The sequence below is a fragment of the Paracoccus binzhouensis genome, from assembly GCF_016446475.1.
Classification (GTDB): Bacteria; Pseudomonadota; Alphaproteobacteria; order Rhodobacterales; family Rhodobacteraceae; genus Paracoccus; species Paracoccus binzhouensis.
The window spans coordinates 1-41,129 of the sequence record NZ_JAEHFP010000024.1 but is presented as its reverse complement, the minus strand read 5'-3'; the positions used below and the strand labels follow the sequence as shown (position 1 = coordinate 41,129).

Sequence of the window (41,129 nt, the reverse complement as noted above, 5' to 3'; positions counted from 1 at the left end):
GGGCTGGCGGCGGTGCTGGACACCGCCCCCCTTGCCGCGCAGGCCCGCGGCGGCCTTGGCATGGCGCTGGCCCGGCCGCTGGTGACGGCGCGCGGCATGGCGATGCGGACCCGGCTGGGGCGGCTGTATCATCCCGGCGTCCGGCTGGAGCGGATCGCAGAGGCGGCGGTGCATTGGCGCGACGCCTGGGGCCGGGCGCGGGTCACGGCCTGCGACGCGGTGGCGCTGGGCTGGCATCTGCGCGCGGAAACGCAGCTGGCCGACCTGGCCGGCGCCCGCTTCGCTTGGTCCGAGCCCTGGGCGCAATGGCTGCCGGTCGCGGATGACATGGGCCGCGCAGGGCCGGGCCTCTATCTGGCGGGCGACGGGCTGCGCATCCTGGGCGCGGATGGCGCCGAGGTCGCGGGTACCCTGGCGGCCAATGCCTGCCTGAACGACCTGGGCATCGCCACCCCCGATTCCGCAGCGTTGCTGCGCCGGGCCCAGCGGCTGAGGCGCTTTGCCCTGGCGCTGGCGCGGGCCTTTCCCTGGCCCTCGGGCCAGCTGGACGCGCTGGCCGATGCCGCCGTGCTGTGCCGCTGCGAAGGCGTCACGGTGGGGCAGATGCGCGCCGCCGTCGATCTGGGCGGGGCCGAGGCCAACCGGGTGAAATCCCTGGGCCGCATCGGCATGGGCCGCTGCCAGGGCCGCTATTGCCAGCTGGCCGCCGCCGAACTGATCGCCCGCCATGCCGGGATCGCTCCGCAGGCCGTGGGGCGGCTGCGCGGCCAGCCGCCGGTGCGGCCGGTCCCCGTCGCCGCGCTGCTCGAGGACTGACGGCATGGCATGACGGCACAATATTCTGCGCGCCGCCGCCGCACGGTGGTTTCTGCCGGCCTTCGCGGTCCTTCGGCAGCTTCCGCTTCGCCCTTTGCCTCACCCTTGCCGCATCAGCCGAGGATGCCATGACCTTCGCCTTCGACCCCCTGTCCCTTCGCCTGCCCGCCGGCCATTTCATCGACGGCGCCCATGTCGCCGACACGCCGCGGGCCGAGTTGCGCGCGCCCTCTACCGGCCAGGTGATCGGGCAGGTTCCGGTGGCGGATGCGGCGATGGTGGACCGGGCGGTGACCGGCGCGCGGCGGGCGCTGGCGGCCTCGGGCTGGGCGGAGCTGCCGCCGCGCCACCGGCTGGTCGCCCTGCACCGCTGGGCCGAGCTGATCGAGGCCGAGGCCGGAACCCTGGCGCGGCTCGAGGCGGTCTGCTCCTCGCGCCCGGTGGCGCAGGCGGCGACGGGCGACGTGCCGGTCACCGCCGAGCAGATCCGGTTCTTCGCCGAATTCGCCGACAAGGAATGCGGCGCCCTGGCGCCCACCGGGGCGGGCAGCCTGGGCTTCGTCGCCGCCGAGCCCTATGGCGTGGTCGGCGCCATCGCGCCCTGGAACTTCCCGATCTCGATGGCGGGCTGGAAGCTGGCTCCGGCCCTGGCGGCGGGCAATGCGGTGGTGCTGAAACCCTCGGAGATGACGCCCTTTTCGGCGCTCTGCCTGGCCGAGCTGGCGGTGCGGGCGGGGATTCCCGCCGGCCTGGTCAATGTGGTGCAGGGCGACGGGCCGTTGACCGGGGCGGCCCTGGTCGGCCATCCGGGCATCGACAAGGTCAGCTTCACCGGCTCGACCCGCGCCGGCGCCGCGATCATGGAGAACATCGCGCGCAGCGGCATCAAGCCGATGACGCTGGAGCTGGGCGGCAAGAGCCCGATGCTGGTCTTCGACGATGCCGACCCGGACCTGACCGCCGATTGCCTGGAACGCGGCATCCTGCCCAATGCCGGGCAGTTCTGCGTCGCCGGATCGCGCATCATCGTGCAGCGCGGCATTGCCGACGCCCTGGCCGAGCGGCTGGCCGCCCGCTTCGCGCGGCCGCGGCCGGCGCCGACCTGGGCGGAAAGCCCCGGCTTCTCGCCCATCATCTCGGAACCGCAGCTGCGGCGCATCGACGGCATCGTGCAGGCGGCGCGGGCGCAGGGCGGCGAGATCCTGTGCGGCGGCGCGCGGTTCGATTGCGAGGGCAGCTTCTATCGCCCGACCCTGATCGGCGGCGTTTCGGCCGACAATCCCGCCGTGACCGAGGAAATCTTCGGCCCCGTCGCCACCTTCCAGACCTTTGACACCGAAGATGAAGGGATGGCCCTGGCCCGCCACCCGAATTATGGCCTCTGCGCCGGGCTGTTCACCCGCGACCTGTCCCGGGCGCTGCGCCTGACCCGGCGGCTTGAGGCCGGGACCGTCTGGGTCAACCGCTATGGCCGGTCGCGCGACCATATCCTGCCGACCGGCGGCTGGAAGGCCTCGGGTCTGGGCAAGGATCTGGGGCGCGAAGCCTTCGCCGCGAACCGCCGCACGAAATCGGTGCTGATCGACATCTGAAGGAGAAGACCATGACCGCCCACAAGATCGCGCTGATCCCCGGCGACGGCATCGGCGTGGATGTGACCGACGCCACGATGCAGGTGCTGGACGCCGCCGCCGCTCGTTTCGGCTTCACGCTGGAACCGACCCGCTTCGACTGGTCCTGCGAGACCTATCTGGAAACGGGCCGCATGATGCCCGAGGACGGAATCGAGCAGCTGCGCCCCTTCGACGCGATCTACCTGGGCGCGGTCGGCTGGCCCGCCACGGTGCCGGATTCGGTGTCGCTGCACGGGCTGCTGCTGCCGATCCGCAAGGCCTTCGACCAATATGCCAACATCCGCCCGCACCGGCTGCTGCCCGGCGTGGAAGGTCCGCTGAGGGCGGAAGGCTTCGACATCCTCTGCATCCGCGAGAATACCGAGGGCGAATATTCCGGCGCCGGCGGCCGCGTCCATCAGGGCAAGGGCAACGAGGTCGCCGTGGAAACCGCGATCTTCACCCGCAAGGGGGTTGAGCGCATCCTCCGCTTCGGCTTCGAGCAGGCGCGGGCGCGACGCGGGCATCTCACTTCGGTCACGAAGTCGAACGCGCAGAAATACTCGATGGTCTTCTGGGACGAGGTGACGCGGGAAATCGCCGCTGAGTTCCCGGACGTGACCGTCAGCCATATGCACATCGACGCCATGGCCGCGAAGATGGTGATGGCGCCGCAGGATCTGGACGTGATCGTGGCGTCGAACCTGTTCGGCGACATCCTGACCGATCTGGGCGCGGCGATCCAGGGCGGCCTGGGCTTCGCGGCCTCGGCCAATATCTGCCCCGACCGCAGCGGCCCGTCGATGTTCGAGCCGGTGCATGGATCCGCCCCCGACATCGCGGGCAGGAACCTCGCCAACCCCATCGCCGCCATCTGGTCGGGGGCGATGATGCTGGAGCACCTGGGCGAGAAGCCCGCCGCCGATGCGGTGCTGGCCGCCATCGAATCCGCCACCGCCCGGGGCATCGGCATCCGCCCCGGCCTGCACGGCACCGATGCCATTACAGCAGCCGTCCTGGCCGCGCTGGAGGAACAAGCATGAACCAGATGACCGATTTCGGCCCGCAGCTGAACGATCCCGGCCTGTTCCGCCAGGCCGCGCTGATCGACGGCCAGTGGATCGCCCGTCCCGACATGGAAGTGACGAATCCCGCCACCGGCCGCGCCATGGGCACGATGCCCGACTGCTCGGCGGATGAAACCACGCAGGCCATCGCCGCCGCCGAACGGGCGATGGTGGAATGGCGCAAGCGCACCCATGCCGAACGCGCCGACCTGCTGATGGCCTGGTATCAGCTGATGCTGGACCACGCGGACGACCTGGCGCAGATCCTGACCGCAGAACAGGGCAAGCCCCTGGCCGAGGCGCGGGGCGAGGTCGCCTATGGCGCGTCCTTCCTGCGCTGGTTCGCCGAGGAAGCGCGGCGCATCAACGGCAAGATCATCCCCTCGCCGGTGCCGGGCAAGAAGGTCTTTGCCATGAAGGAGCCGGTGGGCGTCTGCGCGATCATCACGCCCTGGAACTTTCCCATCGCGATGATCACCCGCAAGGTCGCCCCTGGCCTGGCGGCGGGCTGCACGATGGTCGTGAAGCCGTCGGACCTCACCCCCTATTCGGCGCTGGCGCTTGGGGTGCTGGCCGAACGCGCGGGCATTCCCCCGGGCGTCATCAACATCCTGACCGGCCGGCCCGAGGTGATCGGCGCCACCCTGACCGCCAGCCCGGTGGTGCGCAAGCTGTCCTTCACCGGCTCGACCCACGTCGGCGCGCTGCTGGCCGAGCAATGCGCGCCGACGCTGAAGCGCCTGTCGCTGGAGCTGGGCGGCAACGCGCCCTTCATCGTCTTCGACGACGCCGACCTGGACGCGGCGGTCGAGGGCGCGATGCTGTCCAAGTTCCGCAATGGCGGGCAGACCTGTGTCTGCGCGAACCGCATCCTGGTGCAATCGGGCATCCACGACGCCTTCGTCGCGGCGCTGGCGAAGCGCGTCGATGCGCTGCAGGTTGGCCCCGGCACGGCCGAGGGCACGACCATCGGCCCGATGATCAACGCCGCCGCCATCGCCAAGATCCGCGCCCATGTCGAGGACGCGCTGTCCAGGGGCGCGACCCGCGCCACCGCGGCGCGCACGCTGCCCGAGGGCTATGCCGACCCGGTGGTGCTGGTCGGCGCCACGACCGCGATGCAGCTGGCCGCCGAGGAAACCTTCGGCCCGGTCGCCCCGATCTTCCGCTTCGAGACCGAGGAGGAGGCGCTGGCCATCGCCAACGACACGCCCTTTGGCCTGGCCGCCTATTTCTTCACCCGCGACCTTGCGCGCGCCTTCCGCGTCGGCGAGGCGCTGGAATTCGGTCTGGTCGGGCTGAACACCGGCGCGGTCAGCCATGCCGAGACGCCCTTCGGCGGCGTCAAGGCCTCGGGCCTGGGCCGTGAGGGTGCGCAGGACGGGATCGAGGAATACCTGGAAACCAAGGCCTTCCATTTCGGCGGGCTGTAGGGCCCGGCAGCCTTGCCGCGGCCCGGCGTCACGGGCTGCCGGGGCGAGGCATCGCCAGCACCGGGGACGGCCGGTAGCGCCCCTGCAGATGCGCCGGCGCGGCGGCGGAGAGCCGCTGCAGCCGGGCCAGCACCGGCCCGCGCCCCTGCGCGGCCAGGATCTCGAACGGGCCGCGCGGGAAGTTCAGCCCCAGTTTCAGCGCCGTGTCGATGTCTTCGGGCGTGGTGCCGCCCTCGGCCAGGAGCCAGCCGGCCTCGTTGACCAGCGCCGCCTCGATGCGCAGGACGATGGCCTGGGCATCCGCCGGGGCGGGGCCGGGCTTGTCGGGGAAAAGGAAGCCCCGGCCGGTCTTGCGCCCAAGATCGTCTTGGGCGACCTGGCGCTTCAGCGCGTCGAAGACGTGATAGCGCGGGTGGTTCTGCATGGCGGCGGCCAGGCTTTCGGTGGCCGCCAGGTTGATGTCCGCCCCCACCAGGTCGATCAGTCCGAAGGGACCCAGGGGATAACCCGCCGCCAGCATCGCCGCGTCGATTTCACCGGCGCTTCGGCCTTCCTCCAGCAGTGCCAGCGCCTCGCCATAGAAGGGCCGGGCGCAGCGATTGACGATGAAGCCGGGCCGGTCGGGGCAGGGGATCACGGTCTTGCCCGCCGCCTCGGTCAGGCGCCGGGCCCGCTCCAGCGCTGCCGCGCTGGTGCCGGAATGCGCCACCAGCTCGACCAGCTTCATCACCGGTGCCGGGTTGAAGAAATGCAGGCCCAGCAGGCGCTGGGGCTGCGAAAGCCCCTCGGCCATGGCGGCGACCGACAGGGACGAGGTGTTGCTGGCCAGAACCGCATCGGGCGCCAGCACAGATTCCAGCGCCGCGAACAGGGCGCGCTTGACCTCCATGCGCTCGACCACCGCCTCGATGGCCAGATCGGCGCGGCCCATGGCCTCGGCGCCGTCGGCCAGGGTGATGCGCGCCAGAATCGCCTCCAGTTCGGATTGCGCCAGCTTGCCCGCCTGCACCCGCCGGGCCAGGCCTGCGCGCAGCCGCTCCAGCGCCGTTTCGCGCGCGTCCGGCGCGGCATCGGTCGCCAGCACGGCGAAGCCCGCGGCGGCATAGGTCTGGGCGATGCCCAGCCCCATCGTCCCCAGCCCGATCACGGCGATGGTGGTCATGTCGGAATCTCCGCCCCTGTCCTTGGCCCATCATGCCATGGCCGGCAATCGTTTCAAGCTTGAAATTTTAAACTTGAAACGAATCCGATTCGCTGGCAGCTTTTCCCGCAACGGGCCGGAAAGGCGCAGGGAGGCGAGCGATGAAGATCTTGTGCATGGGCGGCGGGCCGGCGGGACTGTATTTCGCCATCTCGATGAAGCTGCGCGACCCCTCGCACCAGATCACCGTGCTGGAGCGCAACAAGGCCAACGACACCTTCGGCTGGGGCGTGGTGCTGTCGGACGACGCGCTGGGGCGGATGCAGCAGAACGACCCTGCCAGCACCGAGGCGATCCGCAGCCATTTCGCCTATTGGGACGATATCGCCGTGGTGCATGACGGGGTGCGCACCGTCTCGGGCGGGCACGGCTTTGCCGGCATCGGCCGCAAGCAGATGCTGGTCCTGCTGCAAGCCCGGGCGCGCGCGCTGGGCATCGACCTGCGCTTCGAGACGGTGTTCAGATCGGCCGAGGAATACCGCCGGGACTATGACCTGGTGGTGGGGTGCGACGGCATCAACAGCCTGGTGCGCAGCGAATATGCCGAGGTGTTCCAGCCCGATATCGACACCCGTCGCTGCAAGTTCATCTGGCTGGGCACGCATCAGAAATTCGACGACGCCTTCACCTTCATCTTCGAGCGGACCGAGCATGGCTGGGTCTGGGCGCATGTCTACCAGTTCGACGGTGACACCGCGACCTTCATCGTCGAGACCCTGCCCGAAACCTGGGAGAAGCTGGGCTTTGCCGACATGTCCAAGGAGGAATCGGTCGAGACCTGCCGCAGGATCTTCGAGCGCCATCTGGGCGGCCACGCGCTGATGTCCAACGCCGCGCATCTGCGCGGCTCGGCGGTCTGGATCCAGTTCCCGCGGGTGATCTGCGAGCGCTGGTATCACGAAAACGTCGTGCTGATGGGCGATGCGGCGGCGACCGGGCATTTCTCGATCGGCTCAGGCACGCGGCTGGCCTTCGACAGCGCCATCGCCCTGGCCGAATACCTGCATTCCGAACCGACCATGCAACGCGCCTTCGAGCGCTATCAGGAGGAGCGCCGCGTCGAGGTGCTGCGCCTGCAATCGGCCGCCCGCAACAGCCTGGAATGGTTCGAGCAGGTCGAGCGCTACCTGGACATGGAGCCGCTGCAATTCGCCTATTCGCTGCTGACCCGTTCGCAGCGTATCAGCCACGAGAACCTGCGCCTGCGCGACCCCGAATGGCTGGGCCGGGCCGAGGACTGGTTCCAGGAACGCGCCGGCGGGCGCAAGGGGCGGCGCCCGATGTTCGCGCCCTTCCGTCTGCGCGGCATGGAGTTGGAAAATCGTGTCGTCGTCTCGCCCATGGCACAATACAAGGCCGTGGACGGCTGCCCGACCGACTGGCATTTCGTCCATTACGCCGAACGCGCCAAGGGCGGCGCCGGGCTGGTCTATACCGAGATGACCTGCGTTTCGCCCGAGGGACGGATCAGCCCCGGCTGCCCGGGTCTTTATGCGCCCGAGCACGAGGCCGCCTGGAAGCGGATCGTCGATTTCACCCATGCCGAGACACGGGCCAGGATCTGCATGCAGATCGGCCATTCCGGCCGCAAGGGCTCGACCCAGCTGGGTTGGCAGGATGCCGACCGGCCGCTGGCCGAGGGCAACTGGCCGCTGATCTCGGCCAGCGCCATCCCCTGGCAGGACGGCAACGCGGTGCCGAAGGCCATGGACCGCGCCGACATGGACATGGTGCGCGACCAGTTCGTCGCCGCGACCCAGATGGCGGCGCGGGCGGGCTTCGACATGGTCGAGCTGCATGCCGCGCATGGCTATCTGATCTCCAGCTTCATCTCGCCCCTGTCGAACCGGCGCGAGGACGAATATGGCGGCCGCCTGGAAAACCGCATGCGCTATCCGCTCGAGGTGTTCCGGGCGATGCGTGCCGCCTGGCCGGCGCAAAAGCCGATGTCGGTGCGCATCTCGGCCAATGACTGGGTGGGCGACGAGGGCGTGACGCCCGAGGAGGCGGTGGAAATTGCTCGGATGTTCGCCGATGCCGGCGCCGATATCATCGACGTCTCGGCCGGGCAGACCAGCACCGGGGCGCGGCCGATCTATGGCCGGATGTTCCAGACGCCGTTCAGCGACCGCATCCGCAACGAGGCCGGGCTGGCGACGATGGCGGTGGGCAATATCACCGAGGCCGATCAGGTGAACGGCATCCTGCTGGCCGGCCGGGCCGATCTGGTCTGCCTGGCGCGGCCGCATCTGGCCGATCCCTACTGGACCTTGCACGCCGCCGTCGAGGCCGGGGACGAGGCCGCGGCCTGGCCCTTGCCCTATCTGGCCGGCCGCGACCAGGCGCTGCGGCTGCGCAACCGCGCGCAGGAGGCGATCCGGGCATGACCGTCACGGGCAAGCGGGTGCTGATCACCGGCGGCGGCACGGGCGTCGGCGCCGATCTGGCGCGCGCCTTTGCCGGGGCCGGGGCCGAGGTGGTGATCTGCGGCCGCCGCAAGGCGCCGCTGGAGGCGATGGCCGAACGGACCGGCGCCCGCGCCCTGACCGCCGACGTGACCGACGAGGCCAGCGTCCAGGCGATGTTCGCCGCGGCCGGCCCCTGCGACATCGTCATCGCCAATGCCGGGGCGGCGGACAGCGCGCCCCTGGGCCGCACCACTCTGGAACAGTGGAACGCCATGCTGGCGGTGAACCTGACCGGCCCCTTCCTGACCTTTCGCGAGGGGCTGGCGCAAATGCCCGGCTGGGGCCGGCTGATCGCCGTGGCCTCGACCGCCGGCCTGCGGGGCTATGCCTATGTCGCGCCCTATGCGGCGGCCAAGCATGGCGTGGTCGGGCTGGTGCGCAGCCTGGCGCTGGAGGTGGCGCGCCGGCCGGTGACGGTGAACGCGCTTTGCCCCGGTTTCCTGGATACCGAGATGACGGCGCGATCCCTTGCCACCATCATGGGCAAGACCGGCAAGAGCCGGGATCAGGCGCTGGCCGCGCTGACCGCGACCAATCCGCAGGGCAGGCTGATCCAGCCCGCCGAGGTCAGCGCCGCGGCACTGTGGCTGTGCGGGCCGGGCTCCGAGGGGGTCAACGGCCAGGCCATCGCCATTTCGGGGGGCGAGGCATGAGCGATCCGCTGTCCAAGCGCCGGCTGAAGCTGTGGATCCGCCTGCTGGGCGTCACCCGCACGGCCGAGGGCCAGCTGCGCGAATTCCTGCGGGTGCGGCACGACACCACGCTGCCGCGTTTCGACGTGATGGCCGCCCTTTATCGCCGGCGCGAGGGGCTGAGCATGACCGAGCTGTCGCGGATGCTGCTGGTCTCGAACGGCAATGCCACGGCGGTGGTGGACCGGCTGGAAAAGGACGGGCTGGCCCGGCGCACGCCGTCCGAGACCGACCGGCGCACGGTGCTGGTGGCCCTGACCCCCGAGGGGCTGGCGGCCTTCGAGGGTTTCGCCGCCGATCACGAGGCCGAGGTGAACCGCATCTTCGCCGACCTGACCGAGGAGGACATCGAGTTGCTGACCGAGATCCTGAAACGCATGGGGGGCGCGAAATGACCGAGCTGGCTGGGCTGAAGCCGCAGCATTTCCTGTGGGAGGTGCGGGACCGCATCGCCACCATCCGCCTGAACCGCCCCGAGCGCAAGAACCCGCTGACCTTCGACAGCTATGCCGAGCTGCGCCACACCTTCCGCGCGCTGGTTTATGCCAGCGACGTGGATGTGGTGGTTCTGGCCCCAAACGGCGGCAATTTCTGCTCGGGCGGGGATGTGCATGACATCATCGGCCCGCTGGTCGGCATGGACATGAAGGGGCTTCTGGCCTTTACCCGCATGACCGGCGACCTGGTCAAGGCGATGATCGGCTGCGGCAAGCCGGTGATCGCGGCGGTGGACGGGATCTGTGTCGGCGCCGGCGCGATCCTGGCCATGGCCTCGGACCTGCGGCTGGCGACGCCGCAGGCGAAATGCGCCTTCCTGTTCACCCGCGTCGGGCTGGCCGGCTGCGACATGGGCGCCTGCGCCATGCTGCCGCGCCTCATCGGCCAGGGCCGGGCGGCCGAGCTGCTTTACACCGGCCGGGTGATGGGCGCCGAGGAGGGCCAGGCCTGGGGCTTCTGGAACGCGCTGCATGACGCCGATGCGCTGGAGGCCGAGGCGCTGGCGCTGGCGCGGCGGCTGGCCGCGGGGCCGGTCTTTGCCCATGGCATCACCAAGACCCAGCTGAACCAGGAATGGAACATGGGGCTGGAGCAGGCGATCGAGGCCGAGGCGCAGGCGCAGGCGATCTGCATGCAGACCCGCGATTTCGAGCGCGCCTATCGCGCCTTCGTCGCCAGGGAGAAACCCGTCTTTCAGGGGGATTGAGACATGGCGGATCGCAGCTTTCTGGACTGGCCGTTTTTCGAGACCCGCCACCGCGAGCTTTCGGCGGCGCTGGAGGACTGGTGCGCGGCGCATCTGCCGGTGGATCACCGCGACGTGGACGCGGCTTGCCGGGGGCTGGTCGCGGCGCTGGGGCAGGCGGGCTTTCTGCGCCATAGCGGTGCGGCCAAGGGCGAGGTGCTGGACGTGCGCAGCCTGTGCCTGATCCGCGAGACGCTGGCGCGGCACGACCCGCTGGCCGATTTCGCCTTTGCCATGCAGGGGCTCGGCATGGGGGCGGTGTCGCTGTTCGGCACTCCCGGCCAGCGCGAATGGCTGGACCGGACGCGCACGGGCCGGGCGATCTCGGGCTTCGCGCTGACCGAGCCGGGGGCCGGCTCGGACGTGGCCAGCACCGCGACGCTGGCCGAACGCATCCCGGGCGGCTGGCGGCTGACGGGCGAAAAGACCTATATCTCGAACGGCGGCATCGCCGATCTCTATGTGATCTTCGCCCGCACGGGAGAGGCGCCGGGCGCGCGGGGCTTGTCGGCCTTTCTGATGCCTGCCGACAGCGCCGGGCTGACGATTGCCGAGCGGATCGAGGTCATCGCGCCCCATCCGCTCGCGCGGCTGAAGCTGGACGGGGTGGTGCTGCCCGACGCGGCGCTGATCGGGCGGCCAGGCGAGGGGTTCAAGATCGCCATGTCGGTGCTGGACGTGTTCCGCCCCACGGTCGGGGCGGCGGCGCTTGGCATGGCCCGGCGCGCGCTGGACGAAGCCCTGGCGCGGGTGCGCAGGCCGCGGGTGGGGGGCGGCACCCTGGCCGATCACCAGATCGTGCAGGGCCATCTGGCCGACATGGCGCTGAAGGTGGATGTGGCCGCCCTGCTGGTCTATCGCGCCGCCTGGACCAAGGACATGGGCGCGCCCCGCATCACCCGCGAGGCGGCGAAGGCCAAGCTTTATGCCACCGAGGCGGCGCAGGAGGTGATCGACGCCGCGCTGCAACTGCATGGCGGCGACGGCGTGCGGCACGGCACCGCGGTCGAGGCGCTTTACCGCGACATCCGCGCCCTGCGCATCTACGAGGGCGCCAGCGACGTGCAGCGCGTCGTGATCGCCCGGAGCGTGCTGGGCTGAGCAACAGGAGGACGGCATGGACAAGGCATTGGACGGCGGCATCACCCGCCAGGGCGATGGGATCGGGGGCATCGAATGGAACATCCTCGGCCAGCGCTATTTCCCCAAGGCGGATTGCGGCAGCACCTTCGCCTTCGAGACCAACAGCGAGCCCGGCCAGTTCGTGCCGGTGCATATCCACCCGACGCAGGACGAGTTCATCCTGGTGCAGGAAGGCGAGCTGCATGTGAAGCTGGACGGTGTCTGGTCGGTGGCCAGGGCGGGCGATCTGGTGCGGATGCCGCGCGGCGTGCCGCATGGCTATTTCAACAAGTCGGACAAGCCGGCGCGGGCGCTGTTCTGGGTCTCGCCGGCCGGCAACCTGCGCGCGCTGTTCGAGGCGCTGCACGACCTGACCGACATTCCGACCGTCGTCGAACTCTCGGCCCGCCACCAGGTCGACTTCCTGCCGCCGGAGGCCAATGACTGATGCGTTATCTCCGCCGGATCCAGGTCGAGTTCAACCATTGCGACCCGGCGGGGATCGTCTTCTATCCCCGTTACTTCGAGATGCTGAACTCGGTGATCGAGAATTTCTTCGCCGAGGTGCTGGCCTATCCCTTCACCCGCATCCATGTCGAGGAACGCTGCTCGGTCCCGACGGTGCAGATCGAGGCCGGCTTCCGCGCGCCCTCGCGGCTGGGCGAGGTGCTGGAATTCGCGCTGGAGCTGCAGCATGTCGGCCGCTCCAGCGCGCGGCTGGTGCAGCGGGCCAGTGCCGGCGGGCAGGAGCGGCTGCACTGCGTCTCGACCCTGGTCTGGGTCACGCCCGAGGGGCGGGCGGCGCCCTGGCCCGGGGCGATCCGCCGCAAGATGACCGCATTCATGGAGGCAAGCGATGGTGCATGAGGTTCTGCATCCCAGGAACTGGAAGGCGACGCCGGGCTATTCCAACGGCATCGCTGCGACCGGGCGGATGGTGTTCACCGGCGGCATGATCGGCTGGAACGCCCAGCAGGAATTCGAATCCGACGATTTCGTCGAACAGGTGCGCAGCGCGCTGTCGGCCATCGTCGCCGTGCTGGCCGAAGCCGGCGCGCGGCCCGAACATCTGGTGCGCCTGACCTGGTATGTCACCGACAAGCGCGAATATCTGGGCGCGCTCAAGGGTGTCGGCCAGGCCTACAAGGAGATCATCGGCCGGCACTATCCGGCCATGGCGCTGGTGCAGGTCGTGGCCCTGGTCGAGGACCGTGCCAAGGTCGAGATCGAGGCAACCGCCGTGATCCCCGCCTGACGGGGGCGCGGCAGAAGCGGGCCAAGGCACGACAAGAGGCCGGCCCGCCCAACAGGGAGATTGAAGATGACGGGCAATCCGCCGCTTGGACCCTCGGCGCATGTCGATAGCTTCTCGCGCGACAACCTGCCGCCGGCCGAGCTTTGGCCGCAGCTGAAGCTGGAGGGGTTCGCCTATCCCGAATACCTGAACGCCGCGGTCGAGCTGACCGACCGCATGGTCGAGAAGGGCTTCGGCGACCATATCGCGCTGATCGGCAACGGCCGCATCCGCAGCTACAAGGAACTGACCGACTGGACCAACCGCATCGCCCATGCGCTGGTCGAGACTTACGGCGTGCGGCCGGGCAACCGGGTGCTGATCCGCTCGGCCAACAACCCGGCCATGGTGGCCTGCTGGCTGGCGGCGACCAAGGCCGGGGCGGTGGTGGTCAACACCATGCCGATGCTGCGCGCGGGCGAGCTGGCCAAGATCATCGACAAGGCGCAGGTCAGCCACGCGCTTTGCGACACAAGGCTGATGGACGAGCTGGCGCTGGCCGCCAAGGACAGCCGCCATCTGAAGACCGTGATCGGCTTCGATGGCACGGCGAACCACGATGCCGAACTGGACCGCGCCGCCCTGTCCCAGCCGGTGCGGTTTCAGGCGGTGCAAACCGGCCGCGACGACGTGGCGCTGCTGGGCTTCACCTCGGGCACCACGGGCGAGCCCAAGGCGACCATGCATTTCCACCGCGACATCCTGATCATCGCCGACGGCTATGCCCGCGAGGTGCTGGAGGTGCGGCCCGAGGATGTCTTCGTCGGCTCGCCGCCCTTGGCCTTCACCTTCGGGCTGGGCGGGCTGGCGGTGTTTCCGCTGCGCTTCGGCGCCTCGGCGGCGCTGCTGGAAAACGCCACGCCGCCGAACATGGTCGAGATCATCCAGAAATACCGCGCCACCATCTGCTTCACCGCGCCGACCGCCTATCGGGTGATGATGCGCGCCATGGACGAGGGCGCGGACCTGTCCAGCCTGCGCGCCGCCGTCTCGGCCGGCGAGACGCTGCCCGCGCCGGTCTACGAGGAATGGATGGCCAAGACCGGCAAGCCGATGTTGGACGGCATCGGCTCGACCGAGATGCTGCACATCTTCCTGACCAACCGTTTCGGTGACAGCCGCCCGGCCTGCACCGGCCGCCCGGTCGCGGGCTACGAGGCGCGGATCATCGGCCCGGACGGGCACGAACTGCCACCGGGCGAGACCGGGCGGCTGGCGGTGCGCGGCCCGGTCGGCTGCCGCTATCTGGCCGACCCGGAGAAGCAGCGCGCCTATGTGCAGGACGGCTGGAACCTGACCGGCGACAGTTTCTGGCGCGACGAGCAGGGCTATTTCCACTTTGCCGCCCGCACCGACGGCATCATCATCTCCTCTGGCTACAACATCGCCGGCCCCGAGGTCGAGGCGGCGCTGCTGGCCCATCCCGACGTGCTGGAATGCGCCGTGGTCGGCGCCCCGGACGAGGCGCGCGGCCAGATCGTCGAGGCGCATGTCGTCCTGCGTCCCGGCGCCGCGGCGGGCGCGGCGATGGCCAAGGGCCTGCAGGATCACGTCAAATCGGTGATCGCGCCCTTCAAGTATCCGCGCCGCGTGGTGTTCACCGAGGCGCTGCCCAAGACCGAAAGCGGCAAGATCCAGCGGTTCCGCCTGCTGGAGGGGCGGGCGTGACCAGGGCCGCGGGCTGATGCGCGAAATCCGTTGCAGCCCGCGACCGCATCATAAAAACATGCGACAACCAATCGCGCTTCAAACAGGGAGTTTGTCATGGAACTGAAAAGGCTGCTGATCTGCGGCACCGCCGCTCTGGCCCTTGCCGGGGCCGCTCAGGCCGAAGGCGTCAAGGTCGGCATGATCACCACGCTGTCGGGCGGCGGTGCCGGCCTGGGCGTCGACACGCGCGACGGCTTCCTGCTGGCGCTGAAGAACGCGGGCGATGCCGGCAAGGAGGTCGAGCTGGTTATCGAGGACGACCAGCAGAAACCCGATGTCGCGGTGCAGATCGCCGACAAGATGATCCAGTCCGAGCAGGTGGACGTGCTGACCGGCATCGTCTGGTCGAACCTCGCCATGGCGGTGGTGCCTGCGGCGGTGGCGCAGGAGAAGTTCTACCTGTCCACCAACGCCGCGCCCTCGCAGCTGGCCGGGGCGGGCTGCAATCCGAAATATTTCTCGGTCTCCTATCAGAACGACAACCTGCACGAGGCCGCCGGCGCCCATGCCACCGAGGCCGGCATCGGCAAGATCTTCATCATGGCGCCCAACTATCCCGCCGGGCAGGATTCGCTGGCCGGCTTCAAGCGCTATTACAAGGGCGAGGTGGTGGGCGAGGTCTATACCCAGGTCGGCCAGACCGATTACGCCGGCGAGATCGCCCAGATCCGTGCCAGCGACGCGGATGCGGTGTTCTTCTTCCTGCCCGGCGGCATGGGCATCGCCTTCATGAAGCAATATGCCGAATCCGGCGTCGGCAAGCCGCTGATCGGTCCGGCCTTCAGCTTCAGCCAGGACATCCTGCCCGCCGTGGGCGATGCCGCGCTGGGGGTCAGGAACACCGCGCAATGGTCCAGGGATCTGGACAACCCGGCCAACAAGGCCTTCGTCGAAAGCTTCCAGGCCGAATATGGCCGGCTGCCCTCGCTTTACGCGGCGCAGGCCTATGATACGGCGAACCTGCTGATCTCGGCCGTCGCCAAGGCCGATCCGGGCGATGCCGACGCTTTCCGCGCGGCGCTGGCCGAGGCCAATTTCCCCAGTGTGCGCGGCAAGTTCCGCTTTGGCCCGAACCAGCACCCGATCCAGGACTATTACGTGCGCGAGGTGGTCAAGGAAGGCGACGTGCTGACCAACAGGATCATCGGCCCGGCCATGACCGACCACGGCGACGCCTATGCCGAGCAGTGCAAGATGTAAGCCCTGCCGGGCCGGGTCGACAAAGCCCGGCCCCCAGGCAAATCGGGAGAGAAAGCGGTGATGCTTCTGGCCGAGCAGGCACTGAACGGCCTGCAATACGGGATGATGCTGTTCCTGATGGCGGCCGGGCTGACCCTGGTCTTCGGCGTCATGGGGCTGATCAACCTTGCGCATGGCTCGCTCTACATGACCGGGGCCTTCGCCTGCGCGGCGGTGGCGGCGGTCACCGGCTCGTTCTGGCTGGGGCTGGCGGCCAGCCTCGTGGCCGCCGCCGCGGCCGGCGCGCTGGTCGAGATCGCGGTGATCCGCCGGCTTTACGCCCGCGACCACCTGGACCAGGTGCTGGCGACATTTGCGCTGATCCTGGTGTTCTCCGAGGGCACGCGCTGGCTGTTCGGTTCCTTCCCGCTTTACCTCAAGCTGCCCGGCTCGCTTTCCGGCGCGGTGGTGCTGCCGGGCGGGCTGCATTACCCGCTGTTCCGGCTGGTGATCATCGGCTTCGGCGCGGCGGTGGCCCTGGGCCTGTGGTGGCTGATCACCCGCACCCGGCTGGGCATCCGCATCCGCGCCGGCGAGGCAGATCGCGAGATGATCGGCGCGCTGGGGGTGGACATCGCGCGGCTCTACACCATCGTCTTCGCGCTTGGCGCGGCGCTCGCCGGGCTGGCGGGCGCGCTGGTCGGCACCATCCAGTCGGTGCAGGTCGGCATGGGCGAGCCGGTGCTGATCCTGGCCTTCGTGGTGGTGGTGATCGGCGGTATCGGGTCGATCAAGGGCGCCTTCGTCGGCGCGCTGCTGGTCGGCATGACCGACACGCTGGGCAAGGCGCTGCTGCCGGACCTGTTCGGGCAGGTGCTGGACGCCTCCAGCGCCGATACCGTTGGGGCCTCGCTGGCCTCGGTGCTGATCTATGTGCTGATGGCCGTGGTGCTGATCCTGCGGCCGCAGGGGCTGTTCGGGGCAAGGGGCTGAGCAATGACATTGACCCGCGACACCGCGATCAACCTGGCCATCCTGGCGCTGCTGGTCGCCACCGCCATCGCCGCGCATCTGCTGGGCGAGGGCTTTGCCGTGACGCTGGCGACCAAGGCGGCGATCTTCGGCCTGGCCGGGGTGGGGCTGAACCTGGCGCTTGGCTATGGCGGGCTGATCTCGTTCGGCCATGCCGCCTTCTTCGGCATCGGCGGCTATGTGACCGCGATCCTGGCGAGCCATGCCGCGGCGGGCACCCCGGTCCTGAGCTTGCCCTTCACCGTCATGGGCAGCAACGAGATGCTGGGCATCTGGCCCATGGCGATGCTGGCGGCGGGGCTGGCGGCGCTGGCCATCGGGGCGCTGTCCTTGCGCACCTCGGGCGTCTATTTCATCATGGTGACGCTGGCCTTCGCGCAGATGCTTTACTATTTCGCCATCAGCTGGCCGCGCTATGGCGGCGAGGACGGGCTAAGCTTCTATGTCCGCAACAGCTTCCCCGGCCTGAACACCTTTGCCCCGATCCAGTATTTCGCCATCTGCGCCACGCTGCTGGCCGTGGCGCTGGCCTTTAGTGCCGTGGTCACGCAGTCGCGCTTCGGCCTGGCGCTGCAGGCGGCGCGGCAGAACAGCCAGCGCACCGTCGCCGTTGGCATCCGGCCCTATGCCATCCGGCTGACAGCCTTCGTGCTGTCGGGGATGATCGTCGGTCTGGCGGGGTCGCTTTACGCCGATCTGAACCGTTTCGTCAGCCCGGCAATGCTGTCCTGGCACATGTCGGGCGAGATCATGGTCTTCGTCATCCTGGGCGGCGTGGGGCGGCTGTGCGGCCCGGTCGCGGGTGCGGCGATCTTCATCCTGCTGGAACATGTGCTGGGCGGCATCAGCGATTACTGGCAGGCGCTGCTGGGTCTTCTGCTGCTGGGGATCGTGCTGTTCGCGCCGGGCGGCCTGATCGGCATCGTCACGCGAAGGGGCCGCCATGCCTGAACCGAAACTCAACGAACCCATCCTGGAGATCCGCGGCCTGCGCAAGTCCTTCGGCGCCTTGCTTGCGACCGACGATGTCAGCCTGGACCTGCGCCCGGGCGAGATCCACGCCCTGATCGGCCCGAACGGTGCCGGCAAGTCCACGCTCATCAAGCAGATCGTCGGCGAGATCCGGCCCGATGCCGGCAGCATCCGCTTCGAGGGGCAGGTGATCGACGGGCTAGACGCGGCGGCGCGGGCGCGGCTGGGGCTGGCGCGCAGCTTCCAGGTGTCCTCGGTCATCCCGGATTTCACCGTGCTGCAGAATGTCATGCTGGCGGTGGCCGGGGCCAGCGGCGCGGTGTTCCGCTTTCACCTGCCGGCGCTGGCCGACCGCAAGCTGACCGAGCCCGCCCTGTTCCATATCGAGCAGGCCGGTCTGGCCGGGCGGCATCTGGTCCCCGCCGCGACGCTGTCGCATGGCGAGCGACGCAAGCTCGAGATCGCCATGGCGCTGGCCCTGCGCCCGCGCGCCTTCCTGCTGGACGAGCCGATGGCCGGCATGGGGCTGGAGGGCGGGAGGCAGTTGACCGCGATCCTGTCGGAGCTGCGCGCCGAGGCGCCGATCCTGCTGGTCGAACACGACATGGACGCGGTCTTTGCGCTGGCCGACCGCATCTCGGTGCTGGTCTATGGCCGCATCATCGCCACCGGCAGCGTGGCCGAGATCCGCGCCAATCCCGAGGTGCGGCGCTCCTATCTGGGAGAGGAGGCATGACCCGGCTGCTGGAACTGCGCGACGTGACCGCCTCCTATGGCCCGGTGCAGGCGCTGTTCGGCATCACCCTGGATCTGGATCAGGGCGAGGTGGTGGCGCTGATGGGCCGCAACGGCATGGGCAAGACCACGACGATCCGCTGCATCAGCCGCCTGATGCCGCATTCCGGCGGCAGCCTGCGCCTTGCTGGCCGCGATGTCGCCGGGCTTTCCGCGCCCAAGGTGGCGCGGCTGGGCGTCGGGCTGGTCCCCGAGGGCCGGCGCTGCTTCGCGCCGCTGACCGTGGCCGAGAACCTGACCGTCGCCGCCCGCCCCGGCCCTTGGGACATGGCCCGGGTCTGCGCGCTGTTCCCCCGCCTGCAGGAGCGCATGGGCCAGGTCGCGCGCACCCTGTCGGGGGGCGAGCAGCAGATGCTGGCCATCGGCCGGGCGCTGATGACCAATCCGCGCCTGCTGGTGCTGGACGAGGCGACCGAGGGCCTGGCCCCGGTGGTGCGGCAGGAAATCTGGGCCGGCGTGCGGCGGCTGAAGGCCGAGGGGCTGTCGATCCTGCTGGTGGACAAGTCGCTTAGCGAGATCGCCTCGGTCGCCGACCGGGCGGTGATCGTCGAACGCGGCGCGACGGTCTGGCAGGGCGGCATTGCCGATCTGACCGCCGACCTGACCAACCGCTATCTGGGGGTGTGAATGACGACGGCGATCTATCGCGGCATGACCCGGCAGGAACTGGACACGGCCTACAGCAACACCGGCAGGCTTGCGGATTTCCCGGGGCTGATGCGGGACTTCCGCGCCCGCAGCGAGGCTTTCTACGCCGCGCAGGAGGTCCGGCGCGACCTGCATTACGGCCCCGGCAGGCGCCAGACCTATGACTGGTTCGCCTGCGGCCGGCGGGATGCGCCGGTTTTCGCCTTCATCCACGGCGGCTATTGGCAAAGCTGCGCCAAGGAGGATTTCGCCTTCTGCGCTGCCGGCCCCATGGCGCGCGGCCATGATGTGATCCTGGCTGAATACACGCTGGCACCCGAGGCCTCGATGACCCGGATCGTGGCCGAGATCGGGCAATTGCTCGACCATCTGGCGGCGCAAGGGGTCGGGCCGCTCTGCCTGGCCGGGCATTCCGCCGGCGGGCATCTGGCCGCCATGCATCGCGGCCACCCAGCGGTGGGCTCGGTGCTGGCGATCAGCGGCCTGTTCGATCTTGAGCCCATCGGCCTCGGGGCGCTGAACGACAAGCTGCGGCTGACTCCGGCCGAGATCGCCGCCTGCAGCCCGCAACGCCAGATCGCTGCCGGTGCGCCGATGCTGGTCGCGGTCGGGGCCGAGGAACTGCCCGAGCTGGTGCGGCAATCCGGGGATTACGCCGAAGCCTGCCGGCAGGCGGGCCAGCCGGTGGCGCTGCTGCATGTCGCCGGCTGCGACCATTTCCAGGTGCTGGACGACCTGGCCGACCCGGCCGGGGCGCAGTTGGCCGCGCTGGCCCGGCTGGTCGGGTGATCGCGCCCGCCTTGCGGGGCCGCTTGCAACACCGGGGGCGGGGCGCGCCACCATCCGCAGACAGCCTGTCCGCATGTGCCGGACAGGCTGTCGATTGCAGCCGGCACTCCTGCGTGATGCGATGACGGCGGCGGCAACGGCATTGGACGCTTTCCCAAGCTGCCCGGATGAGGTTTTCTGAAGCCGAGCCAGCAGAGGGAACGACCATGACGCCCACCGCAAGCCAGCCCGCCGAAGCCGCGCTGACCGCCAACGCCCTGTTCCTGACCCTGACGCTGCATCCGGGCGCCGCGGCGCTGGCGGCGTTTCGCGGGTTCTGCGCCGACCTGCCCGCGCTGGTCCGGGCGGTGGGCTTTCGCAGCGCCGAGGCTGGGCTGTCCTGCGTGCCGGGCATCGGCGCCGGGCTTTGGGAGCGGCTGGAGATGGGCGCGCGGCCGCAGGGCCTGCACCCCTTCCACGCATTGGCGGGCGTCCATCGCGCGCCCGCCACGCCGGGCGACATCCTGCTGCATATCCGCGCCTCGCGGCCGGATTTCTGCTTCGAGCTGGCCACCCAGGCCATGCGCCGCCTCGGCCCTGCGGTCACGGTCGAGGACGAGACCCAGGGCTTCAGGTTCTTCGACAACCGCGACTTGCTGGGCTTCGTCGACGGCACCGAGAATCCCGGCGGCGCCGCGCTGGCGGCGGCGGTGACCGTGGGTGACGAGGATCCGCCCTTCGCCGGGGGCAGCTATGTGGTGGTGCAGAAATACCTGCACGACCTGGCGAAATGGGAGGCGATGCCGGTCGAGGCACAAGAGCGGGTGATCGGCCGCCGCAAGCTTTCCGATATCGAGTTCCCGGCTTCCGAGAAGGCCGCCTTCGCCCATAACGTGCTGACCAATATCGTCGATGCGCAGGGAAATCCGCTGCAGATCCTGCGCGACAACATGCCCTTCGGCAGCCCGGCGCGCGGCGAGTTCGGCACCTATTTCATTGGCTATGCGCGCGAGCCGGGCCGGATCGAGACCATGTTGCGCAACATGTTCATCGGCGACCCGCCCGGCAATTACGACCGCATTCTCGATGTCAGCACGGCGGTGACGGGCGGGCTGTTCTTCGTGCCCGCCGCCGCGATGCTGCAGCGGATCGGCGCCGGCGAAAGCCTGGCCGCGCCCGATCCCGAGGTGGAACCGCCGCCGCGCCGCGACGGCTCGCTTGGCCTTGGATCCTTGAAACGGGGGGACTGAGATGGACAACCTGCACCGCGCCTTGGCGCCGATCAGCGATGCCGCCTGGGCGCAGATCGAGGACGAGGCGACGCGCACGCTCGGGCGCTATCTGGCCGCGCGGCGGCTGGTGGACCTGCACGGCCCCGAGGGCCTGGCGCTGTCCGCCGTCGGCACCGGCCACCTGCGTCCCGCCGCGGCGCCGGCCGAGGGCGTCGAATGCCGCCAGCGCGAGGTGAACCCGCTGATCGAGTTGCGCGTGCCCTTCGAACTGACCCGCGCCGCCATCGACGACGTGGCGCGCGGCGCGAATGACAGCGATTGGCAGCCGCTCAAGGACGCCGCGCGCCGCATCGCGCTGGCCGAGGACCGGCTGGTCTTCCAGGGCCATGGCGATACCGGCATCCGCGGCATTCTGCCCGCGGCCGGCAATCCCGCCGTGCCGCTGCCCGCCGAGGTCGCCTGCTATCCCGAGGCGGTGGCCAGTGCCGTCGGTGCCTTGCGGCTGGCCGGCGTCAACGGTCCCTACGCGCTGGTTCTGGGCACGGCCGCCTTCACTCGGGCCGCCGGCGGGGCCGAGGACGGCTATCCTGTGCTCGGGCATCTGGAAAGGCTGGTCGATGCGCCGGTGGTCTGGTGCCAGGCCATCGAGGGCGGCGCGGTCCTGACCACCCGCGGCGGCGATTTCGACCTGTGGCTGGGGCAGGACGTCTCGATCGGCTATCAGAGCCACACGGCCGAGACGGTGACGCTTTACCTTCAGGAAAGCCTGACCTTCCAGATGCAGACCGCCGAGGCCGTGGTGGTGCTGGAGGGCTGAAGCCGCTCCGGCCGGCCGGCTGCTGGCCTCGTGCTGGGTTTGCCGCCGGCATGCCTGCCCGCAGCGATCCGGGCCGCCATGAGCTAAGGGCAGGGGCAGCGGCAAGGGCGCGCCGCCCTATTCGGCCGCCAGCGCCGGGGTCTCGGCCAGGTCCAGCGCCCGCAGCACCGCATCGACGCGCTGTTGGAAGAGCTCGGGGCTGTTCGCCGTCGCCGCGACATAGAAATCCGGCCGGATCAGCACGTATTTCGCGTCGATCCCGTCCAGCCAGCGCCCATAGGTGCCCTCGACATCCACCACCTCGCCGTTGCCGCCGGGGGCGCAGATCCGCACGCCGAAACCGTCCAGCGTCTCCAGCCGCGCCCGCTGCGTCGGGGTCAGCGCCGCCAGCGGGTCGGCCTCGTGGCCGATCGCCACCCAGCCATGGCCCACGGCCTGGTCGAACCGGCCGCGGCGGCCGCGATGCTCGACCACGCCCTGCACCGACAGCTCGCCGGCATGGGCGCTGGCCGGGCACCAGGCGCCGGGGCCCAGATGGCAAATGTCGGTCGGCACCGGCCGGCGGCCGCGCGCCGCCAGATCGGCGATCATGCGGGCGTCGCGCGCGGCGGCCTCGACCTGGTCAGCGATGCAGATGATCCGGCCCAGCTCCTGGCTGAAGTCGATGTAATGGCGGGCATGGTCCTTGCGCTCGCTGGTATAGCTTTCCAGCAGGCCGAGGCCGGCCTTGCCTTCCAGGATCAGGTTCAGCCGCCAGGCCATGGCCACGGCGTCGCGCAGCCCCGCGCACAGCCCCTCGCCGGCAAAGGGCGGCATCAGATGCGCGGCATCGCCGCCGATCAGGCAGCGGCCCTTGTGCCATTGCTTCGCCCAGCGGGCCTGGAAGCGATAGACGGCGGCGCGTTCCAGTTCCGCATTCGCGGGGGTCAGGCCCCAGGGTCGCAGCAGTTCCCATGCCCTCTCGGGCGTCTGCATCTCGGCTACCGATTCGCCGGGCAGAACCATGAATTCCCAGCGCCGGCGGTCGGGCTGGCCGAGGATCGGCGCCGGGCCGCCGGGCACGATGGTGGTCGGACGCTTCGGGTCGCAAAGCTGCCATTGCGCCGGCTCGTCCGGGCGTGTGGCGCAGTAGTCGAATTTCGGCAGCATGTCGAGGATCAGCCAGTCGAAGAAATAGCCCTTGTCCTCGTTCTCGATGCCAAGCGCGCTGCGCAGGAAGCTGTTGGCGCCATCGGCGCCGGCGACGAATTTCGCCCGGATCGAGCGGCGCTCGCCATCCGGGCCGACCTCCTCGGGGCTGCGTTGCAGCGCCAGGGTGGCACCTTCGGCGTCCTGCTCCAGCCCGACAGCGGTCCAGCCGCGCATGATGGCGATGTCCGGCATCCCGGCCGCGATGCGCAGCAGTCGCTTTTCCAGCATCGGCTGGTTGAACCAGTAGCGCACCCGCCAGCCGCTGGCCGACCGGCTTTGCCAATCCACGATCTGCAGATCCTCGCCGCTGGCGTTGCGCCAATAGTAAAGTGCGTCGTGATGGCTGATCGCGTCGTCGTTCTCGGCGTCGATGCCCAGCGTGGCCAGGATGCGGGCGATCTCGTGGTCGAAGGTCACGGCGCGCGGCAGGTCGTAATGCGTGCTCCAGCGCTCGATCAGCGTCACGCGCCTGCCGCGCTGGCCCAGCAGGATCGCCAGCAGCGTGCCGACCGGCCCGGCGCCGACGATGGCGACATCGGTGTCGGCCGCCTGGATTGATGGGGTCATGCTTTCTCCTCCCTGAAGGACCGGCCCGCGCTCCTTCGCGGCCGGTCAGTGGCAGCAAGCTTCCCGCAAAAATGAATAATCGTCAATATTGATTGATATTCATATATTCGACCTCCGACAAAGCATTGTCATAAATTGAAAATTCACCGCCTTCCTGCGTCAGATTGTCGCGCGTGGCCGGTCCTGCGCCTCTGATCTTGTGGATCGATTCGCTTCCGAATATGCTTCGGGACCGAATCCGGGGCGGGGCATGGCCGAGGCAGAGATCAAGGGTGAAGGCCGCGTGGCGCGGCGCCAGCGGCGCAACCGGGCGGCGCTGATCCGGGCCGCGCGCGAGATCATGACCGAGAAGGGCGCCGAGGCCGCCACCATGCTGGAAATCGCCGAGCGCGCGGATGTCGGCGCCGGGACGGTCTACAACTATTTCCGCTCCAAGGACGAGCTGGCCATGGCGGTGCTGGAAGGGCTGATGCACGACCTGGGGGTCAGCATCCAGGCCGTCACCGACAGGTTCGAGGATCCGGCCCAGGTCTATGCCTTCGGCATCCGCACCGTGCTGGACACCGCCACAGGAGATCCGCGCTGGCGGCAGATGCTGCACCGATCCGAGGTGATCGCGGATGCGCTGTTTCGCATGATGGGCCCCTTCGCCATCCGCGACCTGCGCCATGCCTCGGCCGCCGGGCGGTTCCAGACCGAGGATCCCGAGCTGGTCTGGCGGCTGAGCTGCCACGCGCTGATCGGCGCCAGCCTTGCCATGGCCCAGGGCCAGCTGCCGCCCGAGGCAGGCGAGACGGTGGTGATCCGGCTGCTGTGCATGACCGGCATCGACCTTGCGGCCGCCACCGAGCTGGCCCGTCGCCCGCGCCCGCCCTTGCCGCGCAGCTAGCGCAGCGCCGTCAAAGCCGCCGGATGCAGCGGAATCCCAGATGGCCGGTGGTCATGTCGGTCTGCTGCGGATGGCGTGCGGCCGGGCGGTAGCGCTGGCAGTAATTCGGCGCGCAAAGATAGGAACCGCCCTTGATGACCTTGGTGTCGGTCCCGGCGGCGGCTTGCGGCTTGCGGCAGCAGCTGCGCGCCGGCTCGGCCCGGGGCGCGGCATAGTCGTCCAGCGTCCATTCCCAGACATTGCCGATCATGTCGAAAAGCCCGTAGCCATTGGCCGGGAAGCTGCCGACCGGAGAGGTGCGGGCGAAGCCGTCCTCGAGGTCGTTGACGAAGGGAAAGGCGCCCTGCCAGGTGTTCGCCATGTGCCGGCCGTCCAGAGTCAGGCTGTCGCCCCAGGCATATTCCGCGCCCTTGAGCCCGCCGCGCGCGGCGCATTCCCACTCGGCCTCGCTCGGCAGTGCCTTGCCGGCCCATGCGGCATAGGCCAGCGCATCGGCCAGGGCGACATGCACCACCGGATGATCCTCCAGCCCGGCAAGGTTGCTGGCCGGGCCGGTCGGGTGCTTCCAGCAGGCGCCCGGCACCAGCCGCCACCAGCTGGCCGGGCCTTTCAGCACCGTGCCGGGCAGCGGCTGGATGAAGACCGCCGAACAGGGTTCGACCATGCGGCCGGGGATCGAGGGATGCGGCTGCGGCCGCTCGGCCTGGGTGAAATGGCCGGTCTCGGCCACGAAACGGGCGAAGGCGGCATTGGTGACCGGGTGGCGGTCGATGAGAAAGGCGCCGACCTCGGCCGGGCGGACCGGCCGCTCCTCGGGGTAGAAGCGGTCGGAACCCATCCGGAATCGGCCGCCCGGGATGGGCACCATGTCGCAGGGGGTCTGCTGGCGGGCAAGGGTCATGGCCGGTCCTTTCGGCAAGGCCTCCGGGGACGGGGATGCCCCCGGGGTGGGTTGGCTTGGCCTCAGTCGGACGCGGCCAGGTGTGGCGGGCGGAACAGATATTCGGTCTCGTTGGAATAGACCATCTGCGGCGCCAGCCCCTCGTTCCAGTAGATGCCGAAGCGTTCCTGGCAATCCTGCCAGTCGGCCTTCAGTTCGGCCAGCCTGTCGGGCTGCTCCGCCGCCAGGTCGCGATGCTCGGCCGGGTCGGCCTTGATGTCGAACAGCTCGAAACCGCCGGTGCCCCAGGGCTTGTTGCTGTGCACCATCTTCCAGCCGTCCCTCCAGACCGAGACCCGGCCGAACAGCTCGGTGCAGACCGGCTCGTCCTGCGGGCGGGCCGCCTCGGCCCGGCCCTCCAGCCAGGGCCGCAGCGAATGGCCGGTCATCGGCGCCAGCGCGATGCCGTCGCGCTCCGTCGGCGGCGTGGCGCCGGCCAGGTCCAGCAGCGTCGGCGCGATGTCGGTGACATGCACGAACTGCTCCAGCCGTTCGCCGGCCTTCCAGCCGGGATAGGAGATGAAGGCCGGCGAGCGGGTGCCGCCCTCGTAGGTATAGCCCTTGACCATGCGGAACGGCGTCTGGCTGACCGCGGCCCAGGCCGGGCCATAGCCGACATACGAGCCCTGCCGGCCCAGGTTCTCCAGCGAATTGTCGAAGGCGCGGTTGATCCATTCCTTATTCCGGCCGCCCATGATGTTCTCGGGCAGCTGGCCCTCGGCGCCGTTGTCCGAGAAGAAGATGAAGACGGTGTCCTCGTATTCGCCCTTCTGCTTCAGGTGATCGACCAGGCGGCCGACATTCTGGTCGACCTCGTGGATCATCGCGGCATAGACCTCCATCTTGCGGGCCTCGCTGGCGCGCTGCGCCGCGTCGAGCTCGCTCCAATGCGGCCAGAGATCGGGGGCGGTGTTGGGCTGCACGTCCGGGCCGATCAGGCCCAGATCGCGCATCCGCGCCAGCCGCGCGTCGCGGATCGCGTCATAGCCGGCGTCGTATCTGCCCTTGAACAGCGCAATGGATGCGTCCGGGGCCTGCAGGGGCCAATGCGGCGCGGTATAGGCCAGATAGCCGAAGAAGGGCGCGTCGTCGCTGGCGGAATCGATCTGCTCGATCAGCTGGGTGGTGAAGTAATCCGTCGAATAGGTGAAATCCTCGCCCAGATCGGCCGGCTGGTCGTCGGCGGTATAGTTCGCCTTGGGCAGCGCCTCGATCAGGCCGGTCTGGTCGAAATGATGCGCGGCGCCGTTCATCAGCGCGAAGGAGCGCTCGAAGCCGCGGGCATTGGGGCGCTGGCCCTCCTTGCCACCGAGATGCCATTTGCCCGAGATATAGGTGTGATAGCCGCTGTCGCGCAGCAGCTCGGGGAAGCTGACGACCCGCTCGTTCAGATAACCCTCGTAGCCGGGATGGCCGCGTTGCTCGTCCAGGATCTCCTCGGCCATGCTGCCCAGGCCGGCGACATGGTTGTCGGTGCCCGACAGCAGCATGGAGCGCGTCGGCGAGCAGGTCGGCGCGACATGGAAATTGGTCAGCTGCACGCCGTCCCGGGTCAGCGCATCCAGGTTGGGCGTCGGGATCTCGCCGCCGAACGCCCCCAGATCCGAATAGCCCATGTCGTCCACCACGATCAGAACGATGTTCGGACGCGCGTCCGAAGCATGCGCCGGATGCGCGAGCGCAAGCGTTGCCACGTTCAGCGCAAGGCGTGGCAAGGTGGCCAGTCTTTTCGACGTCATCATGTTCTCCTCCTCCTGTTCGCGCAGGAACGACCGCGCAGGGCAGCGCCGCTGGTGCCGGCCTGTCGTTCCGGGCCTCCTCGCCCATCGCAGCCTTAGCAAAGGTGGGTCGGGCACAGCATGACATGATCGGCGGGTAATATGCCGCGATGTTATATAAAGCGCCACGCGCCGGCCCGCGGCGTCTCCTGCCGGGCGCGTGCTTGCGGAACGCGCCCGGCGGTCGGGACTCAGCGCGCCAGCACCTGGCGCAGCACCCGGGCCAGTTCCGTCTCGGGCTGCGCGACCAGACCGGTCGCGCGCCAGCAGACATGGTGGTCGGGACGCACCAGCAGGCAGCCATTGTCCTTGATTTCCGAGGCACGCGCCCAGTCGCCGCTGTGATCGACATAGGCCTGGCGCGGGCCGATGACATGGGCCACCAGGTCGATGCCCAGATCGCGCGCCACCTGGCCGGCGGCCTCGGCCCAGGCCTCGCCGCCAAGGCCGGTCAGCAGGGTGAAGCGGCCATGGCCGCACAGGTCCAGGGTCGAGACCTCGGCCCCGTCGTCATGGCGGTAAAGCCAGGCATGCGGCAGGCGGGCGCCCGGCCAGGTGGTCGGCTGGTAATGCAGCTCGGGATCGAGCTGGAAGTCCGGCTCGAGCTGGTCGTCGGTCACTACGGCATCCGAGCGGTAGCGCTGGTTCATCTCGACGCCATGCGCGTCGAATTCGTATTTCTTGAAGGCGATGGCCTTGCGGATCGCCTCGCGCTGCAGCTCGGCCTCGGGCGTGCCGTCGGTGCGGGCCTGCAGGTTCTTCTGCATCTGCACCGGGTCCACCCCCTCGGCCATGCCGAGCGCGGCAAAGATCGGCCCGGTCTCGGTGATCGACTGGTTGGCGCGGGTCACGATCTGCCGGGCCACCGGCGCGCGCTCGGCGTCATAGCTGTCCAGCAGCCGTTCGCCGGCCTGGCCCTTCAGCACCAGGGCCAGTTTCCAGGCCAGGTTGAACGCATCCTGGATCGAGGTGTTCGAGCCCAGCCCGTTCGACGGCGGATGCCGGTGGATCGCGTCGCCCATGCAGAACACCCGCCCGTTCGCGGTCCGGGTGGCGTAGTAGTTGTTCACCGTCCAGGTGTTGGCGGACAGCAGCTCGATCTTCAGATCGGGATCGCCGACCAGCTGGCGGGCGACGCCGGTGGCGAATTCCTCGGTCACCTCGGGCTCGGGGCCGTTGATGTCGTAGCCCCAGACGATCAGCCATTCGTTCCAGGGCCGCACCATGCGCACCAGTCCCATGCCGATGCCGCCGACATCGGCGCCGGGCTGCATCACCCAGTAGAGCACCGAGGGCCGGTGCGCGACGTATTTCGACAGGTCGGCCCGGAACAGGATGTTCATCGATCCGCCCACCGCCATCTTGCCCTCGAAAGGCAGCCCGGCATGTTCGGCGACCCGCGACTTGCCGCCATCGGCGCCGATCAGGTATTTCGAGCGGATGGTGATCTCCTGCCCGGTCAGCCGGTCGCGGCAGATGGTGGTGACGCCGGTTTCGTCCTGCTCGTGGCGCAGGTATTCGGTGGACAGCCGCCCCTGCGTGCCGCGCGAGCAGGCGGTCTTGAACAGCAGGGGCTCCATATAGGTCTGCGGCAGGTCGTTCATCCGGGTGGGCGAGGACATCAGGTGTTCGGCCTTGGACAGCGGATGGTTGCCCCAGGCCTTCAGCCGGCCGATCTCCTCGCCCGCCAGGCTTTCGCAGAAGATGTTCTCGCCCATCAGCTCCTGATGGGTGGCGAACATATAGGCCTCGTCCTCGACATCGCGGCCAAGGTCGCGCAGCACCTCCATTGTGCGCTGGTTGGTGATATGGGCGCGCGGCGTATTGGCCAGCCAGCGATAGCGGTTCACCGCCATGTTGGCGATGCCGTAGGTCGAAAGCAGCGCGGCGGTGGCCGAGCCGGCCGGGCCGGTGCCGATGATCAGCACATCGGTGGTGATATCCGTCATTCGGGGTCTCTCCTCCCAGAGGTTTCGTCGAAATTCGTGGTTGCGGGGCCGGCGGCTCAGCGGCCCGGCGCCTCGCCCGCCCAGGCGGCGGCCAGCAGCCGGCGCAGGGCGTCGCGCTCGACCGGGCGCGGGTTCCAGTAGGGGTTGCGGGTGGCGATCTCGGCGGCGCGGTCCAGGTCCTCCTCCTTCAGGCCCAGATCGCGCAGCGCCAGCGGTGCGCCGCTTTCGCGCGCGAAGCGGTGCAGCGCTTGGCCCGGATCGGCCTCGCCGAAGATCTCGGCCACCGGGGCCAGCAGCTCGGGCACCGCCTGCGCGTTAAAGGCGATGGCATGCGGCAGGATCACGGCATGGGTCTCGGCATGCGGCAGGTCGAAGCTGCCGCCCAGCGTGTGGCAAAGCTTGTGATGCAGCGCCATGCCGACCTGGCCCAGCACCGAGCCGCAAAGCCAGGCGCCATAGAGCGTCTCGCCCCGCGCCGCCAGATCGCCGGGCGCGGCGATGACGCGGGGCAGGGCGTCGCGAAAGGCGCGCAGCCCCTCGACCGCCATCAGCGAGGTCAGGGGCGAGCGGTCGCGGGCATAAAGCCCCTCGGCGGCATGGGCCATGGCGTTGAGCGCGCTGGTCACGGTCATCGCCACCGGCAGGGTGGCGACCAGCTCGGCATCGTAGAGAATGACCTCGGGCTGCACCCGGCGGTCGGTGATCGTGGTCTTCAGCCCGTTTTCGGTCTGGCCCAGGATCGGCGTCGCCTCGCTGCCGGCATAGGTGGTGGGCACGACGATCTGCGGCAGGCCGGTGCGCAGCGCGATGGCCTTGCCGAGGCCGGTGGTCGAGCCGCCGCCCACCGCGACCAGCACATCGGCGCCGATGCTGCGGGCCTGCTCGGTCGCCTGTTCCGAAACCTCGACCGGGGTGTGCATGACCGCGCCGGTGAAGCAGCCGGCGGCGCGGTCGCCGCAAAGCGCGGCGAATTCCTCGGCCATCTCGGCCTGCTGCGGCGTGGTCAGGATCAGCGCGCGCCGGGCGCCGAGCGCGTCGATCTCGTCGGCGACGTTCTTGCGCAGGCCGCTGCCGAACCGCACGCGGACGGCCGGGCTTTGCGCGGTGAATTCCTCGCGGAAAAAGGACACTGGTTTTCCTCCCTCGATCCTGGTCCTGGTCAAGCTACACCGGCCAAAGACAGATATTGATCGGATGAACGGAACATAATATGATAATGAGTTATGAAAATAGACAGCGAACATCTGGAAATCCTGGCGGTGATCGTCGAGAAGGGCGGTCTGACCGAGGGGGCCGAGGCGCTTGGCAAGTCGCAGCCCTCGGTCTCGCGCAGCATGGCGCTGCTGGAAAAGCGCATCGGCATGCCGCTGTTCCAGCCCGGCCGCCGCCCACTGCGCCCGACCGAGCTGGGGCTGAGCCTGGCGCGTTTCGGCGCCCGCATCCGCGCTGCGAATCAGGAGGCCAGCCTGCTGGTCCAGCGCTTCCGCAAGGGCCATGCCGGGCGGCTGCGGGTCGGCGGCTCGCCGATCTTCATGGACGGCGTGGTCTCGACCATGATCGCGGATTTCCAGATGCGCCACCCCGAGGTGCAGATCGACCAGTCCTATGGCTATGTCGATACGCTGGAGGCATCCTTGCGCAATGGCACGCTGGACATGGCGATCCTGCCCCTGCATCCCAGCCAGGTGCCGCCGGGGCTGAGCTTCACCCCGGTCCTGCCCAGCCGCAACGTGGTCGCGGCCCGCGCCGGCCATCCGCTGACCCGGCGCAAGGCCATCGCCCAGGCCGATCTGGCGCCCTATACCTGGATCGCGCCGCCGGCGAACAGCCCGCTTTACCGCGACCTGGAGCGGGCGCTGAAATCCATCGGGCAAGAGGATTTCAACGTCAGCTTCTCGGGCGGCACGCTGGCCTCGATCCAGTCGGTCATGGCGGGTTCCGATGCGCTGACCGTGCTGCCCTATTCAGTGGTGTTCCTGTCGCGCCGCAGCGTGCCGATGGAGGCGCTGCCGCTGCGCATCGACCACCCCGAGCGGCAGCTGGGCCTGCTTCTGCCCGAGGACCGGCCCGGCCCGCCGGCCATGCGCCAGCTCATCGCCTTCCTGACCGAGGAATTCGCCCGGCTGACCGCGCGGATGGAGCACGACCAGCAGGTGACGCGCCGGCGCGGCTAGGGGCCTATTTCAGCGCCAGATAGGTCTCGGGGTCCAGCATGCCCACCCGCACCGCGACAGCGAGGCCGCTGGCCTGTTCCAGCATCTGCCGCATGGTGCCGGCGACGGCGCGGATCCGTTCCGGCGTGCGCCCGCTGCGCGGCAGGATCATCAGTTCGGCATTCACCTGCGGCTGGTCGGGCAGGCCCAGCACCGGCAGCGCGGCGATCTGGCAGGCGCTGGCCTCGACCGCCAGCCCGTCGCAAAGCAGGTCGCGCAGCCGGGGCAGCGTGTCCTCGATGGCGGCGCGGCAGGCGGCGAGGCGGGTTTCGTCGATATAGATCTTGACGTTGGGCATGATCGGCTCAGGCGGGAACAAGGATGAAGTCGAAGGGCGAGCGCCAGAGGGTGTCGCCATCGACGCGCTGGAAGGGGGCGATCAGGGTCTCCTTGACGCCGAAGACGGTATCATCGGCGATATAGTCGTCCTCGGCGACGAAGGTATGGGTGACGACGCGCTGATAGCCCGGCGCGGTCACCATGTAATGCATATGCGCCGGCCGATAGGGGTGGCGGCCCAGCTTGCCCAGCATCTGCCCGACCGGCCCGTCATCTGGGATCGGATAGCTGACCGGCTTGATGCCGACGAAGCTGTAGCGCCCGTCCGGTCCGGTGACGAAGCGGCCGCGATTGTTCCATTTCGGCTGGATGCCCGGCTGCTGGACGTCGTAATAGCCGTCGGCATTGTCGGACCAGACGTCGACGGTCGCGCCCTCGACCGGATTGCCGTCGAGGTCCAGCACCCGGCCCTCGAACAGGCAGCTTTCGCCCTTGCCGTCCAAGCTGATGCAGTCGCCCATCTCGCGGATCGGCGCGCCCTCGACATGGAAGGGGCCGAAGACGGTGTTCTCGGTCGCGCCTTCGGGGCGGCGGTTGTTGATCGCATCGACCAGCATCGAGAAGCCCAGCACGTCCGAAAGCAGGATGAACTCCTGCCGCTCATCTGAGCAGATCTGGCCGGTGCGGGTCAGGAAGTCGATGCCGATCTCCCATTCCTCCTGAGTCAGGGCGATTTCCTTGGCAAAGGCGTGCAGGTGCTTGACCAGGCAGGCCATCACCTGCCGCAGCCGCGGGTCGATATCCTCGGCCATGCGGGCGTTCACCGCCTCGACCGAGCCTGCTTCGGTGAAATAGGACATGATGCTTTCCTTTCGTGAATCTCAGGGCCGGATGGCCGCTGCGGGGGCGCGGTGGCCCAGCGGCAGCAGTTCCAGCCCGGTGCGGCCGGACAGGCTGCCCCAGAGGCCGCGCCGCGCGAACAGCATCACCGCGATGCCGAACAGGCCCAGCACGATCAGATAGGCGCTGCCGTAATCCGACAGCAGCCGCTCCAGCGCATAGAACACCACCACGCCGACGATGGGACCGGGCAGGGTGCCAATGCCGCCGATCACCACCACGAACAGCACGAAGGCGGTCCAGTCCAGCAGCGAGAAGGCCGCGTCCGGGGTGATGCGGGTGATCTGGATGAACAGCAGCCCGCCGCAAAGGCCGGTGCCGAAGGCGGCCAGCAGGAAGACCAGCGCCTTGAGCCGCACCGGATCGATGCCTACAGAACGCGCGGCCATGGCATTGTCGCGGATCGCCTGCAGACCCAGCCCCGTGCGCGAGCGCAGGAAGGCCCAGGACACGCCCAGCGTCGCCAGCACCAGCCCCAGCGCCAGCCAGTAAAGCACGATGTCGCTGGCCGCCGCGCTGGAGACGCCCAGCCATTCCTTGACCGGCCCGACGCCCAGCATGTCGCGGGTGGTGCCCTTGGGCAGCGAGGTGCCGGTGCCACCGCCAAGCGCCTTCCACTGGCCTAGGCCCAGCCGGGCGATCTCGGCCGCGACCCAGGTGCCGATGGCGAAATAGGCGCCGTTCAGGCGAAAGACGAAACAGGCCACCGGCACGGCCAGCGCCATGGCGACCAGCCCGCCCAGCAACACGCCGGCCAGCGGGTCCAGCCCGAACAGGATGACGGCGGCGAACATGGTATAGGCGCCGATGCCAACGAAGGCCTGCTGCCCGACCGAGACCAGCCCGGCAAAGCCCGCCAGCATGTTCCAGTTCAGCGCCAGTACCAGCAGGCAGAGGATGCCGAACAGGTCCTGCACCACGGCGCGCGGGCCGATCAGCGGCACCGCGGCCAGGGCGGCGGCGGCAAGGATGGCGAGCGCCAGGGGGCGATATGCGGGACAGGTGGTTTTCATCATCGCGCCCTTTTCAGTCGATGGCTCGGGGGAACAGCCCGCGCGGGCGGACCATCAGGATCAGCACGAAGGCGACGTGCCCGGCCAGGATCTGCCATTCCGGGTTGACCGCCGCGCCCATAGTCTGGGCAAGGCCGATCACCACGCCTCCGGCCAGCGTTCCCCAGAGGCTGCCCAGGCCGCCGATGATCACCGCCTCGAAGGCATAGAGCAACCGCGCCGGCCCGATGGACGGGTCGAAATTCGCCCGCGTGCCCAGGTAGAGCGCGGCGATGGCGGCGACGACCAGGGCGATGCCGGTGGCCATGGCGAAGATGCGCTGCGGCCGGATGCCCATCAGCTGCGCCGTCACCGCATCGTCCGAGGTGGCGCGAAAGGCGCGTCCCAGCGCGGTGCGGTAGAACAGCAGGTTCAGCGCCAGGATGACCGCGACCGCCGTGGCCAGCGTCATCACCGGCATGACGCCCATATGCACCGGCCCGACCGCGACCGAGGCGGATTCGACCGGCCCCGCCGCCAGCTTGCGGCTGTCGGCGGTGAAGGCAGCAAGCAGCCCGTTCTGGATCACGACCGACAGCCCGAAAGTGACCAGCAGCGGCGGCAGGATGTCCTCGCCCAGCACCCGGTTCAGCAGCCGGGTCTGCAAGAGCCATCCCAGCGCGAACATCAGCGGCATGGCGATCAGCGCCGCGGCAAAGGGGTTCAGGCCTGTCACCGTGCCCAGGCCGAGGATCAGATAGGCGCCCAGCACGATCAGGTCGCCATGCGCCAGGTTCACCAGCCGCATGATGCCGAAGACCAGGCTCAACCCGGCGGCGAAAAGCGCATAGAGGCCGCCCAGCAGCAGGCCCTGCAGGATCGTATCCAGCGAAAACATCAGTGGGTCGCTCCGAAATAGGCGTCGTGGATGGCGTCGCGCGACAGCTCGCCCGCCCGGCCGGACAGGGTGATGCGGCCCTCCATCATGCAATGCACGTGATCGGCCACCTTTAGCGCCTGGCCCACATCCTGCTCGATCACCACGATCGAGGCGCCGCTGGCGTGGATCTCGGGGAAGGCGGCATAGATCTCGCGGATCACCACCGGGGCGAGGCCGAGGCTGAGCTCGTCGCACAGCAGCACGCGCGGATTGGACATCAGCGCCCGGCCGATGGCGACCATCTGCTGCTGGCCCCCCGACAGCGCCGTGCCGGGATGGTCGCGGCGCTCGCGCAGGATGGGAAACAGGCGATAGACGCTTTCCAGGTTCCAGTGCCCCCTGGTGCGGCGCGCATGGGCGCCGATCAGCAGGTTCTCCTCGACGCTGAGCGAGGGGAAGAGCCGCCGCCCCTCGGGCACCATGGCGATGCCGGCCATCAGGATGTCGGGCGCCGGGGTGCCGGTGATGTCGCACCCGTCCAGCCGGATGCGGCCGGCGCTGACGCGGGCGACGCCGGTGATCGCCCGCATCAGGGTGGTCTTGCCGGCGCCGTTGGCGCCGATGATGGCCACGACCTCGCCCTGCTGCAGCGCCACGTCGACGCCGAACAGCGCCTGGAAATCGCCGTAATGCGCGGTCAGGCCGGAAACCGACAGGATGGGTTCGCTCATACCTCGGCCCCCAGGTAGATCTCGCGCACCTCGGCCGAGTTCATCACCGTCCTGACGTCGCCGACCATCAGCAGCCGGCCGAAATTCAGCACGATCAGCCGGCCGACCACGCTGTTCAGCGCATGCAGCACATGCTCGATCCAGACGATGGCGGTGCCCTCGGCATGGATGGCGCGGATGGTGGCGACCAGTTCGACACATTCGGCATCGGTCAGCCCGCCGGCGATCTCGTCGAGCAGCAGCACCCGCGGTCGCGTCGCCATGGCGCGGGCCAGCTCCAGCCGCTTGCGGCTGAGCAGCGGCAACCCGCCCGCGGGATTGTCGGCGGCACCGGCCAGCCCGGTGCGGCGCAGGATGTCCATGCAGAATTCCGGCGCCTCGGCCGCTGCCAGCCCGCCGCCGAAGCGCGCCGCGACCAGCAGGTTTTCATAAACCGAAAGGTGGCCGAAGGGCTGCGGGATCTGGAACGAGCGGCCGATGCCCGCCGCGCAGCGCGCCATGACCGAATCGGCGCTGACATCGCGCCCGTCCAGCAGGATCTGCCCGGAATCCGGCCGCAGGTTGCCGGTGATCAGGTTGAACAGCGTCGATTTCCCGGCGCCGTTCGGGCCGATGATGCCAAGTGCCTCGCCCGGTTGCAGATCGAAGCTGACATCGTCGGTGACCTTCAGCGCGCCGAAGCTTTTCGACACGGATTGCAGCGAAAGCAGCGCCATCACGCCAGCGTCCGGATGCTGTCGCCCAGCGGGATCTCGGGCGCCAGCGCGTTCTCGACGATCACCAGGTCGAAGCTGCCGTCCTCCTTGCGGCGCCATTGCCCACCGACCAGCGGTGTTTTGGCGACGTTCCTGCGGGCGAATTCGGGCACGTTCTCCTGTCCCCAGGCGACGCGGCCGACCACGGTCTGCAGGTCGGTGGCGGCGATGGCCTCGGCCAGCGCATCGCCATCGGTCGGGTCGTCGGTGCGGCGGATGGCGTCGGCGGCGACCTCGAACAGGGCATGGACGAAGCCGGCGGGCTGGGTCCATTGCCGCTTGGCCGCGGTTTCGAAATCGGCGGCCAGCTCGCCCGCGCTCTGCCCGGTCAGGGACGAGCGGAACGGGTGCTGCGGCGACCACCAGACTTCGGCGGTCAGGTTGTCGCCCAGCTCGCCAAGCGCGGCGACGCTTTCGGGAAACAGCAGCGCCTTGGCGACCGAGACCAGCTTGGGCCGGTAGCCCTGCTGCCGGGCCTGGGTCCAGAAGGTGGTGAAATCCGGCGGGATCGGGATGCCGACCAGGATCTCGGCCTGCGCCTGTTTGAAGGCGCTGATCTGGGCGCTGAAATCGTCGGTCAGGTTCTGGTAGCGGCCGGGATCGGTCAGCCGATAGCCGGCCTCGGCCAGCGCCGGCGGCATGCCCACGTCCGAGGCCCAGGCATTGCCGTCGCTGTCGTTCGGCCAGAGCGCGCCGACCGATCTGTTGGTCTGCACGGCCTCCCACATGTTCATGAAGACCCGGACATTGTCCTCGAGCCCCCAGAAGAAGTGATAGACATAGTCGAACTCCTGCCAGCTTTCCGGCTCGGCCGGATTGCCCTGCTGGCCGATGAACCAGGGCTGCCACGGCGCCACGGTCGAGATCACCGGGATCTCCTCGGATTCCGCCACGCTGCAGACCGGGTTCGTGGTCTCGGGGGTCGAGGCGACGAGGATCAGGTTCACCTCGTCGCGGCTGATCAGTTCGCGCGCCACCTCGGCGGCGCGGTTGGGGTTGGACTGGCTGTCCTTGACGATCACCTCGGCCTTGATGCCGAGTCCCGGCGCGGCGGCCAGGAACTGCCGGACCATGAAATCGTCCGCGGCCGAGAAGGCCGAAAGCGGCCCGGTCTGCGGGCTGACATAGCCGATCCTGATCGCCTTGCCTTGTGCCAGCGCCGGCCGCGCCAGCCCCAGCCCGGCCAGCGCCGCGCCCGAGGCGATGAAGGTCCGTCTGTTGAGCATTGCCTGTCCTCCCATGATCCGCCGCATTCCGTTGCGGGTCCGCCCCTCCCTTGGCCGGCCCGCTGCGGCAAGCGCGCCCCGTCGCCGGGCGGCTTTCCCTGATGCCGGCCAGTCTATCGCGGGGCGGGCGGGCATATCATCGCATGGGTGCGGCAAAATATGTTATTGAGATATATTATGGAGCGCATGTCTGTCCCCCCGGCCCGGGATCGCCGTTTCGGATCAGGGGCTCCCCGCCATGCGGGGCGGCGGCGGTCCTGCCGTGCCAGTGGTGGCTGATCCCGGTCATCGGTCCCAGGAAGACGCTGGCGAATGCCTGCACGAACCCTTGTCCGCATCGGTTCAGGCACATCACCCCACGGCGCGACACGCGAAGGACAGGCGCTGGAAGATGTATTCCAGCGCCACCATCACCATCTTCCCGGGTGCGTCGATGGCTAGGATCATGGGACCCTGATGGGGTTGTCACGGGATCGGACCAGATTGTCCGGCGCCAGGGCAGCGGGCAATCAGTCCGTTTGGCGCGCGATCCATGGCTGGATCGGCACCGGGGCGGATGTTTCGGGGATGAACGCGGTCCGGCTCGCCCGAAGGGCTGCCAGCGCCGCGGCAGGCCCGCCCGTCATATGCCCGCGAACCAGTCATAGCCGCGGTCTTCCCAATAGCCGCCCTTGCCGCCCCACAGGCGCGCGAAACTGTCCACCAGTTCGATCCGATGCACGTATTTCGCCTGCTTGTAGCCCAGGGCGCGTTCGACCCGGATCCGCAGCGGCGCTCCGTTCGCCACCGGCAGCGCCCGGCCGTTCAGCCCATAGGCGGCGATGGTCTGCGGGTGGCGGGCGTCGATCATGTCGCAGGATTCGTAATAGAGGGCCGGGCCGCTGCGCGTATTGCCCAGATCGTCGAAGCAGTGGAACACCACGAAACGCGCGGCGGGCAAGACCTGGACCTGATCCAGCAGATGCGACAGCGGCGTGCCGGTCCATTTGGCAATGCAGCTCCAGCCCTCGACGCAATCGTGGCGGGTGATCTGGGTGCGCGACGGCATGTTGTGCAGCTCGGCCAGAGAGAAGGCGCGCGGCCGCTGCACCAGCCCGTCGACGACCAGCCGGTAATCGGCGAAGCCCTTCGCCTTCAGCGCCAGATAGGCGGGCGAATCCGGGTCGCGCGAGCCGTTCGGCCGCTGGCCCTGCCGGATTTCGGTCTCGGCATATTCCGGGGCCAGGGCGTTGCCGGCCAGCGCCCGCTGGATGCGATAGGTCAGGCCGTTGGCGCGGGCCATCAGGTTCCTCGCCGCGCCCTCGTCGGCCAGGAAATCGAGGCGCCCGCAACCGGACAGCGTCAGGCTCGACAGGCCGGCCGCGCCCAGTCCCAGCAGGCGGCGGCGCGAGAGATCCCGTTCAGCGGTCATGGTCGCGGCCCTTCATCGCGGCGGGGGCGGGCGGATCGGTGCGATACCAGCCGGTGATCATCGCGCGCAGCTCGTTCAGCGGACCGGCCAGCAGCACCATCAGCAGATGCACGGCCAGGAAGGCCAGCAGCAGGAAGGCCGCGACGAAATGCAGGGTCCGCGCGCTCTGCCGACCGCCGAACAGATCCAGAAGCCAGGGCCAGGCGGCGTTCATCGTCGGGCTCATGGTCAGGCCGGTCAGCACGATCACCGGCAGGACGATCCCCAGCACCGCGCCGTAGCTGAGCTTCTGCAGCGCGCCGTATTCCGCGGCCCGGTGGAAGCGCAGCCGGGCATGGCTGGCGATGTCGGCGGGAAGCGCCCGCAGGTCGCGCGGTCGCGGCAGGATGTCCCTGCGCAGGTGCCCGTTCAGCAGGCTGCCCAGGAACCACAGCGCCAGCGTGGCGGCCAGCAGCCAGGCGAAGAAGAAATGGATGACCCGCCCGGTGCCCAGATCCCGATAGGAGGGCAGCGTGCTCCACGCCGGAAAGCCGCGCGATTGCGGGCGTTCGGCCGGGCCGCTCAGGCCCAGGAGGCCGGTGGTGTCGAAGCCATGGCCCAGGATCTCGGTCCGGCCGCGCAGGCCGGCGGGCGTCTCGACCGCCATGATGCGCAGCACGGCATTGTCGTAGCCGAACCCGCTTTCCTGCCCCCAGTAGAGCACCGGATGCGCGTTGAAGATCTGCAGGCCGGACGGGACCAGGAAGGCGATGCACAAGGCCCAGGACCAATGCGTCGCCCGGGTCCACAGGGCATGGCGGCGCACCAGCGGGCCCGGCTGGCGGGGGGCGGGGGACAGGGATCCGGTCAGCGGCATGGGACGGTTCTCCGGCTGGCTGGGGCCGGCCCCTTCCGGGACTGCCGAAAGGGGCCGGTGGCCGTCATTGCGATTTCGGCATGGCGCCGTCGGTTTCCATCGCGTCGGTCCCCATCGCGTCGGTTTCCATCGCCGAGCCCTGATCCGCGCCCATCTGGTCGGTGGCCATGGCATCCGTGCCCATCTTGTCGGCGTCCATCTTGTCGGCCTCCATGCAATCCGTGGCCATGGCGTCGGTGCCGGTGCCCTCTGCGCAGTCGCCCTTGCCCATGGCGTCGCTGGACATCTGGTCCGCGGCCATGGCGTCCATCGGCTTCTTGGCGTCGTCGGCATGGGCCGCGCCCAGCGAGGCGACGAGGAGGGCGGCGAAAGCTGTGGTCTTGGCGAACATCTGTTTACTCCAATGCTGAAAGCGGCCGGGGCATGTCCCGCGGCCTGCAAGGAGGTCTTCGCTGCGCCGCCGGTCCGGGTTACAGTGCTCACGCCCTCGTGAAAGCGCCGCTTCCGGATTTTTTTCCGCCCGGATGCTGTAACCTTTCGCCCCCGAGCCGCGAACTTGCAGGAGATATGTTTCTGCGCCCGAGCGAACATGAGCTGCATTGCCTGATGGTGGCCTCTCTCGACGGAGACGGGGCGGCCTATCGCTGCCTGCTCGAGGCCCTGACGCCGCTGCTGCGGGCGTATTTCAGAAGGAGGCTCCATGATGACCTGTCCGCCCATGCCGAGGACCTGGTGCAAGAGACGCTGCTTGCCCTGCACGCGCGCCGGATGACCTTCGATCCGGCCTTTCCCTTCATGGCCTGGGTCCATGCCATCGCCCGGCACAAGCTGATCGACTTCCTGCGCCGGTCCCGGCGCGCCGTGCAGGTGCCGCTGGACGATTTCGCCGAGTTGCTCGCCGATCCGGCGGACGGCGCCGCCCTGGCCGGTGCCCGGCTCGATGTCGATGCGCTTCTGTCGCGCCTGCCCGAGCGGACGCGCGCGGTGATCGCCAAGACCAGGCTCGAGGGCAAGAGCATCGCCGAGACTTCGGCCGAGACCGGCTTGTCGGTCGCCTCGGTCAAGGTGATCGTGCATCGCGGGATCCTGGCCCTGCGCAACCAGTTCGGAGGCAAGACATGACCGATCCGGGCAAGGAGCTGATCGACCGGCTGGTCCGCGACCTTCGGCCGGTGCCCGCCCTGGCGCTGGAGCGGCGGCTGCTGGCCGCCTTGGGCCTGGGGCTGCTTGGCGCGGCGGTGCTGATGGCCGGCCTGCTGGGCCTGCGCCACGACTGGGCGGCCATGATGGCAAGCCCGGTCTTCCTGGTGAAGCTGGCCTATGCGGGCGGGCTAGCCCTGGCCGGGGCGGTGGCGACCGCTCGCCTGGCCCGGCCGCTGGGCCGGGCGGGGGCGGCGCTGCCGACCGCCCTTGCGATTGTCCTGGTCGTCGCGGCCGCGGCGCTGCTTGCGCTGGCCGAGGCCCCGGCCG

The 41,129-nt window shown here is 69.2% G+C and carries 41 protein-coding genes; 25 read left to right on the top strand and 16 right to left on the bottom strand.

Annotated features, from left to right (window positions below; all coding sequences use genetic code 11):
• The 4 genes from I9P22_RS08275 to I9P22_RS08260 form a co-directional block, all read left to right on the top strand.
• The coding region (locus tag I9P22_RS08275; protein ID WP_199259036.1) for a (2Fe-2S)-binding protein at positions 1-816 on the top strand (816 nt) is incomplete at its 5' end.
• Between the two features lie 128 nt (positions 817-944).
• Complete coding sequence (locus tag I9P22_RS08270; RefSeq protein ID WP_199259034.1) at positions 945-2,408, top strand: aldehyde dehydrogenase family protein; 1,464 nt, start codon at positions 945-947, stop codon at positions 2,406-2,408.
• Between the two features lie 11 nt (positions 2,409-2,419).
• Entirely contained in the window at positions 2,420-3,472 is a 1,053-nt protein-coding gene (locus I9P22_RS08265; protein WP_199259032.1) for a tartrate dehydrogenase, read from the top strand.
• Entirely contained in the window at positions 3,469-4,929 is a 1,461-nt protein-coding gene (locus I9P22_RS08260) for an NAD-dependent succinate-semialdehyde dehydrogenase (RefSeq protein WP_269846636.1), read from the top strand. The genes I9P22_RS08265 and I9P22_RS08260 overlap by 4 nt, the downstream gene beginning before the upstream one ends.
• A 28-nt stretch (positions 4,930-4,957) precedes the next feature.
• On the opposite strand, the gene I9P22_RS08255 is transcribed toward I9P22_RS08260, so the two are convergent.
• The gene (locus I9P22_RS08255; RefSeq protein WP_199259030.1) at positions 4,958-6,091 is read right to left on the bottom strand and encodes a 3-hydroxyacyl-CoA dehydrogenase; all 1,134 of its coding nucleotides are present in this window, start codon (positions 6,089-6,091) and stop codon (positions 4,958-4,960) included.
• A 140-nt stretch (positions 6,092-6,231) separates the two neighbouring features.
• Here I9P22_RS08255 and I9P22_RS08250 point away from each other — a divergent pair, with 140 nt between their 5' ends.
• From I9P22_RS08250 to I9P22_RS08170, 17 genes are all read left to right on the top strand, one after another.
• Positions 6,232-8,517: a bifunctional salicylyl-CoA 5-hydroxylase/oxidoreductase gene (locus tag I9P22_RS08250; RefSeq protein WP_199259028.1), complete on the top strand. Its 2,286-nt coding sequence runs from the start codon at positions 6,232-6,234 to the stop codon at positions 8,515-8,517.
• The gene (locus tag I9P22_RS08245) at positions 8,514-9,251 is read left to right on the top strand and encodes an SDR family NAD(P)-dependent oxidoreductase (RefSeq protein ID WP_199259026.1); all 738 of its coding nucleotides are present in this window, start codon (positions 8,514-8,516) and stop codon (positions 9,249-9,251) included. Before I9P22_RS08250 ends, I9P22_RS08245 begins: the two co-directional genes overlap by 4 nt.
• Positions 9,248-9,685 (top strand): MarR family winged helix-turn-helix transcriptional regulator, encoded by a 438-nt coding sequence (locus I9P22_RS08240; RefSeq protein ID WP_199259024.1) that lies wholly within the window; start codon positions 9,248-9,250, stop codon positions 9,683-9,685. The genes I9P22_RS08245 and I9P22_RS08240 overlap by 4 nt, the downstream gene beginning before the upstream one ends.
• Positions 9,682-10,494: an enoyl-CoA hydratase family protein gene (locus I9P22_RS08235; protein WP_199259022.1), complete on the top strand. Its 813-nt coding sequence runs from the start codon at positions 9,682-9,684 to the stop codon at positions 10,492-10,494. Before I9P22_RS08240 ends, I9P22_RS08235 begins: the two co-directional genes overlap by 4 nt.
• A gap of 3 nt (positions 10,495-10,497) precedes the next feature.
• Complete coding sequence (locus I9P22_RS08230; RefSeq protein WP_199259020.1) at positions 10,498-11,634, top strand: acyl-CoA dehydrogenase family protein; 1,137 nt, start codon at positions 10,498-10,500, stop codon at positions 11,632-11,634.
• A gap of 16 nt (positions 11,635-11,650) precedes the next feature.
• Positions 11,651-12,103, top strand: coding sequence for a cupin domain-containing protein (locus I9P22_RS08225; protein WP_199259018.1), 453 nt, complete (start codon positions 11,651-11,653; stop codon positions 12,101-12,103).
• Entirely contained in the window at positions 12,103-12,522 is a 420-nt protein-coding gene (locus I9P22_RS08220; protein WP_199259016.1) for an acyl-CoA thioesterase, read from the top strand. Before I9P22_RS08225 ends, I9P22_RS08220 begins: the two co-directional genes overlap by 1 nt.
• Positions 12,512-12,910 (top strand): RidA family protein, encoded by a 399-nt coding sequence (locus tag I9P22_RS08215; RefSeq protein WP_199259013.1) that lies wholly within the window; start codon positions 12,512-12,514, stop codon positions 12,908-12,910. Before I9P22_RS08220 ends, I9P22_RS08215 begins: the two co-directional genes overlap by 11 nt.
• Before the next feature lie 66 nt (positions 12,911-12,976).
• Positions 12,977-14,617: an AMP-binding protein gene (locus I9P22_RS08210; RefSeq protein ID WP_199259012.1), complete on the top strand. Its 1,641-nt coding sequence runs from the start codon at positions 12,977-12,979 to the stop codon at positions 14,615-14,617.
• Positions 14,618-14,713: 96 nt separating this feature from the next.
• Positions 14,714-15,859, top strand: a complete 1,146-nt coding sequence (locus tag I9P22_RS08205) for an ABC transporter substrate-binding protein (RefSeq protein WP_199259010.1) — start codon at positions 14,714-14,716, stop codon at positions 15,857-15,859.
• A 60-nt stretch (positions 15,860-15,919) separates the two neighbouring features.
• Positions 15,920-16,831 (top strand): branched-chain amino acid ABC transporter permease, encoded by a 912-nt coding sequence (locus tag I9P22_RS08200; protein WP_199259008.1) that lies wholly within the window; start codon positions 15,920-15,922, stop codon positions 16,829-16,831.
• Between the two features lie 3 nt (positions 16,832-16,834).
• Positions 16,835-17,821 carry a branched-chain amino acid ABC transporter permease gene (locus tag I9P22_RS08195; RefSeq protein WP_199259006.1) on the top strand — a complete coding sequence of 329 codons (987 nt, stop codon included), beginning with the start codon at positions 16,835-16,837 and terminating at the stop codon, positions 17,819-17,821.
• Positions 17,814-18,578, top strand: coding sequence for an ABC transporter ATP-binding protein (locus I9P22_RS08190; RefSeq protein WP_028716579.1), 765 nt, complete (start codon positions 17,814-17,816; stop codon positions 18,576-18,578). The genes I9P22_RS08195 and I9P22_RS08190 overlap by 8 nt, the downstream gene beginning before the upstream one ends.
• Positions 18,575-19,264, top strand: coding sequence for an ABC transporter ATP-binding protein (locus tag I9P22_RS08185; protein ID WP_199259004.1), 690 nt, complete (start codon positions 18,575-18,577; stop codon positions 19,262-19,264). Before I9P22_RS08190 ends, I9P22_RS08185 begins: the two co-directional genes overlap by 4 nt.
• A complete protein-coding gene (locus tag I9P22_RS08180) occupies positions 19,265-20,074 on the top strand; it encodes an alpha/beta hydrolase (protein ID WP_199259002.1) in 810 nt (269 codons plus the stop codon).
• A gap of 206 nt (positions 20,075-20,280) precedes the next feature.
• Positions 20,281-21,303, top strand: coding sequence for a Dyp-type peroxidase (locus I9P22_RS08175; RefSeq protein ID WP_199259000.1), 1,023 nt, complete (start codon positions 20,281-20,283; stop codon positions 21,301-21,303).
• 1 nt (position 21,304) lies between these two features.
• Positions 21,305-22,102, top strand: coding sequence for a family 1 encapsulin nanocompartment shell protein (locus tag I9P22_RS08170; RefSeq protein ID WP_199258998.1), 798 nt, complete (start codon positions 21,305-21,307; stop codon positions 22,100-22,102).
• Between the two features lie 117 nt (positions 22,103-22,219).
• Here the strand turns inward: I9P22_RS08170 and mhpA are convergent, their stop codons facing one another.
• Positions 22,220-23,860 carry a bifunctional 3-(3-hydroxy-phenyl)propionate/3-hydroxycinnamic acid hydroxylase MhpA gene (mhpA, locus tag I9P22_RS08165; RefSeq protein ID WP_199258996.1) on the bottom strand — a complete coding sequence of 547 codons (1,641 nt, stop codon included), beginning with the start codon at positions 23,858-23,860 and terminating at the stop codon, positions 22,220-22,222.
• Between the two features lie 250 nt (positions 23,861-24,110).
• Between mhpA and I9P22_RS08160 the strand changes: the two genes are divergently transcribed.
• The gene (locus I9P22_RS08160; RefSeq protein ID WP_199258994.1) at positions 24,111-24,749 is read left to right on the top strand and encodes a TetR/AcrR family transcriptional regulator; all 639 of its coding nucleotides are present in this window, start codon (positions 24,111-24,113) and stop codon (positions 24,747-24,749) included.
• A 10-nt stretch (positions 24,750-24,759) separates the two neighbouring features.
• On the opposite strand, the gene I9P22_RS08155 is transcribed toward I9P22_RS08160, so the two are convergent.
• The 4 genes from I9P22_RS08155 to I9P22_RS08140 all read right to left on the bottom strand — a co-directional run bounded on the left by I9P22_RS08155 (position 24,760) and on the right by I9P22_RS08140 (position 30,546).
• Positions 24,760-25,650, bottom strand: a complete 891-nt coding sequence (locus tag I9P22_RS08155) for a formylglycine-generating enzyme family protein (RefSeq protein WP_199258992.1) — start codon at positions 25,648-25,650, stop codon at positions 24,760-24,762.
• A 62-nt stretch (positions 25,651-25,712) separates the two neighbouring features.
• A complete protein-coding gene (locus I9P22_RS08150; RefSeq protein WP_199258990.1) occupies positions 25,713-27,428 on the bottom strand; it encodes an arylsulfatase in 1,716 nt (571 codons plus the stop codon).
• A gap of 230 nt (positions 27,429-27,658) precedes the next feature.
• A complete protein-coding gene (locus I9P22_RS08145; RefSeq protein WP_199258988.1) occupies positions 27,659-29,416 on the bottom strand; it encodes an FAD-dependent oxidoreductase in 1,758 nt (585 codons plus the stop codon).
• Positions 29,417-29,472: 56 nt separating this feature from the next.
• Positions 29,473-30,546: a maleylacetate reductase gene (locus tag I9P22_RS08140; RefSeq protein ID WP_199258986.1), complete on the bottom strand. Its 1,074-nt coding sequence runs from the start codon at positions 30,544-30,546 to the stop codon at positions 29,473-29,475.
• A gap of 93 nt (positions 30,547-30,639) precedes the next feature.
• Between I9P22_RS08140 and I9P22_RS08135 the strand changes: the two genes are divergently transcribed.
• Positions 30,640-31,590, top strand: a complete 951-nt coding sequence (locus I9P22_RS08135; RefSeq protein ID WP_199258984.1) for a LysR family transcriptional regulator — start codon at positions 30,640-30,642, stop codon at positions 31,588-31,590.
• A gap of 4 nt (positions 31,591-31,594) precedes the next feature.
• Here I9P22_RS08135 and I9P22_RS08130 read toward each other — a convergent pair whose 3' ends face one another.
• From I9P22_RS08130 to I9P22_RS08085, 10 genes are all read right to left on the bottom strand, one after another.
• Positions 31,595-31,927, bottom strand: coding sequence for a hypothetical protein (locus tag I9P22_RS08130; RefSeq protein ID WP_199258982.1), 333 nt, complete (start codon positions 31,925-31,927; stop codon positions 31,595-31,597).
• A gap of 7 nt (positions 31,928-31,934) precedes the next feature.
• The gene (locus I9P22_RS08125; protein ID WP_199258980.1) at positions 31,935-32,768 is read right to left on the bottom strand and encodes an intradiol ring-cleavage dioxygenase; all 834 of its coding nucleotides are present in this window, start codon (positions 32,766-32,768) and stop codon (positions 31,935-31,937) included.
• Between the two features lie 21 nt (positions 32,769-32,789).
• Positions 32,790-33,821, bottom strand: a complete 1,032-nt coding sequence (locus I9P22_RS08120) for a branched-chain amino acid ABC transporter permease (protein ID WP_233253281.1) — start codon at positions 33,819-33,821, stop codon at positions 32,790-32,792.
• Between the two features lie 13 nt (positions 33,822-33,834).
• Positions 33,835-34,698, bottom strand: coding sequence for a branched-chain amino acid ABC transporter permease (locus tag I9P22_RS08115; RefSeq protein ID WP_199258976.1), 864 nt, complete (start codon positions 34,696-34,698; stop codon positions 33,835-33,837).
• Entirely contained in the window at positions 34,698-35,411 is a 714-nt protein-coding gene (locus tag I9P22_RS08110; protein ID WP_199258974.1) for an ABC transporter ATP-binding protein, read from the bottom strand. The genes I9P22_RS08115 and I9P22_RS08110 overlap by 1 nt, the downstream gene beginning before the upstream one ends.
• Positions 35,408-36,127 (bottom strand): ABC transporter ATP-binding protein, encoded by a 720-nt coding sequence (locus tag I9P22_RS08105; protein ID WP_199258972.1) that lies wholly within the window; start codon positions 36,125-36,127, stop codon positions 35,408-35,410. The genes I9P22_RS08110 and I9P22_RS08105 overlap by 4 nt, the downstream gene beginning before the upstream one ends.
• Positions 36,127-37,392 carry an ABC transporter substrate-binding protein gene (locus I9P22_RS08100; protein WP_199258970.1) on the bottom strand — a complete coding sequence of 422 codons (1,266 nt, stop codon included), beginning with the start codon at positions 37,390-37,392 and terminating at the stop codon, positions 36,127-36,129. Before I9P22_RS08100 ends, I9P22_RS08105 begins: the two co-directional genes overlap by 1 nt.
• Positions 37,393-38,014: 622 nt before the next feature.
• Positions 38,015-38,803, bottom strand: a complete 789-nt coding sequence (locus I9P22_RS08095) for a molybdopterin-binding protein (RefSeq protein ID WP_199258968.1) — start codon at positions 38,801-38,803, stop codon at positions 38,015-38,017.
• Positions 38,793-39,659, bottom strand: coding sequence for a cytochrome b/b6 domain-containing protein (locus I9P22_RS08090; RefSeq protein ID WP_199258966.1), 867 nt, complete (start codon positions 39,657-39,659; stop codon positions 38,793-38,795). The genes I9P22_RS08095 and I9P22_RS08090 overlap by 11 nt, the downstream gene beginning before the upstream one ends.
• 64 nt (positions 39,660-39,723) lie before the next feature.
• Positions 39,724-40,050, bottom strand: coding sequence for a hypothetical protein (locus tag I9P22_RS08085; protein ID WP_199258964.1), 327 nt, complete (start codon positions 40,048-40,050; stop codon positions 39,724-39,726).
• Positions 40,051-40,226: 176 nt separating this feature from the next.
• Between I9P22_RS08085 and I9P22_RS08080 the strand changes: the two genes are divergently transcribed.
• A complete protein-coding gene (locus I9P22_RS08080) occupies positions 40,227-40,781 on the top strand; it encodes a sigma-70 family RNA polymerase sigma factor (RefSeq protein WP_199258962.1) in 555 nt (184 codons plus the stop codon).
• Positions 40,778-41,129 (top strand): NrsF family protein (locus I9P22_RS08075; protein WP_199258960.1); only part of this gene is annotated, 352 nt, incomplete at its 3' end. The genes I9P22_RS08080 and I9P22_RS08075, both read left to right, overlap by 4 nt.

Excerpts from the sequence above, each read along its gene's own strand:
- I9P22_RS08270 (WP_199259034.1), top strand. The coding sequence starts at position 945 with ATGACCTTCGCCTTCGACCCCCTGTCCCTTCGCCTGCCCGCCGGCCAT.
- I9P22_RS08265 (WP_199259032.1), top strand. The coding sequence starts at position 2,420 with ATGACCGCCCACAAGATCGCGCTGATCCCCGGCGACGGCATCGGCGTG.
- I9P22_RS08260 (WP_269846636.1), top strand. The coding sequence starts at position 3,469 with ATGAACCAGATGACCGATTTCGGCCCGCAGCTGAACGATCCCGGCCTG.
- I9P22_RS08255 (WP_199259030.1), bottom strand. The coding sequence starts at position 6,091 with ATGACCACCATCGCCGTGATCGGGCTGGGGACGATGGGGCTGGGCATC.
- I9P22_RS08250 (WP_199259028.1), top strand. The coding sequence starts at position 6,232 with ATGAAGATCTTGTGCATGGGCGGCGGGCCGGCGGGACTGTATTTCGCC.
- I9P22_RS08245 (WP_199259026.1), top strand. The coding sequence starts at position 8,514 with ATGACCGTCACGGGCAAGCGGGTGCTGATCACCGGCGGCGGCACGGGC.
- I9P22_RS08240 (WP_199259024.1), top strand. The coding sequence starts at position 9,248 with ATGAGCGATCCGCTGTCCAAGCGCCGGCTGAAGCTGTGGATCCGCCTG.
- I9P22_RS08235 (WP_199259022.1), top strand. The coding sequence starts at position 9,682 with ATGACCGAGCTGGCTGGGCTGAAGCCGCAGCATTTCCTGTGGGAGGTG.
- I9P22_RS08230 (WP_199259020.1), top strand. The coding sequence starts at position 10,498 with ATGGCGGATCGCAGCTTTCTGGACTGGCCGTTTTTCGAGACCCGCCAC.
- I9P22_RS08225 (WP_199259018.1), top strand. The coding sequence starts at position 11,651 with ATGGACAAGGCATTGGACGGCGGCATCACCCGCCAGGGCGATGGGATC.
- I9P22_RS08220 (WP_199259016.1), top strand. The coding sequence starts at position 12,103 with ATGCGTTATCTCCGCCGGATCCAGGTCGAGTTCAACCATTGCGACCCG.
- I9P22_RS08215 (WP_199259013.1), top strand. The coding sequence starts at position 12,512 with ATGGTGCATGAGGTTCTGCATCCCAGGAACTGGAAGGCGACGCCGGGC.
- I9P22_RS08210 (WP_199259012.1), top strand. The coding sequence starts at position 12,977 with ATGACGGGCAATCCGCCGCTTGGACCCTCGGCGCATGTCGATAGCTTC.
- I9P22_RS08205 (WP_199259010.1), top strand. The coding sequence starts at position 14,714 with ATGGAACTGAAAAGGCTGCTGATCTGCGGCACCGCCGCTCTGGCCCTT.
- I9P22_RS08200 (WP_199259008.1), top strand. The coding sequence starts at position 15,920 with ATGCTTCTGGCCGAGCAGGCACTGAACGGCCTGCAATACGGGATGATG.
- I9P22_RS08195 (WP_199259006.1), top strand. The coding sequence starts at position 16,835 with ATGACATTGACCCGCGACACCGCGATCAACCTGGCCATCCTGGCGCTG.
- I9P22_RS08190 (WP_028716579.1), top strand. The coding sequence starts at position 17,814 with ATGCCTGAACCGAAACTCAACGAACCCATCCTGGAGATCCGCGGCCTG.
- I9P22_RS08185 (WP_199259004.1), top strand. The coding sequence starts at position 18,575 with ATGACCCGGCTGCTGGAACTGCGCGACGTGACCGCCTCCTATGGCCCG.
- I9P22_RS08180 (WP_199259002.1), top strand. The coding sequence starts at position 19,265 with ATGACGACGGCGATCTATCGCGGCATGACCCGGCAGGAACTGGACACG.
- I9P22_RS08175 (WP_199259000.1), top strand. The coding sequence starts at position 20,281 with ATGACGCCCACCGCAAGCCAGCCCGCCGAAGCCGCGCTGACCGCCAAC.
- I9P22_RS08170 (WP_199258998.1), top strand. The coding sequence starts at position 21,305 with ATGGACAACCTGCACCGCGCCTTGGCGCCGATCAGCGATGCCGCCTGG.
- mhpA (WP_199258996.1), bottom strand. The coding sequence starts at position 23,860 with ATGACCCCATCAATCCAGGCGGCCGACACCGATGTCGCCATCGTCGGC.
- I9P22_RS08160 (WP_199258994.1), top strand. The coding sequence starts at position 24,111 with ATGGCCGAGGCAGAGATCAAGGGTGAAGGCCGCGTGGCGCGGCGCCAG.
- I9P22_RS08155 (WP_199258992.1), bottom strand. The coding sequence starts at position 25,650 with ATGACCCTTGCCCGCCAGCAGACCCCCTGCGACATGGTGCCCATCCCG.
- I9P22_RS08150 (WP_199258990.1), bottom strand. The coding sequence starts at position 27,428 with ATGACGTCGAAAAGACTGGCCACCTTGCCACGCCTTGCGCTGAACGTG.
- I9P22_RS08145 (WP_199258988.1), bottom strand. The coding sequence starts at position 29,416 with ATGACGGATATCACCACCGATGTGCTGATCATCGGCACCGGCCCGGCC.
- I9P22_RS08135 (WP_199258984.1), top strand. The coding sequence starts at position 30,640 with ATGAAAATAGACAGCGAACATCTGGAAATCCTGGCGGTGATCGTCGAG.
- I9P22_RS08130 (WP_199258982.1), bottom strand. The coding sequence starts at position 31,927 with ATGCCCAACGTCAAGATCTATATCGACGAAACCCGCCTCGCCGCCTGC.
- I9P22_RS08125 (WP_199258980.1), bottom strand. The coding sequence starts at position 32,768 with ATGTCCTATTTCACCGAAGCAGGCTCGGTCGAGGCGGTGAACGCCCGC.
- I9P22_RS08120 (WP_233253281.1), bottom strand. The coding sequence starts at position 33,821 with ATGAAAACCACCTGTCCCGCATATCGCCCCCTGGCGCTCGCCATCCTT.
- I9P22_RS08115 (WP_199258976.1), bottom strand. The coding sequence starts at position 34,698 with ATGTTTTCGCTGGATACGATCCTGCAGGGCCTGCTGCTGGGCGGCCTC.
- I9P22_RS08110 (WP_199258974.1), bottom strand. The coding sequence starts at position 35,411 with ATGAGCGAACCCATCCTGTCGGTTTCCGGCCTGACCGCGCATTACGGC.
- I9P22_RS08105 (WP_199258972.1), bottom strand. The coding sequence starts at position 36,127 with ATGGCGCTGCTTTCGCTGCAATCCGTGTCGAAAAGCTTCGGCGCGCTG.
- I9P22_RS08100 (WP_199258970.1), bottom strand. The coding sequence starts at position 37,392 with ATGCTCAACAGACGGACCTTCATCGCCTCGGGCGCGGCGCTGGCCGGG.
- I9P22_RS08095 (WP_199258968.1), bottom strand. The coding sequence starts at position 38,803 with ATGACCGCTGAACGGGATCTCTCGCGCCGCCGCCTGCTGGGACTGGGC.
- I9P22_RS08090 (WP_199258966.1), bottom strand. The coding sequence starts at position 39,659 with ATGCCGCTGACCGGATCCCTGTCCCCCGCCCCCCGCCAGCCGGGCCCG.
- I9P22_RS08085 (WP_199258964.1), bottom strand. The coding sequence starts at position 40,050 with ATGTTCGCCAAGACCACAGCTTTCGCCGCCCTCCTCGTCGCCTCGCTG.
- I9P22_RS08080 (WP_199258962.1), top strand. The coding sequence starts at position 40,227 with ATGTTTCTGCGCCCGAGCGAACATGAGCTGCATTGCCTGATGGTGGCC.